The sequence below is a fragment of the Paraburkholderia sp. J69-1 genome, from assembly GCF_905220255.1.
Lineage (GTDB): Bacteria > Pseudomonadota > Gammaproteobacteria > Burkholderiales > Burkholderiaceae > Paraburkholderia.
Genome location: NZ_CAJMZG010000004.1, coordinates 401,635 through 449,755, shown reverse-complemented (window position 1 = coordinate 449,755; position 48,121 = coordinate 401,635). Strand labels below are relative to the sequence as shown.

The 48,121-nt window shown below is 66.1% G+C and carries 44 protein-coding genes and 1 riboswitch (1 of these 45 cut by a window edge); of the genes, 17 read left to right on the top strand and 27 right to left on the bottom strand.

Annotated elements, in window-relative coordinates:
- Positions 1–292 precede the first annotated feature (292 nt).
- From U5A67_RS10280 to U5A67_RS10245, 8 genes are all read right to left on the bottom strand, one after another.
- Positions 293–1,192 (bottom strand): hypothetical protein, encoded by a 900-nt coding sequence (locus U5A67_RS10280; protein ID WP_321813879.1) that lies wholly within the window; start codon positions 1,190–1,192, stop codon positions 293–295.
- A complete protein-coding gene (locus U5A67_RS10275; RefSeq protein WP_321813878.1) occupies positions 1,156–4,332 on the bottom strand; it encodes a tetratricopeptide repeat protein in 3,177 nt (1,058 codons plus the stop codon). Before U5A67_RS10275 ends, U5A67_RS10280 begins: the two co-directional genes overlap by 37 nt.
- A 226-nt stretch (positions 4,333–4,558) precedes the next feature.
- A complete protein-coding gene (gene metF / locus U5A67_RS10270; RefSeq protein ID WP_205987071.1) occupies positions 4,559–5,389 on the bottom strand; it encodes a methylenetetrahydrofolate reductase [NAD(P)H] in 831 nt (276 codons plus the stop codon).
- A gap of 51 nt (positions 5,390–5,440) precedes the next feature.
- Positions 5,441–5,794 carry a phage holin family protein gene (locus U5A67_RS10265; RefSeq protein WP_205987070.1) on the bottom strand — a complete coding sequence of 118 codons (354 nt, stop codon included), beginning with the start codon at positions 5,792–5,794 and terminating at the stop codon, positions 5,441–5,443.
- A 165-nt stretch (positions 5,795–5,959) separates the two neighbouring features.
- Complete coding sequence (gene ahcY / locus U5A67_RS10260) at positions 5,960–7,378, bottom strand: adenosylhomocysteinase (RefSeq protein WP_205987069.1); 1,419 nt, start codon at positions 7,376–7,378, stop codon at positions 5,960–5,962.
- A gap of 33 nt (positions 7,379–7,411) precedes the next feature.
- Positions 7,412–7,531: riboswitch (S-adenosyl-L-homocysteine riboswitch) on the bottom strand.
- Positions 7,532–7,631: 100 nt separating this feature from the next.
- Positions 7,632–8,396 carry a glycosyltransferase family 2 protein gene (locus U5A67_RS10255; protein WP_205987068.1) on the bottom strand — a complete coding sequence of 255 codons (765 nt, stop codon included), beginning with the start codon at positions 8,394–8,396 and terminating at the stop codon, positions 7,632–7,634.
- A gap of 184 nt (positions 8,397–8,580) precedes the next feature.
- A complete protein-coding gene (locus U5A67_RS10250) occupies positions 8,581–9,303 on the bottom strand; it encodes an LrgB family protein (RefSeq protein ID WP_205987067.1) in 723 nt (240 codons plus the stop codon).
- A 77-nt stretch (positions 9,304–9,380) separates the two neighbouring features.
- Complete coding sequence (locus U5A67_RS10245; protein WP_321813877.1) at positions 9,381–9,842, bottom strand: CidA/LrgA family protein; 462 nt, start codon at positions 9,840–9,842, stop codon at positions 9,381–9,383.
- A 153-nt stretch (positions 9,843–9,995) separates the two neighbouring features.
- On the opposite strand from U5A67_RS10245, the gene U5A67_RS10240 reads away from it, so the two are divergent.
- Positions 9,996–10,937, top strand: coding sequence for a LysR family transcriptional regulator (locus U5A67_RS10240; protein WP_205987065.1), 942 nt, complete (start codon positions 9,996–9,998; stop codon positions 10,935–10,937).
- Between the two features lie 69 nt (positions 10,938–11,006).
- Here U5A67_RS10240 and U5A67_RS10235 read toward each other — a convergent pair whose 3' ends face one another.
- Both U5A67_RS10235 and U5A67_RS10230 read right to left on the bottom strand, forming a co-directional pair.
- Entirely contained in the window at positions 11,007–12,791 is a 1,785-nt protein-coding gene (locus tag U5A67_RS10235; protein WP_321813876.1) for an OmpA family protein, read from the bottom strand.
- 252 nt (positions 12,792–13,043) lie between these two features.
- Complete coding sequence (locus U5A67_RS10230; RefSeq protein WP_321813875.1) at positions 13,044–14,675, bottom strand: GMC family oxidoreductase; 1,632 nt, start codon at positions 14,673–14,675, stop codon at positions 13,044–13,046.
- 437 nt (positions 14,676–15,112) lie between these two features.
- Here U5A67_RS10230 and U5A67_RS10225 point away from each other — a divergent pair, with 437 nt between their 5' ends.
- Both U5A67_RS10225 and U5A67_RS10220 read left to right on the top strand, forming a co-directional pair.
- Positions 15,113–16,873 (top strand): isovaleryl-CoA dehydrogenase, encoded by a 1,761-nt coding sequence (locus tag U5A67_RS10225; RefSeq protein ID WP_321813874.1) that lies wholly within the window; start codon positions 15,113–15,115, stop codon positions 16,871–16,873.
- Between the two features lie 33 nt (positions 16,874–16,906).
- On the top strand, positions 16,907–18,367 hold the full coding sequence (locus U5A67_RS10220) for a coniferyl aldehyde dehydrogenase (RefSeq protein WP_321813873.1): 1,461 nt from the start codon (positions 16,907–16,909) through the stop codon (positions 18,365–18,367).
- A 21-nt stretch (positions 18,368–18,388) separates the two neighbouring features.
- Here U5A67_RS10220 and U5A67_RS10215 read toward each other — a convergent pair whose 3' ends face one another.
- The 5 genes from U5A67_RS10215 to fliE form a co-directional block, all read right to left on the bottom strand.
- Positions 18,389–18,778 carry an EscU/YscU/HrcU family type III secretion system export apparatus switch protein gene (locus tag U5A67_RS10215; protein WP_321813872.1) on the bottom strand — a complete coding sequence of 130 codons (390 nt, stop codon included), beginning with the start codon at positions 18,776–18,778 and terminating at the stop codon, positions 18,389–18,391.
- Positions 18,775–20,271 carry a flagellar hook-length control protein FliK gene (locus U5A67_RS10210; protein WP_321813871.1) on the bottom strand — a complete coding sequence of 499 codons (1,497 nt, stop codon included), beginning with the start codon at positions 20,269–20,271 and terminating at the stop codon, positions 18,775–18,777. Before U5A67_RS10210 ends, U5A67_RS10215 begins: the two co-directional genes overlap by 4 nt.
- Positions 20,272–20,378: 107 nt before the next feature.
- On the bottom strand, positions 20,379–20,711 hold the full coding sequence (locus tag U5A67_RS10205) for a flagellar protein FliT (protein WP_205987059.1): 333 nt from the start codon (positions 20,709–20,711) through the stop codon (positions 20,379–20,381).
- Positions 20,708–21,154, bottom strand: a complete 447-nt coding sequence (gene fliS, locus U5A67_RS10200; RefSeq protein ID WP_205987058.1) for a flagellar export chaperone FliS — start codon at positions 21,152–21,154, stop codon at positions 20,708–20,710. Before fliS ends, U5A67_RS10205 begins: the two co-directional genes overlap by 4 nt.
- A gap of 147 nt (positions 21,155–21,301) precedes the next feature.
- Positions 21,302–21,643: a flagellar hook-basal body complex protein FliE gene (gene fliE, locus U5A67_RS10195; RefSeq protein WP_205987057.1), complete on the bottom strand. Its 342-nt coding sequence runs from the start codon at positions 21,641–21,643 to the stop codon at positions 21,302–21,304.
- Positions 21,644–21,965: 322 nt separating this feature from the next.
- Here fliE and fliF point away from each other — a divergent pair, with 322 nt between their 5' ends.
- From fliF to fliR, 13 genes are all read left to right on the top strand, one after another.
- Positions 21,966–23,762 carry a flagellar basal-body MS-ring/collar protein FliF gene (fliF, locus tag U5A67_RS10190; protein ID WP_205987056.1) on the top strand — a complete coding sequence of 599 codons (1,797 nt, stop codon included), beginning with the start codon at positions 21,966–21,968 and terminating at the stop codon, positions 23,760–23,762.
- Positions 23,752–24,747: a flagellar motor switch protein FliG gene (gene fliG, locus U5A67_RS10185; protein WP_205987055.1), complete on the top strand. Its 996-nt coding sequence runs from the start codon at positions 23,752–23,754 to the stop codon at positions 24,745–24,747. The genes fliF and fliG overlap by 11 nt, the downstream gene beginning before the upstream one ends.
- Positions 24,740–25,423, top strand: a complete 684-nt coding sequence (gene fliH / locus U5A67_RS10180; protein WP_205987054.1) for a flagellar assembly protein FliH — start codon at positions 24,740–24,742, stop codon at positions 25,421–25,423. Before fliG ends, fliH begins: the two co-directional genes overlap by 8 nt.
- Positions 25,417–27,048 carry a flagellar protein export ATPase FliI gene (gene fliI / locus U5A67_RS10175; RefSeq protein ID WP_321813870.1) on the top strand — a complete coding sequence of 544 codons (1,632 nt, stop codon included), beginning with the start codon at positions 25,417–25,419 and terminating at the stop codon, positions 27,046–27,048. The genes fliH and fliI overlap by 7 nt, the downstream gene beginning before the upstream one ends.
- A 33-nt stretch (positions 27,049–27,081) precedes the next feature.
- Positions 27,082–27,531, top strand: coding sequence for a flagellar export protein FliJ (gene fliJ, locus U5A67_RS10170; RefSeq protein ID WP_205987052.1), 450 nt, complete (start codon positions 27,082–27,084; stop codon positions 27,529–27,531).
- Between the two features lie 89 nt (positions 27,532–27,620).
- Entirely contained in the window at positions 27,621–29,135 is a 1,515-nt protein-coding gene (locus U5A67_RS10165; RefSeq protein WP_321813869.1) for a flagellar hook-length control protein FliK, read from the top strand.
- Between the two features lie 451 nt (positions 29,136–29,586).
- Positions 29,587–30,090 (top strand): flagellar basal body-associated protein FliL, encoded by a 504-nt coding sequence (gene fliL, locus U5A67_RS10160; protein ID WP_205987050.1) that lies wholly within the window; start codon positions 29,587–29,589, stop codon positions 30,088–30,090.
- Positions 30,091–30,135: 45 nt separating this feature from the next.
- A complete protein-coding gene (fliM, locus tag U5A67_RS10155; protein WP_205987076.1) occupies positions 30,136–31,134 on the top strand; it encodes a flagellar motor switch protein FliM in 999 nt (332 codons plus the stop codon).
- 73 nt (positions 31,135–31,207) lie between these two features.
- Positions 31,208–31,630, top strand: a complete 423-nt coding sequence (fliN, locus tag U5A67_RS10150; protein WP_241024699.1) for a flagellar motor switch protein FliN — start codon at positions 31,208–31,210, stop codon at positions 31,628–31,630.
- Complete coding sequence (fliO, locus tag U5A67_RS10145; RefSeq protein ID WP_321813868.1) at positions 31,627–32,226, top strand: flagellar biosynthetic protein FliO; 600 nt, start codon at positions 31,627–31,629, stop codon at positions 32,224–32,226. Before fliN ends, fliO begins: the two co-directional genes overlap by 4 nt.
- Positions 32,227–32,274: 48 nt before the next feature.
- Complete coding sequence (fliP, locus tag U5A67_RS10140; RefSeq protein WP_415767805.1) at positions 32,275–33,114, top strand: flagellar type III secretion system pore protein FliP; 840 nt, start codon at positions 32,275–32,277, stop codon at positions 33,112–33,114.
- An 11-nt stretch (positions 33,115–33,125) separates the two neighbouring features.
- Entirely contained in the window at positions 33,126–33,395 is a 270-nt protein-coding gene (gene fliQ / locus U5A67_RS10135) for a flagellar biosynthesis protein FliQ (protein ID WP_205987047.1), read from the top strand.
- Between the two features lie 37 nt (positions 33,396–33,432).
- Entirely contained in the window at positions 33,433–34,224 is a 792-nt protein-coding gene (gene fliR, locus U5A67_RS10130; protein ID WP_205987046.1) for a flagellar biosynthetic protein FliR, read from the top strand.
- Positions 34,225–34,414: 190 nt separating this feature from the next.
- Here fliR and flgL read toward each other — a convergent pair whose 3' ends face one another.
- From flgL to U5A67_RS10070, 12 genes are all read right to left on the bottom strand, one after another.
- A complete protein-coding gene (flgL, locus tag U5A67_RS10125; protein WP_205987045.1) occupies positions 34,415–35,656 on the bottom strand; it encodes a flagellar hook-associated protein FlgL in 1,242 nt (413 codons plus the stop codon).
- A 14-nt stretch (positions 35,657–35,670) separates the two neighbouring features.
- Positions 35,671–37,689 carry a flagellar hook-associated protein FlgK gene (gene flgK / locus U5A67_RS10120; protein ID WP_205987044.1) on the bottom strand — a complete coding sequence of 673 codons (2,019 nt, stop codon included), beginning with the start codon at positions 37,687–37,689 and terminating at the stop codon, positions 35,671–35,673.
- A 272-nt stretch (positions 37,690–37,961) separates the two neighbouring features.
- Positions 37,962–38,717 (bottom strand): flagellar brake protein, encoded by a 756-nt coding sequence (locus U5A67_RS10115; RefSeq protein ID WP_205987043.1) that lies wholly within the window; start codon positions 38,715–38,717, stop codon positions 37,962–37,964.
- 326 nt (positions 38,718–39,043) lie between these two features.
- Positions 39,044–40,042: a flagellar assembly peptidoglycan hydrolase FlgJ gene (gene flgJ, locus U5A67_RS10110; protein ID WP_321813867.1), complete on the bottom strand. Its 999-nt coding sequence runs from the start codon at positions 40,040–40,042 to the stop codon at positions 39,044–39,046.
- Positions 40,043–40,053: 11 nt separating this feature from the next.
- Positions 40,054–41,253 (bottom strand): flagellar basal body P-ring protein FlgI, encoded by a 1,200-nt coding sequence (locus U5A67_RS10105; RefSeq protein ID WP_205987041.1) that lies wholly within the window; start codon positions 41,251–41,253, stop codon positions 40,054–40,056.
- Positions 41,247–41,918 (bottom strand): flagellar basal body L-ring protein FlgH, encoded by a 672-nt coding sequence (gene flgH / locus U5A67_RS10100; protein WP_321813888.1) that lies wholly within the window; start codon positions 41,916–41,918, stop codon positions 41,247–41,249. The genes U5A67_RS10105 and flgH overlap by 7 nt, the downstream gene beginning before the upstream one ends.
- 131 nt (positions 41,919–42,049) lie before the next feature.
- Positions 42,050–42,838, bottom strand: a complete 789-nt coding sequence (gene flgG, locus U5A67_RS10095) for a flagellar basal-body rod protein FlgG (protein WP_205987039.1) — start codon at positions 42,836–42,838, stop codon at positions 42,050–42,052.
- Between the two features lie 64 nt (positions 42,839–42,902).
- The gene (gene flgF / locus U5A67_RS10090; protein ID WP_205987038.1) at positions 42,903–43,661 is read right to left on the bottom strand and encodes a flagellar basal-body rod protein FlgF; all 759 of its coding nucleotides are present in this window, start codon (positions 43,659–43,661) and stop codon (positions 42,903–42,905) included.
- A gap of 32 nt (positions 43,662–43,693) precedes the next feature.
- Positions 43,694–44,935: a flagellar hook protein FlgE gene (gene flgE / locus U5A67_RS10085; protein ID WP_205987037.1), complete on the bottom strand. Its 1,242-nt coding sequence runs from the start codon at positions 44,933–44,935 to the stop codon at positions 43,694–43,696.
- Between the two features lie 32 nt (positions 44,936–44,967).
- A complete protein-coding gene (locus U5A67_RS10080; RefSeq protein ID WP_205987074.1) occupies positions 44,968–45,621 on the bottom strand; it encodes a flagellar hook assembly protein FlgD in 654 nt (217 codons plus the stop codon).
- A 139-nt stretch (positions 45,622–45,760) separates the two neighbouring features.
- The gene (gene flgC, locus U5A67_RS10075; protein ID WP_205987036.1) at positions 45,761–46,186 is read right to left on the bottom strand and encodes a flagellar basal body rod protein FlgC; all 426 of its coding nucleotides are present in this window, start codon (positions 46,184–46,186) and stop codon (positions 45,761–45,763) included.
- A gap of 72 nt (positions 46,187–46,258) precedes the next feature.
- Positions 46,259–46,777: a flagellar basal body protein gene (locus U5A67_RS10070; RefSeq protein ID WP_205987035.1), complete on the bottom strand. Its 519-nt coding sequence runs from the start codon at positions 46,775–46,777 to the stop codon at positions 46,259–46,261.
- A gap of 227 nt (positions 46,778–47,004) precedes the next feature.
- Here U5A67_RS10070 and flgA point away from each other — a divergent pair, with 227 nt between their 5' ends.
- Positions 47,005–48,121, top strand: the 5' portion of a protein-coding gene (flgA, locus tag U5A67_RS10065) for a flagellar basal body P-ring formation chaperone FlgA (protein WP_321813866.1). Its footprint extends 233 nt past the window's final position; the window shows 1,117 of its 1,350 coding nt (coding positions 1–1,117); it begins with the start codon at positions 47,005–47,007; its stop codon lies beyond the right edge, outside the window.

The following is a 48,121-nucleotide window of genomic DNA, read 5'->3' as shown; positions in this document are numbered from 1 at the left end:
TTTCCTCCAGTTCGATGCCGGCCGGGGCCAGCGTAGCGCGATCTTACTTGAGCACATGCCGCAGCCACAAGCGAGCCAAAAGTCCCGCCGCCTCTGGAAAACGCCGGGTTGACAGGAATGCCGCTTGACTCATGGTGCGGTGCAGCGCGCCTCCCTTCTTTTGCGCCCTTTTTACTGTCTGCGCTACCACCTTAGTCCGTCAGAACGATCCGTGCATCGTGGCGGGCCAACTCGTTCGAGATGTGAGGAATTGTCAAAGCGGACGCCAAAACGCGGACGCAGAAACCGCTCGTCAAACTGCGTGGCGCGGCGCTTCTGCGCACCACGCGTGCCACATGTGACGGAAGGCGGATTCCATGGCGCGCGCAAAGCGCGGGCCGTCCATCAGCGCGGACGCGAGCATGCGCTCGCGCAAACCCGCGCGCAGCGCAGCCAGGCGCGGCAGATCGGCGGCAAGCGCGGTGACGATGCGCACGTAGCTGGCGTCGTCGTGCGCGGACAGTTCGGGCAGGCCGAGATTCGCCAGCAGGGAAAGCCCCGCACGGCTCGCGGCCACCCGGCCCGCTCGCGTGGGCACCGACACGCCCATCCAGAACGCGTCGAGGCTCGTGGTGTGACCGTTGTAGGGAACCGTCTCCAGACCGATGTCGATCTGCGCGTAAGTGCGCAGGTAATCGGCGCGCTTCTGGTAGCCCACAAAGCGCACGCGCGCGAGATCGATGCCATGCGCCGCGAGCCGTTTGGTCAACCGCTCGCGCAGCGAGCCTTCGGGCGCGAGCAGGATGAGACGCGCGTCAGGCAGCGCGGCGAGTACGCACGACCAGAGTGCGAGCGTCGCATCGGTGAGCTTGCACGGATTGTTCAGACAGCCAAAGGTGATATGGCCGGCCTCCAGCGCCGGCAGCGCGCCGATCTGCATGTTGCGGTCGGCTTCGTCGAGCGGCGCGTAGCACCAGAAGGTGTCGGGCAGACGCAGCGAGCGTTCGGTGTACTGGGCATCGACGCGCGGATCGTCCAGCGGATCGAGACGCGCATCGGTCAGCCGCCAGTCGATCGCCGGGCTGCCGGTCGTGCCCGGATACGCGAGCCACGCCACCTGAACCGGCGCGGGCCGCATCGCAAAGAGACGGCGCCGCGCGCTGGCCATATGCATCGTCAGATCGACGAGGATGTCGATGCCGTCTTCGCGCACCTGCTGCGCGATCTGTGCGTCGTCGAGTGCGTGGACGTCGCGCCACAGATCGACATGACCGACGATGCGATGCGATGCGTGACGGGATCGGGTTGCGCCACGCTCGCGTAGCAGACGATCTCGAACGCCGCGTGATCGTGATTGGCAAAGAGCGGCAGCGTGAACAGCGACTGGCAGTGATTGCGGAAATCCGGCGATACATAGCCGATGCGCAGGCGGCGCGCCGGATCGCGAACGTTAGCGTGCTGCGCCGTGGCGTCGTACAGCGCGGCCTCGTGCTGCTGGAAAAAGCGCTCGGCTTCGGCACGGATGGCGGCGCCGTCGTCGGTGACGAAGAGCGTGGCGTAGGCGAGATCGCCGTGCGCGGATTCGTCGGCGGGATCGTGCGCGAGCACGGCGCGCATCGACTCGATGGCATCGGTCGTTTCGCCGGCCTTCATCAGCAGACCGGCGAGTACGTTGTGGGTATGCGCTACATGCGGTGCGAGCTCGACGGCGCGCTGGAACGCCGCGATGGCTTCACTTTCGCGGTGCGTTTCCATGAAGAGGCTGCCGAGGTTGCGCCACGCATCGGCGAAAGCGGGACGCAGCGCGAGTGCGCGCTCGATCAGCGGCTGGGCTTCGGCGTGACGGCCGTCTTCGGCGAGCAGGGTGCCGAGGTTATTGGGGACGTCGGCATCGTTCGGCACATGGTCGAGCGCCTTGCGCAGGACCGCTTCGCTTTCGGCGCGCCGGTCCTGCTCGCGCAGCAGATTGCCGAGCGCCAGCCACGCGGGTGCGCAGGCGGCGTCGAGCGCGAGCGCGCGTAGCAGCGCAGCTTCCGCGGCCGGGACATCGTCACTGGCGCGCAGCGCTGCGGCATGACGCACGAGATCGAGCGGCGCGTTGATTGGTTCTATCGGTTCCATCGGTTCCACCGTTGCCATCGTTTCCGCCGGTTGCGGCGCAGCAATGCCGCCGTGCGGCTGGGCGCACCAGTCGTTCCACATATGCCGGAACGCCGCCTCCATATGATGCGCGAAACGCGCGCCGTCCATCAGCGGCGACGCCTGCATGCGCGCACGCAGCGTTGCCCGCAGGTGCGCGAGGCGCGGCAGATCGCGGGCGAGTCCGACAACAATACGCACATAGCCGACATCGCTGTCTGCGGCGAGTTCCTGCAGACCGAGATTGGCCAGCAACGACAGGCCGGCCCGCCCCGCCGCCGCGCGCCCCACGCGCGTGGGCACGGGCACGCCCATCCAGAAGGCGTCGAGGCTCGTGGTGTGGCCGTTGTACGGCACCGTGTCGAGCGCGATGTCGATCTGCGAGTAAGTGCGCAGGTAATCGCCGCGATGCTGGAAGCCGATAAAGCCCACGCGCGCCGGATCGATGCCATGTGCGGCGAGCCGCTTCGCCAGTCGTTCGCGCGCGCTGCCGGCGGGCGCCATGAGAATCAGCCGGGCGTCGGGCAGCGCCGCGAACACGCCCGACCAGAGTGCGAGCGTCGCGTCGGTGAGTTTGCCGGTGTTGTTCAGGCAGCCGAATGTGATCTGGCCTGCGGCGGCGGCAGCAGGCAACGCTGCGACTTCGACGCCCGGCGCCAGTGCGTCGTAACACCAGAATGCATCCGGCAGACGCAGCGATCGTTCGGTGTACTGCGCGTCCACGCGTGCGTCGCCCAGCGGATCGAGCCACGAATCGGTAAGCCGCCAGCCGATCGCGGCGCTGCCCGTCGTCCCCGGATACGCGAGCCACGCCACCTGCACGGGCGCGGGCCGCCGCGCGAATACGAGCCGCCGCGCGCCGTTCATATGCATCGTGAGGTCGACGAGGATGTCGATACCGTCGGCGCGAATCTGCTGCGCGAGCCGGTCGTCATCGTAATCGCGCACGTCGCGCCAGATGTCGGCGTAGCTGGCAAGTTGCTGCGTCACCGCGTCGGGCGTCATCACGGTCGAATAACAGACGATCTCGAAAGCCGCGTGATCGTGATGCGCAAGCAGCGGCGTCATGAACAGGCGCTGGCAATGCTCGCGAAAGTCCGGCGACACATAGCCGATGCGCAATCGCCGCGCAGGTTCGCGCGTGTTGTCATGCATGACGGCCGGGGCGAGCCACTGCGCTTCGTGCCACGCGCAGAAGGCTTCGGCCTCGGCGCGGATGATGGCGGCGTCGTCCGTCGCGAACGCGAGCATGTAGGTGAGATTGCTGTGTGCTTCGGCATTGTCGGGCCGCAATTCGAGCGCGCGACGGTAGGTTGCGATCGACTGCGCAATGTCGCCGCTTGCCCTGAAGATGTTGCCGAGATTGCCGAGTGCATCGGAAAAATCCGGCTTGAGCTCGACCGCGCGCGCGAATGCCCGCTGGGCTTCGTCGATATTGCTGACTTCGTAGAACAGGTTGCCGATGCCGTTCCACGCGTGGGCGTTGCGCGGGTCCAGTTCGATGGCGCGCATGAATGTTGCGCGCGCCAGCTCGAGCTGGCCGTTCCTGCGTTGCTGGCTGCCGAGCGTCGCCAGCAGCAGCGCCGAATCTGGCTGCACCGTTCGCGCATGTTCGAGCAGCGCCAGCGCCTCGGCGTGCTGGTTCTCATCGAGCAGCGCCGCGGCGAGATTGATGTACGAATAAGTGTGCGACGGATCGAGTGCCAGCGCGCGGCGCAGCGGTGCAATCGCCTGCGCGGAAGCGCCGTTACCGACCAGCAGGCTGCCGTAGTTGTAGTGCGCGAGGACGTTGTCCGGCTGTTGCTCGATCAGGCGTTCGAACATGGCGCTCGCGCGCGCCGTATCGCGTCGCGCGGCGTAGAGGTTCGCCAGATTGTTCAGTGCAGCTGAACACGCCGGATCGAGTTCAAGTGCACGCTCGAGCAGAGCCTGGGCCTGCCTGGCCTCATCGGGATCGAGCGCCAGCGCCTGGCTTACGAGGATTTCCGCTGTTTCGTGTGCTGCCGCCGCCCGGCTCAGCAGCGCCCTGGCGGCGGCCCGGTCGCGCCCCAGCAGGATGACGCCGGCCAGATGCAAGGCGTCCGCATCGCACGGATCTGCCGCAATGAGCCTTTCGCAGCAAGCGAGCGCTGCATCGTGCGCGCCCGCGCGCCACGCATCCAGGGCTTGCGAATAGGTGAGGACGGGGCCGAGCGAAAGAGTGGAAGCAGTCATGACGATGGCGCGCGGTGTGCGAGCGGCGCCGGAGAATGAGCAAAAGTTTGATTTTGATCACGTCTCAAAACGCTGTGGCTGATCTGCGTCAGCCCGTCACATCCTGCTGCTGCGGGGTTTGCCACCTGCCCCCAAATAAAAAACGCGCGAGCCGCTTTTGCAGCGTCGCGCGTTGTGCAGACTGCGCGGGCCGAACCCGCGCGTCGAGGTGAAACTCAGTGCGAACTCAGGGGAACAGACGTTCGCAGATCGCCTTCGTCGCCGGCGCCGCGTTGAGCGTGTAGAAGTGCAGACCCGGCACGCCCGCATCGACGAGACGGCGGCACAGGTCCGTCACCACGTCGAGGCCGAATGCGCGAATCGACTCGCGGTCGTCGCCGAAGCTTTCCAGACGTTTCGCGACCCAGCGCGGCACTTCGGCGCCGCACATCTCCGAGAAACGCATCAGCTGCGAGTAATTCGTGATCGGCATGATGCCCGGCACGATGGGAATATCGACGCCCAGCTTCTGCGCTTCTTCGACAAAGCGGAAATACGCATCCGCGTTGAAGAAGTACTGCGTGATCGCCGAATCCGCGCCCGCTTTCACCTTCTGCGCGAACGCTTCCAGATCGTGACGCGGCGAGCGCGCCTGCGGATGGTATTCGGGATAAGCGGCCACTTCGATGTGGAACGCGTCGCCGGTTTCCTCGCGGATAAAGGCGACGAGATCCGACGCGTAGCGCAGCTCGCCCATTTCGCCCATGCCCGAAGGCAGGTCGCCGCGCAGCGCCACGATATGGCGGATGCCATGCGCGCGGTACTGGCCGAGGATGTCACGCAGACTGTCGCGGGTCGCGCCGATGCACGACAGGTGCGGCGCCGCATCGACGCCTTCCTTGGCGATTTCCGCGACGGTGTCGAGCGTGCCCTGTTGCGTCGAGCCGCCCGCACCGAAGGTCACCGACACGAAGCGCGGCTTGTGCATGAGCAGTTGCGCACGCGTGGCGCGCAGCTTCTCGACGCCTTCAGCGGTCTTGGGCGGGAAGAATTCGAATGAGAGTTCGATCGGTTTCATGATCGCTTTCTTGATGAGCCGGCCTGCGCGCAGGGCGCGGGCCGGCGAGCGTCAGCCGAGGCTGCGGTTGCCGAAGATCAGCGCCGACAGCAGCCACGAGACGATGCTGTAGAGGATCGAGCCAAAAAACGCCGACCAGAATCCCGACACCTCGAAGCCCTTGAGCAAGGACGCCGCCAGCCAGAAGCACAGCGCGTTCACCACGAGGATGAACAGGCCGAGCGTGACGATCGTCACGGGCAGCGTCAGCACGATGAGCACCGGGCGCAGCACGGCGTTGATGAGGCCCAGCACGAGCGCGACGATCAGCGCGGTGCCGAAGCTGCGCACGTGGATCGACGGAACGAGCCAGGTAATGATCAGCAGCGCGAGCGCATTGATCAGCCAGGTGAGCAGCACGGTCATATTGGAGTCCTCTTGCGTCGTGGTTATGCGGTGCGCCCGCGCACGTTAAAAATAGCGCGCGGGCGTAGGCACAGCATCGGGCCGGTCGCTTAAAGGCGGCTTAAAAATAAGGGCCGCCTCGTAGCGCTTTTGTATCTGACCGTAACGATCGGCCGGGTGACCGGCTTAGTAACGGTAGTGGTTCGGCTTGAACGGACCGTTCTTGTCGACGCCGATGTACGAAGCCTGATCGTCCGACAGCACCGACAGGTTCGCACCGATGCGCGCCAGATGCAGACGCGCGACCTTTTCGTCGAGGTGCTTGGGCAGCACGTAGACCTTGTTCTCGTACTTCTGGCCTTCGACGAACAGTTCGATCTGCGCGAGCGTCTGGTTCGTGAACGAGTTCGACATCACGAACGACGGGTGGCCCGTGGCGCAGCCCAGGTTCACCAGGCGGCCTTCGGCCAGCAGGATCACGCGCTTGCCGTCCGGGAAAATGATGTGGTCGACTTGCGGCTTGATGTTGTCCCACTGGTACTGGCGCGTGGACGCAACGTCGATTTCCGAGTCGAAGTGACCGATGTTGCAGACGATCGCGTTGTGGCGCATCGCCTTCATGTGGTCATGGCCGATCACGTGGTAGTTGCCGGTTGCCGTCACGAAGATGTCGGCCTTGTCGGCAGCGTATTCCATCGTCACGACGCGGTAGCCTTCCATCGCCGCCTGCAGTGCGCAGATCGGATCGATTTCCGTGACCCACACGGTCGCGCCCAGACCGCGCAGCGATTGCGCACAGCCCTTGCCCACGTCGCCGTAACCTGCGACGACCGCGATCTTGCCCGCGATCATCACGTCGGTGGCGCGCTTGATGCCGTCGACGAGCGACTCGCGGCAGCCGTACAGGTTGTCGAACTTCGACTTCGTGACCGAGTCGTTGACGTTGATGGCCGGGAACGGCAGACGGCCTTCCTTCTCCATCTGGTACAGACGATGCACGCCCGTGGTGGTTTCTTCGGTCACGCCCTTGATGTGCGCGAGGCGCGTCGAGTACCACGTCGGATCGACGTCGAGGTGAGCCGCGATCGACTTGTACAGCGCGACTTCTTCTTCGTTCGTGGGCTTGGCGATGACCGAGCGGTCCTTTTCAGCCTTCGAGCCGAGGATCAGCAGCAGCGTTGCGTCGCCGCCGTCGTCCAGGATCATGTTGGCGAATTCGCCGTTCGGCCATTCGAAAATGCGGTGCGAGAATTCCCAGTATTCGTCGAGCGATTCGCCCTTGAATGCGAACACCGGCGTGCCGCCCGCAGCGATGGCGGCGGCAGCGTGATCCTGCGTCGAGAAGATGTTGCACGAGGCCCAGCGCACGTCGGCGCCCAGCGCCGTCAGCGTTTCGATCAGCACGCCGGTCTGGATCGTCATGTGCAGCGAACCGGCGATGCGCGCGCCCTTCAGCGGCTGCTGCGCCTTGTATTCTTCGCGGGTTTGCACGAGGCCGGGCATTTCGGTTTCGGCGATATCGAGTTCCTTGCGGCCCCAGGCAGCAAGCGACATATCGGCGACGATGAAATCTTTGGCTTGATCTTGCGGAATTGCGGCGTTCATCACGCCCTCCTTTCTAAAAGTGACTAGAAATTAAAGACGTGAGCGCCGTTTTTTCAGTGCGGCGGCTTTTTGAAAGCCAACCGGATTGAGCGCCTTCGAGCCTGGCGGGTCATGCGGTGTTTACCGCGCCCCGTCGCAACGCTCCTCGAAGACGAGGCGTGATTGTAGCAAAACGCGATGACAGACGCGCGTCGCTACGGACGCGCGGCAGGGTTAATCGGCGTGAATCGCGGTGAATCTTGGGGTGAAGTGCTTATCGATCCGGCACGCTGGCCGCGCGCAGCTGACGCAGGTTGGTGTAAGCGGCGTCGAGAAACGCGCGCGAGGCGCGCAACGTCGCTTCGTGCTCGACCGGATCGGCTTCGGCGTAACCCATCTGGATATTCAGAAAGCGCTCCGGGTAGATGCCGCCCCGATAGTGCATGCGCACGTGCTTTGCATCGGTCAGACGGCGCTGCTCGAATATCTCGCCGAGCACCCAGGACAGCGCGCCGTCTTCGCCGCCGTGACGCCGGAACACATCGTCCATCGGAAAGCCGCCGAGAGAAAGGAACACGCTGCGCCGCATCACCAGACTGCCGGGCACGGTGTTGCTGAGCACGGCGGCATGGCGCTCGAAATCGGGATGACGGGTCAGGCGCTGCGGAAAATCGGCGAATTCGACGTTCAGACGCACCGCGGCTTCCTGCGGATGCGCCTGCAGATGCGCCGACGCGGCGGCCAGGGCGCCGGGCAGATATTCGTCGTCGGCGTCGAGGAAGGCGATCAGCGGCGTGCTCGCGTGCAGCGCGCCCCAGTTGCGCGCGCGGGCCGCGCCGCCTTTGGACACGGTTTGCAGCAAGCGGATGCGCGGTTCGTGCATGCCGTAGGTGCGCACGATGGACGCCGATGCATCGATCGAACCGTCATCGACGACCAGAATCTGCGCGGCTTCGGCTTGCGCGAGGCTGCTTTGCAGCGCGCGCGCAATCGTGGCGGCGCCGTTGTAACAAGGGATGATGATCGAAATGAGGGACATGTAACGCGACGCCGATTCAGTCAGGGCAGCAGCTTAGGAAAGCCGATCAAAGCCCATAAAGGCCCATAAAAGCCCGAATCTTAGGTGCGTCGCGAAATGTCCTGTGGGATTGGCGTGCGCTGAACGGCGGACTTCATGACGCAATCGTCAGAAGCCCCCAAATCGTCATCGTCCTAAATGGGCCTCAGACCGGCAGGAAGCCCAGCGCGGGTGCGAGCAGCACCATCACCACGCCCGCGATCATCATCGTCAGGCTGGCGACCACGCCCTCTTCGCGGCCGAGTTCGCGTGCTTTCGCAGTACCCACGCCGTGCGCCGCCGCGCCGAACAGCGCGCCGCGTGCGAGACGCGTGCGCAGCGGCACGAGGCCCAGCACCAGCTCGCCGAACAGCATGCCGCACACGCCCGTGGCGATCACGAACAGCGCTGTGAGGTCGCGCGGCGCGTGGATCTTGTCGGAGACGGCAAGCGCGAAAGGCGTCGAGATCGAGCGCGTCATGAGGCTGCGTTGCAGATCCGGCGACAGATGCAGCAGCTTGGCGAGCGCGAGCGAACCGCCCACCGCCACGATGATGCCGACCGTCACGCCAACGGTGAGCGAAATCCAGTGGCGCTTGAGCAGATCGCGGTATTCGTAGATCGGCACGGCAAACGCCACGGTAGCCGGGCCAAGCAGCCACATCAGCCAGCGCGTGTCCTGAAAATAGACCGGATACGGAATATGCAGCAGCAGCACGAAGGCGCCGAGCACGGCCGGCACGGCCACCAGCGGCGTGAGCCACGGCGAGGGAAAGCGCGCGTAGGCGAGCTTCGAAGCGAAGTAGAGCGCGACGGTCAGAATGAAGCAGCCTGCGGCGATCAGCCGCGAGGCATCGTCGGCGAACAGTGAGGCGTAGAACGTGTTCATGACGGCTTCATCCTTTGGGAGTGCTTAGATTACGTGTCAGATTGCTTGCGCCGGGGAGCGCCTAGCGGCGCCTAAACTCAGGCGCGCGCCAGATGTCGTGCGAGGCGCACGTGCTGCACGCGGCGCAGCGCGAGGCGGCGTTCCAGCCGCGCGGCCTGCTCGACGGCGAAGGCCACCGCGAACATCACCATCAGCGTGCCGCCGACCACCACCAGCGCGAGGCGCCAGCCGTCGGCGCGGAACAGGCCGCCGTACTGCACCGCCGCCACGGCGGCCGGGATGAAGAACAGCAGCATGTCGGAGAGCAGCCAGTCGGCGCCTGCCTTGACCCAGCGCGGCGTCACGCCGCCGCAGAACAGCAGCGCCAGCAGCAGCACGAGGCCCACCACGCCGCCCGGCACCGGCAGATGCGCGGCGCGCGTGAGCGTATCGGCGAGAAACCAGACGCCTGCGAGGAGTGCCGACTGCGCAGCGATCCGGCCAACGCGAGCCATCACGCCCTTTTTCGGGGCCGGTGCGGAGGAAGTCGAGGCAGTCATGGCAAACCCTAAGTGACAGTGGAATGGAACTGAGTATAGGGTGCAGCGCAGCATAAATATAATGACTTGTAATCATCGACTTCATTCCATAATGGAATATGTGAGCGTCGGGGCAATCCGCACGCGACGTCAGCGAAATCAGGAGACAGACCCGTGGAATTGCGCGCGCTACGCTATTTCATCGAAGTGGTTCGCCAGCAGAGTTTTACCGCGGCCGCCGAGGCGCTGCACGTCACGCAGCCCACCATCAGCAAGATGGTCAAGGCGCTGGAGGACGAGACCGGCACGCCGCTGCTGCTGCGCGACGCGCGCCAGATGGTGCTCACCGACGCGGGGCGCATCGTCTATCAGCGCGGCCAGGACGTGCTCGCCGCGCAGGCGCAGTTGCAGGCCGAACTCGCCGATCTCGGCACGCTCGGGCGCGGCGAAATCACCATCGGCATTCCGCCGATGGGCGGTTCGCTGTTCACGCCCGCCATCGCCGCATTCCGTCAGCGCTATCCGAAAATCGAACTCAAGCTGTTCGAACAGGGTTCGCGCGCGATCGAGGCGGCGCTGATTGCCGGCGAACTGGAACTGGGCGGCGTGCTGCTGCCGGTCGATCCCGAACAGATCGACGTGCTGCCGATCTCGCACGAAGTGCTGTGGCTGGTCGCGCCGCGCGGCTCGCGCTGGGACGGCGCCGCCAGCGTGCCTTTGGCCGATCTCGCGGCCGAACCGTTCGTGTTCTATGGCGAAAGCCTTGCGCTCAACGATGTGGTGCTCAACGCGTGTCGCGCGGCCGGTTTCGCGCCGCAGATCGTCGGGCGCAGCGGTCATTGGGATTTGATGGCGGCGCTCGTGCTCGCGGGCGTCGGCATCGCGCTGCTGCCCGCGCCGTATGTGCGCAGGCTCGACGCGGCGCGCTTCACCTGCCTGCCGGTCGCCGATCCGCAGATCACCTGGGACATGGCGATCGGCTGGAAACGCAACGGCTATCTCTCGCATGCGGCGCGCGCGTGGCTTGCGGTGGCACGCGAGGAATACGGCAAGCCGTCGACGTTTCTCGACGATTTCGTGCGCCCGCCCGGACTGGAGAAACCCGCTGGCGAGTGACGCGCCGATGCGCAATAAAAAAGCCGCCCGGCTCGGGCCGGACGGCTTTTTTGCTTCTCGCGCAAGGACTTACTGCTTTGCGGAGAACGCGATACGGCGGTTATGGAAACGGCCACCTTCCGTGTCGTTGCTGTCGACCGGATTGGCGTCGCCGTAACCGGCGGCGCTCAGCGTCGAGGCACTCACGCCCTGAGCGACCAGATAGGTCAGCACGGCCTGAGCGCGGCGCTTCGACAGGTTCAGATTGACCGACTTGTCGCCGACGTTATCGGAATAACCCGCCACTTCCAGACGCACCGGCTTGCCCTGCTTCGCGCACGCCTTGAGCACCTTGGCGGAATCGCGCAGATCCGCGCCCGCCGATGCCGGAATCGTCACGCTGCCGGTGTTGAAGTTCACGACCTGCAGGTTGAGCACCTTGGCCACATCGTCGCCCGCGCAGGACGCTTGCGCGCCGAACAGGCCCTTCACGGCGTCGCGGAACGACTGCGTGGCGTCGGCCACGGCCTTCTGCACGTTGAACACGCCGATATCGAAGCCCGAGCCGAACAGCGCCTTGAGCTTGTCGAGCCAGCCGAGCTTCGCGTCGGCGGCCGCGCCGCTCAGTTCGACGTGCGTGCCGTCGATCTTCACTTCCGCGCCGGGCAGCGCCATCAGCGGCAGCAGGCCGTCGAGGTGGGCGAGCCAGTCGGCCGGTTTGGTGGCGGGATCGACCGTCACGTTGGCGGTGAACTTGCCGTCGCCGAACTTCTTCGTGAGCGCGTCGAGCAACTGGGCTTTTTCGGCTTCGCTGCCGACCGTCGCGGTGATGGTCGGCGCGCCGCTCTTGTCGACGGTGAACGAGAGATGCGAATCCTGCGTGGGCGCCGCTGCGGGCGCGGCTTCGCTTGCCGACGATGCGGCGCTCGCGGCGACCGCTGCCGATGCGCCGGAGGCCTCCGATGCAACCACGATCGCGCCCGAAGCCGCCACCGCCGCGCTGGCATCGGACGCCGCGACCACTGCGGGCAGGCTGGCTTCAGAAGCCGGCGCAGCCGCTGCGCTGTTGTTTGTGCTGCTGTTTGCACTGTCCTTCGCGCCGTCGTCATGCTGGCACGAGCGCAGCGCGAAGAACGCGAGAATCAGCGCAATCGCCGCGAGCAGCCACCAGAGCCACGAATGCTTGCGCTTTTCCGGCTCGATTGGCGGCGTGCTGGTGCCGATGGTCTGCGGCGGCACGGCAACCGGCACCGGACGCTCGACCGGCTTCGGATGTTCCAGATGCGCCGACACATCCTTCAGACGCGTCAGGATCGAACCCGCAAACGCCGCTGCGGAACCCAGCCCGACCGCATGCGCCAGCCGGTCCGACAGACTCGCATTCACCGACGACAGTTGATGCCCCAGCAACGTAGGCAATTGCCCGACGATGCCCTGGGAAGACGTGAAGTGCTGCTTCAGAATGCCCATCAGCACGGCGCCGACCACGCCCGTCAGCGAAAACGCCGTCGATTGCGCCGCGCCGGTTTGCGCCGCGACGGCATCGGACAGCGCGCCCACGTTCACGCCAGCGGCGCGCTGGATCAGCTCGCGGCCAACGGTTTCGAGCTGGTTCAGGCCCGTCGTGCTGCCGAGCAGCTCGGGCAATTGCTTGCCGATCAGCGCATTGACGTCCGGCGACATGATGGTGTCGAACAGACCGCGCGCCCCTTCTGCGGTGCTGCCGCGATGCATGATGGCCGCGACGATGGCCGGCGCGGCCGCGCCCGTGACCTTGCGCGCCAGATCCGGCGTGAGGCCGAAACGACCGGCCAGGGTGCGGACCACGTCGTCGCTCATGACGGCGTCCAGCAGTTGAAAGACATTGATGCTCATCGAGGCGGTTCCTCCCGTTCGCGGACGCGCCAACTGACACGCCCAAGGTGCCGCGCGATTATATGGAGTCCGAAATCTCGAAAATGAGGGTGGCGATCATGTCGCACACTCTTTGACGAAAACCCCATGAAAAAGCGGTGTTTTCGTCAACGCAGCGTTAAAAACGAGGCGGCTTGCGCCTCGTTTTTTGCGTCATCGCCAGGGAAGGCATCGTGAAGCGGAAGAACCGCTGGGAGAAATAGAACCTCGCTGTCAGGCAATCACTTTCGCGTCGTGCGTCGGTGCGCCCTGGCGTCGGGTTTCGACGATGAAATCCGCGGCACGCTCGCCGATCATCACGGTCGGCGCATTGGTATTGCCGCCGATCAACGTCGGCATTACGGAGGCATCGGCGATACGCAGATGCGTGACGCCGCGCACGCGCAGTTGCGCATCGACGACCGAGCGCGCATCGCCGCCCATGCGGCAGGTGGCGACCGGGTGATAGATCGTGTCGGCGTGGGCGGCGATGGTCGCGCGCAGTTCGGCGTCGCTCTGGCCCGCGTGCGTGTAGATCTCGCGGCCGCCCATCTGCGCGAGCGGCGCGGCATCCAGAATGCGCCGCGCGAGGCGCGTGCCGGCCACCAGCAGATCGAGGTCGCGCGTATCCGAGAAAAAGCGCGGGTCGATCACGGGCGCGACGCGCGCATCGGCGCTCGCGAGCGTGACCGTGCCGCGGCTCGCCGGGCGCAGCACGCAGACATGCAGCGAATAACCGTGCCCCCAATGCAGGCGGCGGCTGTGATCGTCGACGAGCGCGGTGCAGAAGTGCAGTTGCAGATCGGGCCGGTCGAGTTCCGGGCGGCTCTTGATGAAGCCGCCCGCCTCGGCCACGTTGGTCGTGAACATGCCGCGCCGCGCGCGCAGATAACGCAGCAGGCCGGGCACCATCTTCGCGGCGCCGCGCAGCGAATAGCCCACGGTCTCGCTCGAATGCACGCGCTTGTTATAGGTGAAGTCGATATGGTCGATCAGGTTGCGGCCCACCTCGGGCGCATCGTGCAGCACGCCGATGCCGTGCGCGCGCAGTTGATCGGCGGGACCGATGCCGGAACACATCAGCAGTTGCGGCGTGTTGAAGGCGCCCGCCGCGAGAATCACTTCGGCGCGCGCGAACAGCGTTTCGGTGCGCCCGCCGCGCGCGACTTCGACGCCGCTTGCGCGCGTGCCGTCGAAGCTCACGCGCAGCACGGTGGCATCGGCGATCAGATGGAGATTCGGGCGCAGCTTGCCGTAGAGATAGGCGCGTGCCACGGTGCAGCGCTCGCCGCCGCGCTGCGTGACCTGATAGAAGCCCACGCCTTCCTGTTCCGCGCCGTTGAAGTCGTCGTTGGCCGGAAAGCCCGCTTCGCGCGCGGCCGCGACGAAGCGCTGCGCCACCGGATTGCGCTCGACCAGATCCGAGACGCCCAGCGGCCCGCCCGCGCCGTGCCAGGGATTCGCGCCGCGCGCGTTGTCCTCGGCGCGCAGGAAATACGGCAGCACGTCGTCCCACGCCCAGCCCGCACAGCCCAGTTGCGCCCATTCGTCGTAATCGAGCCGATGGCCGCGCGTGTAGATCATCGCGTTGATGGCGCTCGAACCGCCGAAGCCGCGCCCGCGCGGCTGGTAACCGCGACGGCCCGCGAGGCCCGGCTGCGGCTCGGTCTGGTAGGCGTAGTTGTTCTTCGTGCGAAACGGCACGAGCGCCGCCACGCCCATCGGCATGTTGACGAAGAGATTGCGTTCGGTATGCGGACCGGCCTCGATCAGCGCGATCTGGGCCTCGGGACAACGCTCGGCCAGGCGTCCGGCGAGCGATGCGCCGCCCGAGCCGCCGCCTACGATGATGTAGTCGTATTCCATCTAGTTTGCCTCCCTGTATCCGACCGAAGTTGCAGCCGGCGTCGGGATGAGGCACGCTAGATGCACGCTCGTTCGATTTTGTTGTATCGCGCATTGTAGGAAGCGTCTGAAGCTTGGGTCAGCATTTATGTCAGAGCGCACCCTCTAATTCTGACGGGCTGTCGGTGGCTCATAGGCGGCTACCATGAAGGACGGTTCAGCCAACAGAGCTGAAAGGTTCCGGCAAGCATCACAGGGAGCGCCGGAGCATTCTCCAGCCGCAATCGCGGACACTTCATGCGCGGGCGCTTACCAGGCGGCCCGCCGCGCCGCCGCTCCCGCCGCCGATACGAAACACGCGAAACACGCGAAACACACGAACCACGCGAACCACGCGAACCACGACAACATGACCGGCCGCGCCCGCCCAGGCGCGCCGCCGATGGAGACAGGTCACGATGGAACCGCTCGAATCGATGCAGACCGCAGCGATGGCGCCCGGCACGCACCGCGCCGGCACCACGCACGAAGTCACGAATCAGGCTCCGCCGCTCGCCGATTACAACCTTTTTGCCTGCGACCCGGCGCTGGGCGAAGCGCTCGCGCGCGCAGGCGCCGAGTGGCATCGCGATGCGCTGACGCAACACGGCGCGAAGCTCGGCGAAGCGGCCACGCTCGAACTCGCCGATCTCGCCAACCGCCACGCGCCTGAACTGCACACGCACAGCCCGCGCGGCGAGCGCATCGATGCCCTCGAATTCCATCCGGCCTGGCACGATCTGCTCGCCCTGCTGCGCGCCGAAGGCCTGCATGCGCTGCCGTTTTCGCAGCCGCGAGCGGGCGCGATGGCCGCGCGCTGCGCGGGCTACTTCCTGCACGCGCAGCTTGAATCGGGCTCGCTGTGTCCGCTCACCATGACGTTTGCAAGCATTCCGGTGCTGCAAAACGAACCCGCGCTGTTCGAAACGCTGCGCGACAAGCTCTACACACGCGAGCACGACGCGCGCGACGTGCCGCTCGCGCAAAAGCGCTCGATGATGATCGGCATGGGCATGACCGAGAAACAGGGCGGCTCGGATGTGCGCAGCAACCGCACGGAAGCGCGCCCGGTCGGTGTCGCGAGCGGACGCGGCGCGCCTTATCTGCTGACCGGCCACAAATGGTTCTTCTCCGCGCCGCAGTGCGACGCGCATCTGGTGCTCGCGCGCAGCACCGAACACGACGCGCTCTCCTGCTTCTTCGTGCCGCGCTTTCGCCCCGACGGTACGAAAAACGCCGTCGTCGTGCAGCGCCTGAAAGACAAGCTCGGCAATCGCTCGAACGCCAGCAGCGAGGTGGAATTTTTCGACGCCTACGGCGTGATGGTCGGCGACGAAGGACGCGGCGTGCCCACCATCATCGAAATGGCGAATTTCACGCGGCTCGACTGCGTGATCGGCAGCGCGGCGCTGATGCGCGCGGCGCTCGTGCAGGCGATTCACCATGCGCGCCACCGCAGCGCGTTCGGCCGCCTGCTCGCCGATCAACCGTTGATGCAGAACGTGCTCGCCGATCTCTCGCTGGAATCCGAAGCCGCCACCGTGCTCTTCATGCATCTGGCGCAGGCGTTCGAGCAAGCCACGCCCGATCGCAACACGGAAGACGACAGCGCGCGCATCGCGCGCGCGTGGCGGCGCATCGTCACGCCCGCCGCGAAGTTCTGGGTTTGCAAGCGCGCGCTCGCCTTCACGGGCGAAGCGATGGAAGTCTGGGGCGGCAACGGCTATGTGGAAGAAGGGCCGATGGCGCGCTTTTACCGCGAAGCGCCCGTCAACTCGATCTGGGAAGGGTCGGGTAACGTGATGTGCCTCGACGTGCTGCGCGCGCTGGAGCGCGAAGCCGACGCCGCGCAGGCGCTCTTTCTGGCGTGGCGGCGCGACGCGGCCGGGCATCCGGTGCTGGGCGCGGCGCTCGATCGTCTGTCGGCGCTGCTCAACGGAGCGCCCGGCACGCGCGAAGCCAGCGCGCGGCGCATCGCCCAGCAGATCGTGCTGATCGCGCAGGCCATGCTGCTGCGTGCGGGGCCGCCCGAAGTCGCCGAGGCCTTTATCGCCACGCGTCTGGACGAGCACGACGCCGATTGCGGCCGCGTGTCCGGCACCCTGCCCGCGCGCTTCGATCACGCGGCGCTGATCGCGCGCGCCCTGCCCATCGACTATCTGCAGCACACCGCCGCCTGAACCGCGCCCGACGCCAATCTCAAAGGACCGACCATGAAGCACGATCTGCCCGAAGCCGTCGCCCGCGCGAGCGGTGACACCGCCAACGCGAATTCCAGCGCGGACAGCACGCTCGGCGAGCGCCTCGCGGCGCAACGCGAAGCGTATCTGCGCGCGCCGTTTCCCGCTTGGAGCGAACGCGCGCGCCATCTGCGCGCGCTGCGCGACGTGCTGTTCGCGAACCAGGACGCGCTGGCCGATGCCATGAACGCCGACTTCGGCCAGCGTTCGAAAGCCGAAGTCGCGCTCGCGGAATTCGTGGTGCTCAAGCAGGAAATCGATTCGGCGCTCAAGCACGGCGAACGCTGGATGCGGCCGCAGCGCCGCCGCGCCGGCAAATGGCTGATGCCGGGCCGCGCACGCGTGGTGCCGCAGCCGATCGGCGTGGCGGGCATCGTGGTGCCGTGGAACTATCCGCTGCTGCTCGGCGCGGGGCCGCTGGTGTGCGCGCTCGCGGCGGGCTGCCGGGCGATGATCAAGATGTCGGAACTGACGCCGCGCACCTCGGCGCTATTCGCGGATCTGATCGCCCAGACCTTCGCCGCCGATCACGTCACGGTCGTCAACGGCGACGCCGCCGTGGGCGCGGCCTTCACCGCGCTGCCCTTCGATCACCTGCTGTTTACCGGCTCGACGCGCATCGGCCACGAAGTCATGCGCGCGGCCGCCGCGAACCTCACGCCGGTCACGCTGGAACTGGGCGGCAAGTCGCCCGCGCTGATCGGCGAACAGGCGCGTTTCGAGTACGCGGTGGACAGCCTGCTGCTCGGCAAGACGCTCAACGCGGGGCAAACCTGCATCGCGCCCGATTACGTGCTGCTGCCGCGCGGCAAGGAAGAAGCGTTTATCGTGCGGGCGCACCAGCGCTTCAACGAGCTTTATCCCGATTTCGCGCGCAACCACGACTACACCTCGATCATTTCGCCGAAGCACTACGAACGGCTGGAGCGTCTCGCCGACGAAGCCCAGGCCGCAGGCGCGCAACTGCACGCGCTCGGGCCTCGCGACGCGGCCACGCGCCAGTTCGCGCCGGTGCTGGTGACGGGCGCGCCCGCGCACACGCAGTTGATGCAGGAGGAAATTTTCGGGCCGCTGCTGCCGATCGTGCCTTACGACTCGCTCGACGAAGCGCTGCGCTACGTGAACGCCCGCGCGCGGCCGCTGGCGCTCTACCTTTACGCCGACGACTCGCAAACCGTCGATCGCGTGACGCGCGAGACCATTGCGGGCGGGATGTCGGTGAACGAAACGTTGATGCATATCGCCGCCGAAGGCCTGCCGTTCGGCGGCGTGGGCGCGAGCGGCATGGGTTCGTATCACGGCTACGAAGGCTTCTGCACGTTCTCGAAGATGAAGCCCGTGTTCACGCAGGCGCGCCTGAACGGGCGGCATCTGATCGCGCCGCCCTACGGCAAGCTGTTCAATACGCTGATTCGCCTGATGCTGAAGTTCTAGCGCGGGGTTACCGGCGCGGCTTCAGCCCGGCAGGGCCGGAAAGCGATAGGCGTGAATCGCGAGCGCCTTGGCGTCGGGCACATCGCCTTGCGCGGATTGCGCGGATTTCGGCGCTTTCGCGGCGTCGGCCTTCGCGCCGCTATCGACGGCTTCGAGCTTGTGCAGCCAGGCGAGCAGTTCCGCCACCGCCTGATAGAGCTGCGGCGGAATCTGCGAGTCCAGATCCACCTGCATCAGCAGCGAGACCATTTCCGGCGCCTCGTGCACATAGAGGCCCGCTTCCTTCGCGCGCTGCACGATCATCTCGGCGACAAGGCCATAGCCTTTCGCGACCACGCGCGGCGCGCCATCGCGCGAAGCGGGATCGTCGTAGGCGAGCGCCGCGGCGCTCCTGCGGTTCGTGCGGCTCATCCGCGCTCCCAGTCGTTCGGATCGGTTGAGTCGGTGGTTGCTGCGGCTGCGGTGGCCGTTGCGGCTTCGGCGGCGTGGTGCTCCGGCGCTGGCGCGGCGGCGTTGCGCGCGTAGGCGTCGGCGGCGCGTGCCGCATCGGCGGCGCTCGCGTGCACCGTGCCACCGCCGATTTCGCGGATCGACAAACCCGCCAGCGCAAGTCCCAGCGCTTCCAGCCGCCCACGCAACGCTTCGCTGTTGTCGGTGAGTCGCTGCGCGCCGCCAGGGCTCGCCTGCACGCGCACCGCGAGCGTTTTGCCCGTGAGCGTCAGTTCGGCATCCACCGTGCCGAGCGACGGCAGCGCCAGCGTCAGGCGCGTGTGCCAGGGCGTGGCGTCTTCTTCGGTGCCGCGGCCGCCATTGCCGGGGTCGCGCGGATCGTATTCGTCCGGTTGAATCGTCCAGTCGAGGCGCACGCCCGGCCAGGCTTCGCCGGTCCAGCGGAATTCGCCGGTGGCGAGCAGATCGAGCTGCTGACGCACCAGCGGCAGCAGCGCTTCATGCACGCCTGCGCTCGCGCCCGCGCCGCCCGGTGCATGCACGGCGGGCAGCAGCGTGTCGCCGAGCAGCGAAGTCGCGTGACCGCGTGCGGCTTCCTGCGCGAAGGCGGCATTGGTTTCGGCGCCGCGCGACGTGCCGGGCGCCTGCTGCGCCGCATTCGCCGCTGCGCGCGCGCCCTGCTGGGCGGCGTTCGGCAGTTCGGTCCAGAAAACGTCGTCGATGTCGTCGGGCGAAGACGCCCAGTCGAGCGGCAATTGCGCGCCGCCGCCGGTGAGGCGGTTCTGGAGTTCGTCGGCGAGATCGCCCGGCGTGCGCTGGCCGCGCAGCCATTGGGCCAGATGCGATTCGTAGAACAGGCCGCTTTGCGCCACGGTCTGCGCGAGCGAAGCCGCCAGCGCCGCCACCGGCCCGGCCTGCGCCGCGAGCGCGACGCCCGTGGCGCTCGGGGTGTTTTGCGCACTTGCAGCGTTCGCCGCGTTCGCGGCGTTGGTCGTGTTAGTTGCGTTGGCGGTATCGGCAGCATCCGCGCCGTCCTGCGCCGCGCCCACGAGCCCGGCCTGCGCCTCGACTTCCGCGAGCAGCGCCGCTTCCAGCGCCTGCGCGGCAGCGCTGGCCGGATTCGTCAGCCCCGGCAGCGGCAGGGATTGCGCGTCGGCGCCTGCATCGGCTGAATCGGGATCGCTCCACACCGGCGCGCGGCCAACCACGGCGGGCGTGGCCTCGCCGCCGGAGCGGATGATCGCGTCGAGCGCCAGCGCCACCGCCGACAGCACGGTCTGCGCCGACGCCTGCGGCGTATCGACGCTCTGCGCGTCGGGCAGCGCGATGGCGCCGCCCGCGAGCGCGGATACGCCCGTCTGCGCGGTGCCGGCGCTGCTCTGCGCGCCGGTCGGCCCCAGCGCGCCTATGCGGCTCGCGAGCAGCGACGCGGCGCTGGTGTCGATTCCGTTCATGCGGAGCGTGGGCCTGGTATGGCGCCGCGCGCCCCCGCTATCACGGGTGGCGGCGCGGCATTTTTTGTTTGCGGGGTGGTGATCGGGTTACCTGACCCAGCGCGTGTTCAGCGCGCCCCGTACATCTCCTGCAGCACCCGGGCGGGTTGCGCGGTGCCGTGAAAGAGCGCCGACAGGCGCGCCATGCACGGACTCGCGAGATCGCGGATTGCTGCATCGTCGGCCAGGATCTGCCGGATCAACTCGAACTTGCGCGCTCTTTCGTCGGTGGTCAGCCGCACGCCGAAATCGGCGTTCTTGAGCGCGTCAACGAGGTGCCGGTATTCCTCCTGGAGGCCAATCAACTCGTTCCAGTGCGAATCGCGTGCGGCGCAGAGCATTTGCCCCGAGACCGTCGCGATCGCTTCATAGCGGGCGAAGTAGTCTGCTTTCGAACTCATCTCGTCAATGAACCGGACGATGGTCCGGAGGCCTGTGCGGCCATCCTTGCCACTTCCGGCGCAATCCCCAACCAGGCTTCCTCGAGCGTTGCCAGCAGGCCATCGACTTCGACCAGCATGGACTCGCTCTGTTGAATGTTCGCTTCCAGCAAACGTCGCGTCATATAACTGTAAAGTCGATTCAGGCGCTGGGCGATTTCGCCCCCTGCTTCGACATTCAACGCCAGCTGTAGCCCGCTTTCGACGATCCGGATCGCCTTTCCGATCGCCTCGCCACGCGGCCCCACGTTGCCCATCTGCATATGCATGCGGGCCTGTGCAATCGCCTTGCGCGCACCTTCGTAAAGGAGCGCGATCAGCTTGTGCGGACTCGCGCCCATCACCCCCGTTTCGACACCGACGCGTGCATAGGCGTTGGCTCCAGACTGGGTAGCGGAAAACATCAGCGCTTCTCCTTCGAACGTGCGGCTGTGGATACGGTGCATCCGGCCCTTTGCAAGAGGCATGAGCCGGTTCTAGCCGTGTTATCGGAAAAAGAAGGGCGAAGCTTTAATGGGCGTGTCGGGGTAAGCGCGTAACAGCTCCTTTCCTTACACCTGAATCTGCATGATGTCGGTGTAGGCGGAGACCAGTTTGTTGCGCACCTGCAGCCCGAACTGGAAGCCGATATTGGCCTTCTGCATGTCGACCATCACGTCGTTGAGCGAAATATTGCTGGCCCCCAGCTCGAACGCCTGCGACTCGCCGACGGCCTTTTGCTGGTCGCCGCTGATCTTGTCGATCGACGCCTTGAGCGCCGAGGCGAATTCGCCTGCGGTCGCCGCTCCCGAGCTGCCGTCGGCGGCCGCGGCAGCCGACGTCCCTGCCGCCTGCGTGGCCATCGCCTGCATCTGCGCGAGGGCCGACGTGAGTGGGTTGACTGGCACAGTCATGTTTGCTCCACGAGAAAAAGGGTGTGCTTTGGCGGGCGTCGGCTCCGATCTGGGCCATGCCACTCGTGCGGCCCCGGTCCGGCCCGCACGGTGAGCTTTTGATCGCCCGCCAGGACCCGGTCTGCATACACATTTCCGAGCCTGCCGAGAGCATATCAGCGGGGTATTTTCGATAGCCCCGAAACTAGGGGGAAAACCCGGCTCTATTCGCGCAATCGGGTTGTCACCGGCCCCGGATAATCCCTGTCGTGAAAGTCTCCGTCGTGGGCGTCTGTTATAGGGCCGCGGCGGGACATGCAAGTCTCCCGGAGATACCCGTCGCATGGATTCGTCTGCCAACTCTTTGATCAACCCCGACGCCCGCATGGGCCTCGCTACCAGCGGCGCTGCCACAGGCGCAGCCGCGGGCGGCGCCATGCCTGGCGGCGCGGACGACCTGGGCGGTGGCTTCGCGCAGCGCCTTGGCTCGCTGTCGTCGCTGCGCAGCGTGCGCGGCAACCCGCGCGCTCCGCTCATCATCGCCGTGGCCGTGCTGGTCGCCGTGGTCGCCGGTCTGATCCTCTGGTCGCGCGCGCCCGACTACAAGGTGCTCTACAGCAACCTGTCGGACCGTGACGGCGGCTCGATCATCACCGCGCTGCAGGCCGCGAACATTCCCTACAAGCTGTCGGAAAACGGCAGCGCGATCCTGGTGCCGTCCGACCAGGTCGGCGAAATGCGTCTGCGCCTGGCCCAGCAAGGTCTGCCCAAGAGCGGTTCGGTCGGCTTCGAGCTGATGGACAACCAGAAGTTCGGCATCAGCCAGTTCGCCGAGCAGGTGAACTACCAGCGCGCCCTCGAAGGCGAGCTAGAGCAAACGATTCAGTCGATCCAGAGCGTGAAGTCCTCGCGCGTGCATCTGGCCATTCCGAAGCCTTCGGTGTTCGTGCGCGAACGCGAAGCGCCGTCGGCGTCGGTGCTCGTGAACATGTATCCGGGCCGCGTGCTCGACGACGGCCAGGTGGCCGCGATCACCCATATGGTGGCGTCGGCCGTGCCCGATCTGCCGGTGCGCAACGTCACCGTGGTCGACCAGGACGGCAATCTGCTCACGCAAAGCGCCACCAGCGCGGGTCTGGACGCTTCGCAGCTCAAGTACGTGCGTCAGGTCGAACACGACACGCAGTCGCGCATCGACCAGATCCTCGCGCCGCTGTTCGGCTCGGGCAACGCGCGCTCGCAGGTGAGCGCCGACCTCGACTTCTCGCATCTGGAGCAGACCTCCGAGAACTACGGCCCGAACGGCAACCCGCAACAGGCTTCGGTGCGCAGCCAGCAGCAGAGCATCGCCACCGATTCGTCGCAGGCGAACGCGGGCGGCGTGCCGGGCGCGCTGTCGAACCAGCCGCCGCAGCCGGCTTCGGCGCCGATCGTCGCCCCGGCGGGCGCCAGCGGCGCAGCCGCCTCGACGCCGATCTCGGATCACCGCGACACCACCACGAACTACGAGCTCGACAAGACCGTGCGCCACTACCAGCAGGCGGCGGGCGATATCAAGCGCCTGTCGGTGGCCGTGATCGTGAACTATCAGCCGAAGGTCGACGCCAAGGGCCACGCGACGATGCAGCCGCTCGACGCGCAAAAGCTCGCCCAGGTGGAGCAGCTGGTGAAGGACGCGATGGGCTACGACCAGAAGCGCGGCGACTCGGTGAACGTCGTCAACGCCGCCTTCCAGCAGGACGTCGATCCGAACGCCAATCTGCCGTGGTGGCGCCAGCCGGACATTCTCGCGCTCGCCAAGCAGGTCGCGACGTGGCTCGGCATCGGTGCGGTGGCCCTGTTCCTGTATTTCGTGATGGTGAAGCCGGCGCTGCGCCGCGCGTTCCCGCCGCCGGCGCCGCCGGCTGCCGTTTCGGCGCTCGGTGTCGACGCCGGCGAGCCGATGCTGCTCGACGGTCTGCCGCAGGTCGAGAAGATCGAAGGCACGGGCGGCGAGGTCGAAGGCGATCCGGGCTTGCTGGCCCTCGAAAACGAGAAACACAAGTTTGAACGCAACCTGGAATTCGCCCGCAGTATCGCGCGCCAGGATCCGAAAATTGTCGCAACCGTTGTCAAGAGCTGGGTGAACGATGAGCGCTGAAGGAGCCGTCAAGAGCGCACTGCTGCTCATGTCGATCGGCGAGGAAGAGGCCTCTCAGGTCTTCAAGTTCCTCGGGCCGCGCGAAGTGCAGAAGATCGGCGCCGCCATGGCCGCGCTGAAGAACGTCAAGCGCGAGGAAATCGACGTCGTGCTGCAGGAGTTCGTCAAGGAAGCGGAGCAGCACACGGCGCTCTCGCTCGACTCGAACGACTACATCCGCAACGTGCTGACCAAGGCGCTGGGCGAGGACAAGGCCGGCGCCGTGATCGACCGCATCCTGCAGGGCGGCGATACGAGCGGTATCGAAGGCCTGAAGTGGATGGACTCGGGCTCGGTCGCGGAACTGATCAAGAACGAGCACCCGCAGATCATCGCGACGATTCTCGTGCACCTCGACCGCGACCAGGCGTCGGAGATCGCTTCGTGCTTCACCGAGCGTCTGCGTAACGACGTGCTGCTGCGTATCGCCACGCTCGACGGCATCCAGCCGCAGGCGCTGCGCGAACTCGACGATGTGCTGACCGGCCTGCTCTCGGGCAGCGACAACCTCAAGCGCAGCCCGATGGGCGGCATCCGTACGGCCGCTGAAATTCTCAACTTCATGACGAGCCAGCATGAAGAAGGCGTGATCGAGAACGTCAAGCAATACGACGCCGAACTCGCCCAGAAGATCATCGACCAGATGTTCGTGTTCGAAAACCTGCTCGACCTCGAAGATCGCGCGATCCAGCTCCTGCTCAAGGAAGTGGAGTCGGAATCGCTCATCATTTCGCTCAAGGGCGCCCCGCCCGCGCTGCGCCAGAAGTTCCTCGCGAACATGTCGCAGCGTGCCGCGGAACTGCTCGCCGAAGACCTGGACGCGCGCGGTCCGGTGCGCGTTTCGGAAGTCGAGACGCAGCAGCGCCGTATCCTGCAGATCGTGCGCAATCTCGCCGAGAGCGGTCAGATCGTGCTAGGCGGCAAGGCGGAAGACGCGTATGTCTGACGAAGCCACCCGCGAGTCGGCGCGCGCGCGCTCGGCGTATCAGCGCTGGGAGATGGCGTCGTTCGACCCGCCTCCCCCGCCGCCGCCGCCGCCCACGCCCGACGAGGAAGCCCTGTTCGCGGCCCAGTTGCAGCGTCTGCGCGACGACGCCCATCAGCAGGGCCTCGCGTCCGGCCATGTGGCGGGCCAGGCGCTCGGCTATCAGGCCGGTTACGACCAGGGCCAGAAGCAGGGTTTCGAGCAAGGGCTCGAACTCGCGCGCGCCCAGGCGAACCAGCTCGCGCAACTGGCGCAGCGTTTTTCGGACGCGCTCCAGACCGTCGAAGCTGGCGTGGCGGAAACGCTCGTCGATCTGGCGATGGATATTGCGCAGCAGGTGGTGCGCCAGCACGTGCAGCACGACCCGACGGCGCTGCTGGCCGCGGCACGCGAAGTGCTCGCCCATGAGCCGCAATTGATCGGCTCGCCGCAACTCGTGGTGAGCCCCGCCGATCTGCCGGTGGTGGAGGCGTATCTGATGGAAGATCTGCAGGCGCGCGGCTGGACCGTGCGCACCGACGCCACGCTCGAACGCGGCGGCTGCCGCGCCCAGGCGGCGACGGGCGAAACCGATGCGGGCATCGCAACACGCTGGGAACGCGTGTCGGCGGCGCTCGGCAAGGCGCGGCCATGGTAAATCCGACGCTTCATCAGACCGTGCAGCAGGCGATCCACACGGGCGGCCTGACGCCGCTCGAACAGGAACTGGCGCTGGCGTCGTTCGGGCCCGCGGCCCATGACCCGGCGCAAACCGCTGCCGTGCTGGTGAACGACGAAGAAGAAGCGCAGGCGAGCGATACCGCCAGCGCCGATACCGAAGGCGCAGCGGCCGAGCCCGCGCCCTACGTGCCGCCCGCGAATTACGACCCGAACAATCCGCATCACGCGGTCTGGAACGCTCACCTGAACCGCGTGCGCGCGCGCAATGAACTGGCGCTGCCGCTGCGCGGCTGCGGACGCCTGACGCGCGCGGCCGGCCTCGTGCTCGAAGCCGTGGGCCTGCGCCTCGCCGTGGGCGCCGAAGTGATGATCGAATTGCCGCCGGGCAGTTCGCTGCCGATGGCCGAAGCCGAAGTCGTGGGCTTTGGCGGCGACAAGCTGTTCCTGATGCCGACCACCGAAGTCTCGGGCCTGTTGCCCGGCGCACGCGTGTGGCCGCTGGAAAGCGCGCCGATCGCCGATCCGATGGCGGGCGCCAAGCGTCTGCCGGTCGGCTGGGGCATGCTCGGCCGCGTGGTCGACGCGTCGGGCAAGCCGCTCGACGGCCTCGGCCCGCTCAATACAGAAGCCGACGCGCCGCTCACCGCGCCCGTCATCAATCCGCTGAACCGCGAGCCGATCCACAAAGTGCTCGACGTGGGCGTGCGCGCGATCAACGCGCTGCTGACCGTCGGGCGCGGCCAGCGCATGGGCCTGTTCGCGGGCTCGGGCGTCGGTAAATCGGTGCTGCTCGGCACCATGGCGCGCGCGACCAGCGCGGAAGTCATCGTGATCGGCCTGATCGGCGAGCGGGGCCGCGAAGTCAAGGAATTCATCGAGCAGATCCTCGGCGAGGAAGGGCGCGCGCGCTCGGTCGTGGTGGCCGCTCCGGCCGACGTTTCGCCGCTGCTGCGCATGCAGGCGGCCGCCTATACGACCTCGCTGGCCGAATACTTCCGCGATCAGGGCAAGCACGTGCTGCTGCTGATGGATTCGCTCACGCGTTACGCGATGGCGCAGCGCGAGATCGCGCTGGCGATCGGCGAGCCGCCCGCGACCAAGGGTTATCCGCCTTCGGTGTTCGCCAAGCTGCCCGCGCTCGTCGAACGCACCGGCAATGGCCCGGAAGGCGGCGGATCGATCACGGCTTTCTATACTGTGCTGACCGAAGGCGACGACCAGCAGGACCCGATTGCGGACTCCGCGCGCGCGATTCTGGACGGCCATATCGTGCTCTCGCGCTCGCTTGCGGAAGCGGGGCACTATCCGGCCATCGACATCGAAGCGTCGATCAGCCGGGCGATGACCGCGCTGATCGACGACCAGCATCTGAACCAGACGCGTGCGTTCAAGCAGATGCTGTCGCGCTATCAGCGCAACCGCGACCTGATCAACGTAGGCGCTTATGTAAGCGGACGCGACGCCGTGCTCGACCGGGCGATCCAGTTGTATCCGCGTATCGAGGCATTTTTGCAGCAGGGTTTCCGCGAAACGGCGGATTATGACCAGAGCGTCGGCATGCTTGGCGCGCTGCTTGGCAATGGCGGACCGGGCCGCGCGTAACGCCGCCCCGTCCACTGAGCGAGGAACGACGACATGACGAAACAGACCGCGTTGCAGACCCTGATCGGTCTCGCGCAGGACGACGTGGATGCCGCGACGCAGCGCCTCGGGCGCGTGCAGCGCGAGCGCAGCGAAGTCGAAAAGCAGCTCAAGGCGCTGATCGACTACCGCGAGGAGTACCACGTGCGTTTCACCGAATCCGCGCGCGCGGGCATGGCCGCGGGCAATGTGCGCAATTTCCAGGCGTTTATCGACACGCTCGACGCCGCTATCGATCAGCAGCGCCGCATGCTCGATCAGGCGACCCAGCGCGTGGAAGCGGCCAAGCCCGAATGGGCGCGCACCAAGCAGAAACTGGGTTCGTACGAAGTGCTGCAATCGCGTCAGGACGCCGTGCAGGCCCGCGTGGAAGCCAAACGCGACCAGCGCGATTCCGACGAATTTGCCGCCCGCGCCATGCGCATGCGCGCCCAGCATTCATAAATTGACTGCGGCGCCCGCATCGCCTCTATTTGCGGGCGCAATGACAGTCATCGTCTAATACACCGTTCAGGATTTTCGGGGCAGACCTCATGTCGCTTCTTTCTGCAGTCAGTTCGCTCTTCGGAGCCGTGGACCCCACCGCTAGCGGCAACGCCACCTCTTCCAGCCAGGCGAACGCCAGCCAGGGCTTTGCGCAGACGCTGCAGCAGAGCATGGCCGCGCAAGCCGCCAGCCAGGCCAGCAGCAACCAGCAGGCCATCCAGCAGCAGTCGAACGCCGCGGCCGCGCAGAACTGGAACAGCGCCAGTGCCAGCGCCCAGGCTTCGCAGAATTCGCAAAGCGCGCACTCGTCGCAAGCGTCGGGCTCGCAATCCACGCAGTCGAGCCAGTCGTCGAGCGGCAGTTCGTCGACGCAGGGCTCGAAGCACGCTTCGAAGACCGATCGCCGCGCGAGCGACGCCAGCGCCCAGCAGCAGACCGATGCCGCCGGTGCGGCGGCCGCCGCCCAGGCACAGCAGGCGCAAGCGGCCCAGCAGGCCGCGCAGCAAGGCCAGGACGGCAGCAGCGACGGTAGCGACGCCGCGCAGGACGGCAGCGACGCCACGCTCGCGAGCGTCGCTCAAGCGGCCGCCGCCGCGGCGAACGGCACCGGCACGGCCACGGACGCCAGCGACAGCACGAGCAGCGCGCCGAAATCGGTCAGCGACGCTCTGGCGGCAGCACTGAACACGCTGCGCAGCGGCGCGGCCACGCTCAACACGCGCGCCGCCGCGACCACCACCGACGCCAGCGCGGCGTCGGGCGGCGCGAGCATCGCCAGCAGCTTCGCGACCCATCTGGGTACGCAGGCGAAATCGAAGGCGCTGGACACGGCCATCGACGATAAAAGCACGGCTACGACCGGCTCGGCGAAAACCGTGGCGGGCGCAACCAACGACGCCACCGCACAGAACGCCAATGCGCTGCTCGCGGCCGCCGCGCAAGCCAGCTCGCAGACCGACGCGTCGAGCGCATCGAACACCGTGACCGACGCGCTCGCGGCCAGCCAGGCGGCTGCGGCCGCCGCGCAGGCGCAAGCCACCCAGGCGGCCAGTGCGGCCAACAACCCGGCGGCGGCATCGGCGGCGGCGTCGAGCACGATTTCGCCGCAGGTCGGCACCTCGGACTGGGAAGACGCGCTCAGCCAGAAGGTCGTGTTCCTGTCGAACGCGCATCAGACCTCGGCGGAACTCACGCTCAACCCGAAGGATCTCGGCCCGCTCCAGGTCGTCCTGCAGGTCGCGGACAACCACGCGCACGCGCTCTTCGTCTCGCAGCACCAGCAGGTGCGCGAAGCCGTCGAAGCCGCGTTGCCGAAGCTGCGCGAGCAGATGCAGGAAAACGGCATTGGCCTGGGCAGCGCGAGCGTGAGCGACGGTTTTTCGCGTCAGATGAACCAGCAGGCGCAGCAGGACAGCAGCGGTAGCGGCTCGGGCGGCGGTTCGCGTTCGTCGCGCTCGGGATCGTCCGGCCTCGCCTCGACGGGCGGCGTGGACGACGTGGCGAGCAGCGCCGCCACCACGGCTACGAAGCGCACGGTCGGCCTGGTCGACACCTTCGCCTGAAGCGGATGACAGTCGCTTCGGCAAGCCGAAGCGACCCGAAGCGCCCCGAAGCGCCCCGAAGCAATAAAGCAACAAAACGCAGCAACGAAGGGCAAGAAGAAGGAAGAAGCAGCAACAAGCAGCAACAAACGGGGCAAAGTGCGACGCCGCCGGACCACAGCAACGCAGTCCGGCGCCGCCCGCGCGAGGCGCCGCGCATTGCAATGCACAAAGGGGGGCTCGCCCGCTCCCCGCCTTCCTGCTACGCTCTTTCCCCCATTCCCGGCGAAACGCCCGCCCCGCACCGGCACAAAGCCACGAGATAGCCGGAAATCCCCCGTCTATTCCTCCCATCGCTGTAAGGCAAAAGCCGCAACAATGCAGGCTGCCGGAATGAATGCGAGCGCCACGCCAGCAAGGCGCGGCCCGTACTCCGAACCCGTACCCGAACGCACCAGATTCGCACACCGACATGGCGACCACGACCGCAAACCAGCAAGCCGCCCCGCAAGGCGCAAAACCCGGACCGCTGAAGCGCATCCTCCTCATCGTCATCATCGCGATCGTCGCCGCGGGCGCGGCCGGCGCGGGCGTATGGTTCTTCATGTCGCGCCATGCCGCGAGCGCACCGAGCGCAAGCGCGCCGCCGCCGCCCGCCGTGCCCGTCTACTACGCCCTCGAGCCGATGACGGTGAACCTGCAATCCGATGACGGCGAAACGCATTACCTGCGTATCGGCCTCACGCTCAAGCTCGACAGCCAGGCCACCCAGGACGCGCTGGTCGCGCGCATGCCGGAAATCCGCAGCCGCGTGCTGCTGGCGCTGTCGAACAAGAATCCGTCCGATCTCGCCCCGCTCGACGGCAAGCGCACGCTCGCGGCCGAACTGGCCAAGCTGATCGCCCAGCCGTCGGACCCGCGCGCCGAGCCCGCCAAGGTCGAGGACGTCCTCTTCACCGAATTCGTCGTGCAATAAGAGCATGGACAGCGCGCAGACATTCGAGGACTTCGCATCATGAGCATGGGTCACGACGAGTTCATGTCGCAGGAGGAGGTCGATGCCCTCCTCAAGGGCGTCACCGGCGAAGTCGATACCGATTCGAGCCAGGCTGAAAAGCAGGGCGTGCGTCCGTACAACATCGCGACGCAGGAACGCATCGTGCGCGGCCGGATGCCCGGTCTCGAAATTATTAACGAGCGTTTCGCGCGCCTGTTGCGCGTGGGCATCTTCAACTTCATGCGCCGTACCGCCGAAATTTCGGTCGGGCCGGTGCGCGTGCAGAAATACAGCGAGTTCACGCGCAACCTGCCGATTCCGACGAACCTGAACCTGGTGCACGTGAAGCCGCTGCGCGGCACGTCGCTGTTCGTGTTCGATCCGAATCTGGTGTTTTTCGTGGTCGACAACCTGTTCGGCGGCGACGGGCGTTTCCATACGCGCGTCGAAGGCCGCGATTTCACGCAGACCGAACAGCGCATCATCAGCAAGCTGCTGAACCTGGTGTTCGAGCATTACACGAGCGCGTGGAAAAGCGTGCGGCCGCTCAATTTCGAGTACGTACGCTCGGAAATGCACACGCAGTTCGCAAACGTTGCCACGCCCAACGAGATCGTGATCGTCACGCAGTTCTCGATCGAGTTCGGTTCGACCGGCGGCACGCTGCACATCTGCATGCCGTATTCGATGATCGAGCCGATCCGCGACGTGCTGAGCTCGCCGCTGCAAGGCGAAGTGCTCGACGTGGACCGCCGCTGGGTGCGCGTGCTGTCGCAGCAGGTGCAGGCCGCCGAAGTGGAACTGACCGCCGATCTGGCGCAGGTGCCCATCACCTTCGAGCAGATCCTGAACATGAAGAAGGGCGATGTGCTGCCGATGAACGTTCCCGAGCACATCGTCGCCAAGGTGGACGGCGTGCCGGTAATGGAGTGCGGCTACGGAATTTTCAATGGTCAATACGCGTTGCGGGTCCAGAAGATGATCAGCGCAGCCGACACGATGAAGGAAGGTGGATATGAGTGACATCAACGGCACGAGCGCTGACGAACCGGTGCTCGATCCAGACGGCCCGGAGGCCGCAGCGCAAGCTGAAGCAATGGAAGTAACGGGCGCAGCCAATACAACAAGCACGGAAGACGAGATGGCGATGGACGATTGGGCCGCCGCACTGGCCGAGCAGAACAGCAACGACGCACCCGCCGCACAACCGGCGGCCGTGTTCCAGCCGCTTTCGAAGGTCGATCAGAATTCGACGCGTAACGATATCGACATGATTCTGGACATTCCCGTCCAGATGACCGTCGAACTCGGCCGCACCAAGATCGCCATCCGCAACCTGCTGCAACTCGCGCAGGGTTCGGTGGTGGAGCTCGACGGCCTCGCCGGCGAACCGATGGACGTGCTCGTGAACGGCTGCCTGATCGCCCAGGGCGAAGTGGTGGTGGTGAACGACAAGTTCGGTATCCGTCTGACCGACATCATCACGCCGTCCGAGCGGATCCGGAAACTCAACCGATGAAATCGCTGGCCGTGCTGCGCCGTACTTTCGCTGTTGCTGCGGTTTCGCTTGCCAGCGTCGCGGCTCGCGCCGCCGACCTGCAGGCGGTCAACCAGGCGGCGCGCTCGGCCTCGGGCGCTTCCGCCGTGGTGACGGGCAGCGCGGTGCCGTCGCTCGGCTTCGGCGCGGTGCTGCAAACGGTGCTCGGTCTCGTGCTGGTGATCGCCGTGGTGTTCGCCTGCGGCTGGCTCGCGCGGCGTCTCGGGCTGCAGCATGGGCCGAAGAACGCGCTGATCAAAACCGTCGGCGGCGCATCGCTCGGCGGCAAGGAGCGCGTGGCCGTGGTCGAGATCGGCGATACCTGGCTGGTGCTGGGCGCCTCGCCCGGCAGCGTGACGCTGCTGCACACGATGCCCGCGGGCGAGTTGCCTGCCGGTCATGTCGCGGCAGGTGTCGCGAGCGCCGCCGGCGGCCCCGCCCTGCAAGGCAGCTTCGGCCAGCGCTTTCGTGACGCGCTGAAGCACGAAGCCGGCAAACGGTTCAATCCGCGATCCAGCGCGCGACCCGACGCACAATCCGGCGCGACACCCAACCGTCACGACGGCGGAGCGCAGTAAATGCACGGCAGTCCCCTTTCCGACGCAGTAACGGGCGCCAGCGCCCGCATGCAATCTTCTTCGATCGTGACGTCGAATACCCGTTTCGGCCGCTTCAAGGCGGCACTCAAGGCGCGCCTTTCGCGCTCGGCCCTGCCGCTCGCGCTGCTGTTCGCGCTGACCGCCGTGGTGCTGATGCTGCCGCATCTCGCGCATGCCCAGGCGGCCCAGCCGCAAGGCCTGCCCGCTTTCAACACGAGCCCCGGCCCCGGCGGCGGTACGACCTATTCGCTGAGCGTGCAGACGATGCTGCTGCTCACGATGCTGTCGTTCCTGCCCGCGATGGTGCTGATGATGACGAGCTTCACGCGCATCATCATCGTGCTGTCGCTGCTGCGCCAGGCGCTCGGCACGACTACCACGCCGCCCAACCAGGTGATCGTCGGTCTCGCGCTGTTTCTCACGCTGTTCATCATGTCGCCGGTGCTCGACAAGGCCTATAACGACGGCTACAAGCCGTTCGCGGCCGGCACCCTGCCGATGGACGAAGCCGTGACGCGCGGCGTCGCGCCGTTCAAGACCTTCATGCTGCGCCAGACCCGCGAGTCCGACCTCGCGCTCTTCGCGCGCATCTCGCACGCCGCGCCGATGCAAGGCCCGGAAGACGTGCCGCTCACGCTGCTGGTGCCCTCGTTCGTGACGAGCGAGCTGAAGACCGGCTTCCAGATCGGCTTCACGATCTTCATTCCGTTCCTCATCATCGACATGGTGGTGGCGAGCGTGCTGATGTCGATGGGTATGATGATGGTCTCGCCCGCGACGATCTCGCTGCCGTTCAAGCTGATGCTGTTCGTGCTGGTGGACGGCTGGCAATTGCTGATCGGCTCGCTCGCGCAGAGCTTCACTTAAGGACAGCCGCGATGACGCCCGAAATGGTCATGACGCTCTCGCACGAGGCCATGTATGTCGCGCTGCTGCTGGCTGCGCCGCTGCTGCTCGTGTCGCTGGTGGTCGGTCTGGTGGTGAGCCTCTTTCAGGCCGCCACGCAGATCAACGAAAGCACGCTGTCCTTCATTCCCAAGCTCGTCGCGATTGCGGTGACGCTCGTGATCGCCGGTCCGTGGATGCTCACCACGATCCTCGACTACATGCATCGCATGTTCACGAGCATTCCGGCGCTCGCGGCCTGAAGCGCGCCGCGCCCGCACCGGCCCGCTTTTCCACGCGATGTTCACCGTCACCTACGCGCAGCTCAATCTCTGGCTCACCGCGTTCCTGTGGCCGTTCACGCGCATCCTCGCGCTGATCGCCACCGCGCCCGTGGTGGGCAACCGCTCGATCACGACGCGCGTGAAGATCGGCCTCGCGGCCTTCATCACGCTGATCGTGGCGCCGACGCTCGGCGCCATGCCGCAGGTCACGGTGTTTTCGGCCGAGGGCGTGTGGATTCTGGTCAATCAGTTTCTGATCGGCGTGGCGCTGGGCTTCACGATGCAGATGGTGTTCGCCGTGGTGACGGCCGCCGCCGATCTGATGGGCGCCGGCATGGGCCTGTCGTTCGCATCGTTCTTCGATCCGCAATCCAATAGCAGTTCGCCCGCGCTGTCATCGTGGTTCAACATGATGGCGATGCTGGCGTTTCTCGCCTTCGACGGCCATCTGCAGATGATCGCCGCGCTCATCGAAACCTTTCGCAGCGTGCCGGTGTCGGCCAGCGTGCTCGGCGGCAATGGTTTTCGCATCCTGGTGGGCTGGGGCGCGATGGTGTTCAACTCCGGGCTGCTGCTTTCGCTGCCGGTGGTGGTGGCGCTGCTCATCACCAATATCTCGCTGGGCATTCTGAACCGCGCGGCGCCGCAGATCGGCGTGTTCCAGATCGGCTTTGCGGTCACCATGCTCGTGGGTCTGCTGCTGATCCAGTTGATGATGCCGAGTCTGATTCCCTACTTTTCGCGGCTGTTCGATAGCGGGATCGAGGAGATGGGGCGGGTTGCGGCGGCGTTGAAGCCGCCAGGCTGAGCGACGGGCCAGTAGGGTTCGAAGTAGGGTTAAATGGCTACGCAAACCGTTGAATCTACGGCCGTTTCCCGAAAGCGCTGTAGGGTTCGATGTAGGGTTGCGCGACACCAGCAAAAACGGCGGCAGGCCCGAAAGCCTGCCGCCGTTTTTTCATGCCGCCGCGCCCGAGCCGAAGCCCGGGCCCGCGCCATCAAGGATTGATGTACTGGAACAGCGAAAGCTGCTGCGTGGTCGCGAAGCTCTTCTGCGACGCCGTCAGCGCGTTCGAGATCTGCTCGTATTGCGTGATCGCGGCCACCGTGTTCGTGCTCACCAGATCGTCGAGATTCGAGCTGACCTGCAGCGAATTGGTCGACGTCACGGTCTGCAGCGCCTTGATTTCCTGCTCGCGGCCGCCCACTGAAGCCTGCATCGTAATGACATTGGACGTCGAGTTGCCGATCTGCGTGAGCCCCGTCTGCAGCGCGTTTTGCAGCGTCGCCGTGGCGGTCGGGTTGCCGGTCGCCGAGGTCTGGAGCGCCGAAATCACCGCATCGATGCTCGAAAACACGCTGCTGTTCTGCGCCGCCGTGGCCGGCGTCACCGAGAAGCTGTCGCCCGTCTCCGGCGTGCCCGAGATCGTCACGTTCATGCCGCTGCCGAGGTCGATCGTCGAGCCGTCCGTGTAAGCCTGGTTCGAGGCGAGCGTGGTCGCGGGCGAAGTCGTGTTGTCGGTCACCGTGTAGGTGAGCGCGCCGCTCGTGCCGCCGAACTGGATCGTCAGGTTGTGGCCGTTGGTCGCCTGGGTCGGGTCGGTGACCGTCACGCCGCTGATCGTGCCCGTGCCCTGGTTGGACGAGCTGCCCGAGGCCACCGCCAGGGTGCCCACCGACGACACGCTCTGGAACACCGCCGCGCCCGTGTCGCTGATCGAGATCGAGCGCGAACCGGCCACCTGCACGGTGCGCTGGCCCAGGTCGCCGTTGTACGTCACGCCGCCGCCCGCCTGGTTCGTGAACACCTGCGAGGTGCTCTGGAAGCCCGAGAACAGGTAGTTGCCGGTGCCGTCCGTGGTGTTGGCGAGCGTGAGCAACTGGCTGCGTTCGCCCTGCAACTGCTTGGCGAGCGCCTGACGGTCGTTGTCGTTGAGCGAGCCGTTGATGGCCGACTGGATCTGCTGGCTCATCGCCTGCAGCGTCGTCGTCACGCTGGACAGCGTCGAATCTTCGAGTTGCAGCGACGACAGCGCCGTGCTCTGGTTCGCCGCGTACTGCGTGAGGTTGGCGCTGGTGGCCGAAAGCTGCACGGCCTGCGCGGCGCCGAGCGGGTTGTCGGCCGGATTCGAAATGGCCACGCCCGTCGAAATCTGCTGCTGAACCGACAGCAGGCTGGACTGCTGGTTTTCCATCGTCGAAAGGCTCGACGAGTAAATCTGGGAAGTCGCGATACGCATGGTTGGTCAGCGCCTCACTGGAAAATGCCGATCAGGGTCTGGAACAGCGACGCCGCCGTCTGGATCACCTTGCTGTTGGCCTGATAGAGCTGCTGGTACTTGAGCAGGTTGGCCGCTTCTTCGTCGAGGTTCACGCCCTGCACCGACTGTTGCTGCGAGGTCAGCTGCGTGACGAGCGAAGTCTGCGACGTGCTCGATGCCTTGAGCTGGCTCGCCGTATTGCCGATCGCGTTCACGTAGTTCGAGTACGCGTTGGTGAGCGTCTGCGAATTGGTAAACGACGTGCCGGAAGTCAGGTTCGCCAGCGCCAGTGCATTGCGGCCGTCCTGCGTGCCGCTCGTGTTCTTGCTGATGGTGAAGGTGTCGCCCGTCGAAGGCGTGCCCGTCATCGTGAAGCTCACGTTGTTGGTGTCGCCCGCCGTGCTCGACGTGATCGTCAGCGTCGCGCCCGTGCTCGGGTCGTAGTTCACGGCCGTGGTGCCGGTCGCGTCGATCGCGTAGGTCGTGGGCGTGCTCGAACCCGGCACCGTGACGGACACCGTGGAGTTCGGCGGGAAGCCCGACAGCGTGCCGCCCGTGCCCGACGAAGCCGCCGTGTACGTGAGCGTCGTGTCCGTCGACGAAACCGTGTAGCCCGAGGTGACCGCGCCTTGCGTCACCGTGGCCGTGCCCGTGTTGCCGGTGGTCGCCGAAACCAGCACCGGCGCCGATGCCGCGATCGCCGAAGGATCGCTGGTGGCGACGGCGAAGCTGTCGAGCGCGCCGGCGGTCGGCTGGATCACGTACGAGTCGCCGTTGTTCATCGTGCCCGACGAGGTGATCGACAGGCCGGCTGCGGTGAACGGGCTGCTCGTGCTCGGCTGCGTCGTGGTCGTGCCGACCACCGTGTTGGTGCTCGAATCGGTCAGCGTCCAGGTGCCGCCCGCGGTGCTCGAATACGACAGCGTGTAATTATCGGTCGGCGGGCTCACGGCGTTCGTGAGCGAGGCCGACACCGTCGCCGAACCGGTGTTGTTGCGGTTGCCCGTGACGGTGGGCGCGCTCACCGTGAAGAGGTTGCCGCCCGTGCCGCCGCTGAGCGTGAGGCCCAGCGAGTTCTGGCCGTTCACCTGCGCGGCGAAGCTGGTCGCGATCGCGCCCAGTTGCGATTCGGCCGGATCGAGCGTGTTCTGCATGAACGACACGAGGCCGCCCACCGTGCCGCCCGTCAGCGCGGCGCTGGACAGCGGCTGCGCGGCGGTGGTCGAACCGGGCAGGCCTTGCCATGCCACGGTCAGCTCCGACGGATTGGTATCGGATGCCTGGGTCGTCAGGTTGTAGTTCTGGCCGCTCACCACGAGCGGCTGGCCATTGCCGAGGAACACGCTGTAGCCGGTGCTGTTCTGCACGACCTGCACGCCCACCAGCTGCGAGAGGTTCGACACGGCCAGATCGCGCTGATCGAGCAGCTGGTTCGGCTGCTGGCCCGACGCGCTCGCCGTGGCGATCTGCGTGTTCAGGCTGGCGATCTGCTGCGTGTACGTGTTGATCTGCGAAACGGCGTTGCTCAGCTGCGTGTTCGTGCTCTGGCGCAGCGAATCGTATTGTTCGCCAGCCGAGTTGATCTGGTCGGCGAGCGTCTGCGCATCGGAGAGCGCGGTTTGACGCACCGAGCTGCTGTCCGGCGAATTCGAGACGTCCTGCAGGCCCGAGAAGAACGACGTGATCGACGAAGCGATGCCCGAAGTCGGGCTGCCCACGAGGTTCGAAAGCTGCGTGGCGAGCGTGTACGAAGCGGTCAGCGAGCTGCTGCTCGACTGCGCGTTGTTGAGCGCCGTCGTGATGTACTGGCTATAGGCGCGCTGCACGGTTGCCGTGTTGACGCCGCCACCCAGATAGCCCGAACTGCTCGCCTGACCGTTTGCTTCGGAGTACACCGCGCTTTCCACGTTGTAGCCCGTGGTCGACGAATTGCTGATGTTCTCGCCGGCGGTGGCGATGCCGATCTGCGCGGCCTGCAAACCAGAGAGACCGATCGAGAAAATGTTGGACATGCGTAATCCTCATGGACGGCCTGCCCGACATTCCAGTCGGAGGGCCGCGTGGGTGAACTTATGTAATAACGGCAGCGCGCCGCTGAAATTAAGCGGCGGTAAGGGAGAATTTCGCGGGGAAAACGTTTGGCGCGACAGACGTGTCGCGGCCTCGCCGGTGTGCCTGTGCAGCACATCGGAAACCGGCCCGGCGCACGCGAATGGCGCGCCGCGCTGAAGTCGGCAGCAAGCCGCGCAAGCGGCCCCGCTGCCTTGCTCGCCGGGTTGCGCGCTTACGCGCGCTGGAACGCGCGGCGCTTCATTTCGAGCTGCGTGATATAGCGCTGCAGGCTGTTTTCCGCCGCGCCCGGCAGCGTGTCGAAACGCAGGCCGAGGTGATAGCGCCGGTCGCCATTGGGCAGATCGATGAAGCGCAGCACCACCAGCGCCAGATCGACGCGCAGCGTGCCGTGACCGCGCAGCTCCAGCTCCACGTCCACCAGCTTCAGACCCATGTCGAGCGCCGCCGCGCGTTCGTCCGTGGTGCGCAGACCCAGACCGCCCAGCGAGATGTCGTGCACCTCGAACTGGAAGCGCTGGCCATCCATCGGCAGCGCGCCGCGCACGATGCACGGCTCCATCACCGGTGTATCGACGCGGAAATACTCGCGGCGCTGCACGTAGTAGAGCACTTCGGGGAAGGTCACTTCGAAGGCGGGACGCCCTTCGAAGGTCGTCTCGCGCGGCTGGCCAGTGGTGAACTCCACGCGCACGCCTTCGGGCGACGCATGGAACTGGCATTCCTGGGTGGCCAGCACTTCGCGGTTCTGCTCGGACAGCGCGCCCCAGTCGAACGTGAAGGTTCGCTCGCGCGAGTTCACGTCGAGGATGCGCGTGACCAGTTGGCCTCCGCGAAACTGCAAGGTCAGGAAATCGCCGCGATTGGCGAGATTGCGCAACTGCACCCCGACTTCGAGCGGGTTGCGACGGCCATAGTCGGGGCTTTCGCCATCGACTGCTTCCTGTTGATTCGACTGAACGGTATTCATCGGCCTGCCGGAATTTCGTGGACATGCCGGCGCGCCCGACAAGCTGCCGTAGCGCGCCGTCCGGGCGGTCGTCGCCGCCCCTGATTCTTTTCGATCTCGCCTGCATTAGCGGCATACGAGCGAGGAAATTTAGGGGTTTGGCGTAAAAAATGTGTGTCCGGCGAAATGAGCCGGCGAGCGCCGGGCGCGCTTCTTTCGCGATCTGCACGCGATCGGTGCGCAAAACGCGCCCATCGCCGATCAGGCAACGTTTGCCATGTTTCGGCGTGGCGCGCTGCATGTTATGCGCGATGCGTCGATAAAAACGTCGTTCGATCCGCTGCGGATCAGGCCATCTGCTGCATGATCGACATGAGCTTTTTGGCGTAATGCGGATCGGTTGCGTAGCCCGCGCGCTGCATGCCCTGCGCGAAGCTCTCGGCGGTACGCGAGCCGTTGATCACCGACGCGTAGCGCGGGTTGTTCTTGAGCATGGTGGCGTAGTCGGTCATCGCGTCTTCGTACGAGTCGTAGGCGCGGAACTTCTCCACCACGCGGTGCGGCGTGCCGTGGATGTACTCGGTCGTCATGGTCGAGACCGTCTTGCCGGTCCAGTCCTTGGTCGCCTTGATGCCGAACACGTTGTAGCTGGTCGAGCCGTCCGCCTTCATGATCTCGCGCTTGCCCCAGCCCGATTCGAGCGCGGCCTGGCCGACGATGAAGCGGGCCGGAATGCCGGTGGTGGCGCTGGCCTGCTGCGCGCCGTTGGCGAGCTTGTTGACGAAGGCGTCGACCTTGTCGTCGCCGTTGCCGCGCACGGCCGGCGTGAGCGCGCTATTGGCCTCCCAGCCCTGGCTCTTGCCGAGCGAGCCGTTCGCCGCGGCATTGCCGTAGGCACGGCCGAGCGCGTTGAGCATCGCCATATTGCCGGCGTTGCCGCTGCCGCCCGAACCCGACAGACCCTGCATGGCGCTGGCGATGCCGCCCGCGCCGTTGCTGCCGCTCAGGCTGTTGGGGTCGCCGCCCATCGCACGCGTGAGCTGCTTGATCATGGCGTTGGCCACGCCGATGCCCTTGTTCGACATCTGCTGCGCAAGCTGCTGATCCATCATCGACTGGAACTGCGCGCCGTCGTTGGAATCGAGCGGGCCGTCCGCGGGCGTCGCGTCGCGCATGCTCTTGAGCATCATCTGCGTGAACACGGCGTCGAACTGCTTGGCGGCCGCCTTGACGCCCTGCTGCGGCGAGGCGTTGGCCGCCGCGCGCATCGCGTCGAAACCCTGCACGTCCAGCGCGAAGCGGTTCGTGAGGTCGAGATTGCCATTGCCGATATTCGAGTTATCCATTTTTCACGTCCTTAGATAATTTCGAGGTCAGCGCGCAGAGCGCCTGCTGCCTTCATCGCCTGCAGGATCGACATCAGATCTGCGGGCGTCGCGCCGAGCGCGTTGAGCGCCTTGACGACTTCCGCGAGATTGGCGCCCGCCGTCACGAGCTTGAGCGCACCGTTGTCCTGCTTCAACTGGATCTGCGACTGGCGAGCCGCGACCGTTTGTCCGTTCGAGAACGCGCCCGGCTGGCTAACCGCCGTCTGCGTGTTCACGACCACCGAAAGATTGCCGTGCGCCACCGCGCAGGATTCTAGCGTGACCATCTGGTTCATCACGATTGAGCCGGTACGCGCGTTCAGGATCACCTTCGCCGCCGGCTGGGCCGGACGCACGTCGAGATTCTGGATCTGCGCGATAAAGCCCACCTGCGACGGCGGATCGGCCGGACCGTGCACCTGGATCGTGCGGCCGTCGACCGCCTGCGCCGTGCCCGCGCCGAACATATTGTTGACCGCCGACACGATGCGCTGCGTCGTGTCGTAGTCCATGTCGTTGACTTCCATCTGCAGCATGCCGCCGGGCTGCGACACCGGCGAAGGCACCGCGCGCTCGACCGTCGCGCCTGCCGCGATGCGGCCCGCTGCGAGCTGGTTCACCTGCACCCGGCTGCCGTTGGCCGACGCGCCCGCGCCGCCCACGGCCACGTTACCTTGCGCCAGCGCGTAGACCTGACCGTCCGCGCCCTTGAGCGGCGTGAGCAGCAGCGTGCCGCCGCGAATGCTCTTGGCGTTCGCGAGCGACGACACCGTGATGTCGATCGTCTCGCCCGGACGCGCGAACGGCGGCAGCGTCGCCGTGACGATCACGGCCGCGACGTTCTTGAGCTGCATGTTGTTGAGCGTCTGCGAGGAACCGCTCGAGCTCGACGTGTTGTTGATCGAGATGCCCAGGTTCGCGAGCATGTTGGCGAGCGTTTGCGTCGTGAACGGCGCCTGGGTGGTCTGGTCGCCCGTGCCGTCCAGACCCACCACGAGGCCATAGCCGATCAGCGGGTTGTCGCGCACGCCGGCGAAGGTCACGAGGTCCTTCACACGTTCTGCACGCGCTGGCGTGGCGTAGGCGAGCAGCGCTCCGCACGCGAACACGAAGCCCGCCACCACGCCGAAGGCGGTCAGCAGGTCTTTTACGCGCGAGCGGCGCGAGCGCTGGAAACGGATCTTTACCATGGCGAGACATTCAGGAAAAAGCGTTGCAGCCAGCCCATTGTCTCGGCTTCGTCGATCACGCCTTTCGCGGAGTATTCGATCTTCGCGTCGGCGACATCGGTCGAGAGCACGGAGTTGTCTCCGGCAACAGTGTTCGGATTCACGACGCCGGAAAAGCGCACGTACTCATTGCCCTGGTTGATCAGCATCTGCTTTTCGCCCGATACCACCAGGTTGCCGTTAGGCAGCACGTTCGTGACCGTTACGGTGATCACGCCCGTGAAAGTGTTCGAAGCGTTCGCGCCACCGGTGGCGTCGAACTGGTTGGCGCCCGTGGCCGACAGATTGGCGCGCGAGAAGAAGCCCGGCGCGAAGCCTGCGGTCGGCACGTTGAAGCTCGTGCTGCCGCCACGCTTGGTGTTGGCGCCCGAGGACTTCGTCGCGTTGATGTTTTCGGAAATCACGATCGTGAGGATGTCGCCGGTGTTGCGCGGACGTTGATCCTCGAACAGCGGCCGGCCCACGTAGCCGGGGTTGTAGATCGAACCCGGCGAGGTGTTGGTGGGCGGCTGCGGCGGCACGGCCGTCATCGGCTGCTGCACGATCGGCTGCCGGTTCGGGATATAGGCGCAGCCCGCCAGCGCGGCGAGCACGAGGGACGCCGACGCCATCGCGGCGCGCGGCATCGCCCGGCGCAGCGTCTGCTGCTGCCGCGAGCGAAAGTTGACTTGAACGGACTGGCCCATATTCCTCACCACTTCTATGCCGTACTGCTATTGCGGTTGCTTCAGCTTGCCTGTGTAGCGCGACGCGGAGTTTAAACCTGCATCTGGCTCAGGGTCTGCAACATCTGGTCGGACGTCGTCAGCGCCTTGCTGTTGATTTCGTAGGCGCGCTGCGTCTCGATCATGTTCACGAGTTCCTGCACCACGTTCACGTTCGACGATTCGACGTAGCCCTGATTGAGCGTGCCCGAACCGTTCAGGCCCGGCGTCGTCACCGTCGGTGCGCCCGACGAAGCCGTTTCCGACACCAGGTTTTCGCCGTTGCTCTGCAGACCGGCCGGGTTGATGAACATCGCCACCTGCAGCGAGCCGATCGTCGTGTTGCCGGTCGAGCCCGGCGTCGTCACCGTCACCACGCCGTCGCTGCCGATGGTCAGCGACGTCGCGTTGGCCGGCACCGTGATCGCCGGCATCACCGGATAGCCGCTCGCGGTCACCAGCTGGCCCTGCGAGTTGGTCTGGAACGAGCCGTCACGCGTGTACTGCGTCGTGCCGTCGGGCATCTGCACCTGGAAGAAGCCCGCGCCGTTGACCGCCACGTCCTTCGAGTTGCCGGTCTGCTGCAGGTTGCCCTGCGTGTAGAGGCGCTCGGTCGCGACCTGCTGCACGCCGGTACCGACCTGGCTGCCCGAGGACATCTCGGTGGTCTGCGTGGAATTCGCGCCCGGCTGACGCAGCGTCTGGTACATGAGGTCCTCGAACACGGCGCGCGAACCCTTGAAGCCATTGGTGCTCACGTTCGCGAGGTTGTTCGAGATCACGTCCATCTGCGCCTGCTGGGCGTTCATGCCGGTAGCGGCGATGTAGAGCGATCGGTTCACGGTGTCTTTCTCCCGGCGCGTAGTCTGCTGTCGTAGGCGAGACCGGCGGCCAATTTAAAAATGCTTAGCTGAAGTTGAGCAGCTGGTTGGCGCTCTGTTCGTTCTGGTCGGCCGTCTGTAACAGCTTGGTCTGCATCTGGAACTGGCGCGCGTTGGTGATCATCGAGACCATCGCGGCGACCGGGTTCACGTTGCTGCCTTCGAGCGATTCCGTGGCGATGTGGACCGTCTGGTCCGCATCGGCGGGATTGCCGTCGGCGGTACGGAACAGGCCGTCGTCGCCGCGTTGCAGCGTGCCGGCGGGCGGGTTCACGAACTTGATCTGGTCGATCATGGCGATCGCGCTCGCGGGGCTGCCCGGCGCAATCGCCGAGACCGTGCCGTCCGAGCCGATCGTCACCGCCGAGCCCGGCGGCACCGCGATCGGGCCGCCGCCGCCCAGCACCTGCTGGTTGCTGGCCGTCACGAGCTGGCCGTTTTCGTCCACGTGCAGGTTGCCCGCGCGCGTGTACGCCTCGTTGCCGTCGGCGGTCTGCACGGCCATGAAGCCGTTGCCCTGGATCGCGATATCGAGCGGATTACCGGTCCTGGAAATCGCACCGGGCGTCATGTCGGAGCCTGGCGTCGCCGAGAGCACGAAGGTGCGCGTGGTCGAATCGTTGACGGTCGAGCCGTCGCCGAACGACATCGGCACGGAGCGGAAATTCGCCAGCTGCGCGCGAAAGCCCGTGGTCGAGACGTTGGCCAGGTTGTTCGCGACGACGGCCTGCTGCTCGAGCGCCTGGCTCGTGCCCGTCATCGCGGTATAAATCAGTCGGTCCATGATGTGCCCGGTGCGTTAAAGGACAAACGTACTTACATCTGCAGCAGCGTCTGGTCGACGGTCTGCTGCGTCTTGATGGTCTGTGCGTTGGCCTGATAGTTGCGCTGCGCCGTGATCAGGTCGACGAGCTGGTTGGTCAGGTCGACGTTCGACGATTCCACCGCGCCGCCCGTGATCGTGCCGTGGTTCGTGCTGCCCGGCGTCGAGACCTGCGCCACGCCCGAAGCCGCGGTTTCCTGGAACTGGTTGCCGCCCAGGTTCTGCAGGCCGTTCGGGTTGTTGAAGTTGGCGAGCACGACCTGGCCGAGCGTCTTGGTCTGGCCGTTCGAGTAGTTGCCGGTGATGGTGCCGTCCGAGCCGACCGTGAAGTTCGACAGCGTGCCGCTCGCGTAACCGTCCTGTGCGAGGTTGTTCACGCCGTTGGTGCTGCCGTACTGCGTCGTGCCCGCGAAGTTCAGGTTGATCGCCTGGTTCGTGGCCGAGCCGTCGGTCGGGTTGATCGTGATGCCGATCGAACCCAGCGTCGTCGAGGCGCCGGTCGAGTCGTACGTGTTGGTCAGCGTGCCCGACGAGTCGAACTTCATCGAGCCGACCGGCGTGCTGGAGACGTTGCCCGCGGTGCCCGCGTAGACATCCCAGTTGCCCGACGTCGAGTTCTTCACGAAGTACATGTTGACCTGCTGCGTGCCGCCCAGCGAGTCGTATGCCGTGATCGAAGTCGAGTAGTTGTAGGTGTCCGAGTTGGTCGCGTCGAACGGCGTGGCGCTCGGGGCGGTCGACTGCGCGTTCAGGTTCAGCTGTGCCGTGATGGTCGAGGTGGTGACCGGTGCGATGTTGGTCGTCGGCACCTGCAGCGGCACGGTTTGCGCCGAGTTCACCACGCCGTTCGTGCCGGCGGCGTAACCCATCAGGTCGTTGCCGGCCGCATCGGTGATGTAGCCGTTCTTGTCGAGCTGGAACACGCCGTTACGCGAATACGTGACGGTGCCGTTGTTCGACATCTGGTAGAAACCGTTGCCGTTGATGGCCATGTCGAGCGCCTGGCCGGTCGTCGTGATCGTGCCTTGCGAGAAGTTCTGCTGCACTTCCGAGAGTGCCGCGCCCAGACCGATCTGCGTATTGACCGAGCTGGCGATGGTGTTCGCGTAGACGTCGGCGAACTGCGCCGCGCTTTGCTTGAAGCCGACCGTGTTCGCATTGGCGATGTTGTTGCCAATGACGTCGAGGTCGTTCGACGAGGCGGCGAGGCCGCTCAATCCTTGCTGGTAGCCCATGAGTATTTACTCCGCGCTGTCGTTTATCGGGTTCAGAGAATGCCGGCCACGCTCGAGAGCGGGACCGTCTTGCCATTGGCGAGCGAAAGGCCCGCCGTGCCGTCGGACTGCTGGATCACCGCGTCGACCTTGCTCGCGACGAGTGCCGTCGCGGAGGTAGCCTGACCGTTGACCGTTGCCGTCGCGCTGATCGTGTAGTTGCCGTCTGCGACCACCGCGCCCGACGAGTCCGTGCCGTTCCAGGTCACCGGAACCGTGCCGGCCGACTGCGCGCCCAGATCGAGCGTGTTGACGACCTTGCCCGCCGAGTTCGTGATCGTCAGCTTGACGTCCGAAGCCGCGGTGCTGAGCTGCACGCCGAGCTGCGGCGACGTACCGCTCGACACGGCCGCCGTGGTGCCCGAAGCCAGCACCGTCGAGCCGATCAGCAGCGCCGACTGGGCGTTCTGGCCAGCGGAGAGCTGCGTCGACAGCGACGAAAGCGACGTGTTGAGGTTCGCGATGCCCGACACCGTATTGATCTGGGCGAGCTGCGAGGTCATCTGCGAGCTGTCCATCGGGCTGGTCGGGTCCTGGTTCTGCAGTTGCGTCACGAGCAGTTGCAGGAAGGTCTGCTGCAGATCGGTGCCGCTCGTGCCGCTGGTCGACGAGGACGACGTCGACGAGCTCGCCGACGTGCCGTTCATGGTGTCGAGCAGCGTCTGCGAAACGGTGGCGGAACTGCCGCCGATGGTGGTGTTGCTGGAGGTCAACGCGTTCTCCTCGGATACGCTGTCTGTTGCTGGGTAGCGTGTGGTGTGTTTCCCGTTCCTGCGCCGGCTTGTATTAGCTGCCGATCGTCAGGGTCTTGAGCATCAAGGTCTTGGCCGTATTCAGGGTTTCGATGTTGGCCTGATACGAGCGCGACGCCGAAATCATGTTCACCATTTCCTGCACCGGGTCCACGTTCGGCATCGTCACGTAGCCGTCGGAGTTGGCGGCGGGATTGTCCGGGTCGTAGGTTTGCTTCATCGGCGTCGGATCGTCGATCACGCCCGTCACCTTCACGCCGCCCACCTGCTGACCGGACGCGCTGCGCGCGCCGCCGAGCGGGTTGACCGCGAACACGACCTGCTTGGCCTTGTAAGGCTGGCCGTCGGGGCCGGTCGTACTGTCGGCGTTGGCGAGATTGGACGCCGTCACGTTCAGGCGCTGCGATTCCGCCGACATGGCGGAGCCTGCAACGCTGAAGATATTCATCAGGGATGGCATGGTGTCGTTGACCTCTGATCGGCTGCTTGCCTGAAACGTTTGCTGTATTGCTTAGTCGACGTGCCGCGCGGCTTAACCGTTCGAGCCCGACTGGATCGCCGAGAGCATCGTCTTGATCTGCTGCGACACCACGGTCATGCCCGATTCGAAGTGCAGCGCGTTATCCGCGAACTGCACGCGTTCGGTGTCGAGATCGACCGTGTTGCCGTCGAGCGCGGGCTGCGTCGGGATGCGATACATCACCGGGCTCGAATAGGTGTCCGCCGGGCCGCCGGTCGCGGCCAGCTTCACATTGCCCGCGAGGTGACCGGCTTCGGTGGTGGCCATCGACATGCCGCTCGTCACGCCGGCGGGCTGCGCGAGCGCCAGCGGCTGGGCGTTGCCGCCCGTGGACGGCGCCATGCCGTTCGGCGTCGCCGCGCCGGCCTGCTTGAGCGCGCCGGCCAGCGACGACGAAAAATCGACGTCGCGCGCCTGGTAACCCGGCGTATCGGCGTTCGCGATATTCGAGGACAGCAGTGCCTGGCGCGTTGCGCGCACATCGAGCGCTTCACGGCCAAAGGCGAATTCGGCGTCGAGTTTGTCCAGCATCGGGCGTTCTCCGTTACACGAAATGAAAGGCTGCGTCGGCATAGTCGTCGCGCATCCGTTTGACGGACCGAGCGCAAAGGCCTTTTCGCATGGAGAGGAATGTTAGGCGTGAGAAGCAAGAACCAATCGGACGAATAGCCGGGAACTCGCCCCTCTATTCGAGGCAAGGAAGCGGGGTCGGCCGCCTAGAATGCGAGGCGTGTCAATGCAATAGAGGGAGAACGACGATGCCGCAGACAGCCCACCTCCGCGCCCGACGCGCGGCAGCGCACCGGCTCGCGCCCGTTCGTTCGGTCAATTTCTCGCGCGTGACGGCGCTGCGTAGCGCGCTCGCCGCGCTGCTTGCCGCCACGGGCGTGTTTGCCAGCGGCGCTGCCCATGCGCAAAGCGACGCGGCGGGCCAGCAGATTTATATCGCCGGTCCCGGCGACCGCGCGGGCGAAGATTCGCAGCGCATGAGCGCAATGCTCGCCGAACCGTCGAAGGGCAAGGCCGCGGCCAACGCGGCGGCCTATGCGGAAATTGCGAAGACGCTCGCGTATAGCGCGAACGTCAAGACGATGCAGCAGGCGCAGGCTGGCCAGAACAATCAGGCAGCCCAGAGCGGCATGATCGCGATTCCCGGTGCGGGCGAGCGCGGCACGGCCGCCGCCCAGAACGCAGCGAATAACGCTCCGCAGATCGTCACGATTCCTGCGCCGGGTGAAACGGGTGCGACGGGCGCAACGGTTACGCCGGTCGCGCCTGCCGTGCAACGCCCCGCGATGGCGCGCGCCGGTGTGGCGCGCCTCGCCAACGTGGCCGTGAATGGCAACGCCAATGCGGCCGGATCGATCCAGCGCGTGAATGTCGCGGCGCCCTCGCGCGCCGTGGCGCCTGTCGTCGTGCAGAGCGCGGCGGCTTACGGACAGGCTGCGCAGGCCGTGCAAGCCCAGCAGCAACCCGTGCCGCCGGGACAGGAAGACGGCGAGCGCATCCGCGCCACCGCCCTCACCTTTTTGCAGCAGCAATCGGCCGGTCTGCCCGGCAAGGTCGAAGTCAGCGTGTCGCCGGTGTTTCCGCGCGGCCTCGCGGCCTGCGCGTCGCTCGAACCGTTCATGCCGCCTGGCGCGCGCAGCTTCGGCCGCACCACCATCGGCGTGCGCTGTGTGGGCGCGAAACCGTGGACGCTCTACGTGCAGGCGCGCGTGGCCGTCCAGATCACCTATTACGTCGCGTCGCGCCAGATCAATCCCGGCGAAGCGCTGTCGGCTGTCGACTACGTGCCGCGCGATGGCGACCTCGCCACGCTGCCGCAGACCGTCATCACCGATCCCTCGCAGGCCAACGGTGCGATCGCGCTCA

Bases quoted from the DNA above. Each gene is read 5' to 3' on its own strand.
- U5A67_RS10275 (WP_321813878.1), bottom strand. From the start codon at position 4,332: ATGACTGCTTCCACTCTTTCGCTCGGCCCCGTCCTCACCTATTCGCAA.
- metF (WP_205987071.1), bottom strand. From the start codon at position 5,389: ATGAAACCGATCGAACTCTCATTCGAATTCTTCCCGCCCAAGACCGCT.
- U5A67_RS10265 (WP_205987070.1), bottom strand. From the start codon at position 5,794: ATGACCGTGCTGCTCACCTGGCTGATCAATGCGCTCGCGCTGCTGATC.
- ahcY (WP_205987069.1), bottom strand. From the start codon at position 7,378: ATGAACGCCGCAATTCCGCAAGATCAAGCCAAAGATTTCATCGTCGCC.
- U5A67_RS10255 (WP_205987068.1), bottom strand. From the start codon at position 8,396: ATGTCCCTCATTTCGATCATCATCCCTTGTTACAACGGCGCCGCCACG.
- U5A67_RS10250 (WP_205987067.1), bottom strand. From the start codon at position 9,303: ATGAACACGTTCTACGCCTCACTGTTCGCCGACGATGCCTCGCGGCTG.
- U5A67_RS10245 (WP_321813877.1), bottom strand. From the start codon at position 9,842: ATGACTGCCTCGACTTCCTCCGCACCGGCCCCGAAAAAGGGCGTGATG.
- U5A67_RS10235 (WP_321813876.1), bottom strand. From the start codon at position 12,791: ATGAGCATCAATGTCTTTCAACTGCTGGACGCCGTCATGAGCGACGAC.
- U5A67_RS10230 (WP_321813875.1), bottom strand. From the start codon at position 14,675: ATGGAATACGACTACATCATCGTAGGCGGCGGCTCGGGCGGCGCATCG.
- U5A67_RS10225 (WP_321813874.1), top strand. From the start codon at position 15,113: ATGGAACCGCTCGAATCGATGCAGACCGCAGCGATGGCGCCCGGCACG.
- U5A67_RS10220 (WP_321813873.1), top strand. From the start codon at position 16,907: ATGAAGCACGATCTGCCCGAAGCCGTCGCCCGCGCGAGCGGTGACACC.
- U5A67_RS10215 (WP_321813872.1), bottom strand. From the start codon at position 18,778: ATGAGCCGCACGAACCGCAGGAGCGCCGCGGCGCTCGCCTACGACGAT.
- U5A67_RS10210 (WP_321813871.1), bottom strand. From the start codon at position 20,271: ATGAACGGAATCGACACCAGCGCCGCGTCGCTGCTCGCGAGCCGCATA.
- U5A67_RS10205 (WP_205987059.1), bottom strand. From the start codon at position 20,711: ATGAGTTCGAAAGCAGACTACTTCGCCCGCTATGAAGCGATCGCGACG.
- fliS (WP_205987058.1), bottom strand. From the start codon at position 21,154: ATGTTTTCCGCTACCCAGTCTGGAGCCAACGCCTATGCACGCGTCGGT.
- fliE (WP_205987057.1), bottom strand. From the start codon at position 21,643: ATGACTGTGCCAGTCAACCCACTCACGTCGGCCCTCGCGCAGATGCAG.
- fliF (WP_205987056.1), top strand. From the start codon at position 21,966: ATGGATTCGTCTGCCAACTCTTTGATCAACCCCGACGCCCGCATGGGC.
- fliG (WP_205987055.1), top strand. From the start codon at position 23,752: ATGAGCGCTGAAGGAGCCGTCAAGAGCGCACTGCTGCTCATGTCGATC.
- fliH (WP_205987054.1), top strand. From the start codon at position 24,740: ATGTCTGACGAAGCCACCCGCGAGTCGGCGCGCGCGCGCTCGGCGTAT.
- fliI (WP_321813870.1), top strand. From the start codon at position 25,417: ATGGTAAATCCGACGCTTCATCAGACCGTGCAGCAGGCGATCCACACG.
- fliJ (WP_205987052.1), top strand. From the start codon at position 27,082: ATGACGAAACAGACCGCGTTGCAGACCCTGATCGGTCTCGCGCAGGAC.
- U5A67_RS10165 (WP_321813869.1), top strand. From the start codon at position 27,621: ATGTCGCTTCTTTCTGCAGTCAGTTCGCTCTTCGGAGCCGTGGACCCC.
- fliL (WP_205987050.1), top strand. From the start codon at position 29,587: ATGGCGACCACGACCGCAAACCAGCAAGCCGCCCCGCAAGGCGCAAAA.
- fliM (WP_205987076.1), top strand. From the start codon at position 30,136: ATGGGTCACGACGAGTTCATGTCGCAGGAGGAGGTCGATGCCCTCCTC.
- fliN (WP_241024699.1), top strand. From the start codon at position 31,208: ATGGAAGTAACGGGCGCAGCCAATACAACAAGCACGGAAGACGAGATG.
- fliO (WP_321813868.1), top strand. From the start codon at position 31,627: ATGAAATCGCTGGCCGTGCTGCGCCGTACTTTCGCTGTTGCTGCGGTT.
- fliP (WP_415767805.1), top strand. From the start codon at position 32,275: ATGCAATCTTCTTCGATCGTGACGTCGAATACCCGTTTCGGCCGCTTC.
- fliQ (WP_205987047.1), top strand. From the start codon at position 33,126: ATGACGCCCGAAATGGTCATGACGCTCTCGCACGAGGCCATGTATGTC.
- fliR (WP_205987046.1), top strand. From the start codon at position 33,433: ATGTTCACCGTCACCTACGCGCAGCTCAATCTCTGGCTCACCGCGTTC.
- flgL (WP_205987045.1), bottom strand. From the start codon at position 35,656: ATGCGTATCGCGACTTCCCAGATTTACTCGTCGAGCCTTTCGACGATG.
- flgK (WP_205987044.1), bottom strand. From the start codon at position 37,689: ATGTCCAACATTTTCTCGATCGGTCTCTCTGGTTTGCAGGCCGCGCAG.
- U5A67_RS10115 (WP_205987043.1), bottom strand. From the start codon at position 38,717: ATGAATACCGTTCAGTCGAATCAACAGGAAGCAGTCGATGGCGAAAGC.
- flgJ (WP_321813867.1), bottom strand. From the start codon at position 40,042: ATGGATAACTCGAATATCGGCAATGGCAATCTCGACCTCACGAACCGC.
- U5A67_RS10105 (WP_205987041.1), bottom strand. From the start codon at position 41,253: ATGGTAAAGATCCGTTTCCAGCGCTCGCGCCGCTCGCGCGTAAAAGAC.
- flgH (WP_321813888.1), bottom strand. From the start codon at position 41,918: ATGCCGCGCGCCGCGATGGCGTCGGCGTCCCTCGTGCTCGCCGCGCTG.
- flgF (WP_205987038.1), bottom strand. From the start codon at position 43,661: ATGGACCGACTGATTTATACCGCGATGACGGGCACGAGCCAGGCGCTC.
- flgE (WP_205987037.1), bottom strand. From the start codon at position 44,935: ATGGGCTACCAGCAAGGATTGAGCGGCCTCGCCGCCTCGTCGAACGAC.
- U5A67_RS10080 (WP_205987074.1), bottom strand. From the start codon at position 45,621: ATGAACGGCACGTCGGCGAGCTCGTCGACGTCGTCCTCGTCGACCAGC.
- flgC (WP_205987036.1), bottom strand. From the start codon at position 46,186: ATGCCATCCCTGATGAATATCTTCAGCGTTGCAGGCTCCGCCATGTCG.
- U5A67_RS10070 (WP_205987035.1), bottom strand. From the start codon at position 46,777: ATGCTGGACAAACTCGACGCCGAATTCGCCTTTGGCCGTGAAGCGCTC.